A 57,671-nucleotide genomic window follows, 5' to 3' on the forward strand; every position below is an offset into this window, starting at 1 on the left:
CCAGAGAACGCCACACAGTTTGCCAACCGAGAGGCGTATCACCAGAATGCAGAAGCCTTGGGTGACGGTCCGATTCAACAGCGTTTATCTGATATCGCACAGCACAACCAACTGACTTTAATCGTGGGCAGTATGCCGATTCGTACTGAGCAAGGTGTGACTACTACAACGTTGGTTTTCTCACCACAAGGCGAGTGCATTGCTAACTACGATAAGCTGCATATGTTTGATGTGGATGTCGCCGATGGACATGGCAGTTATCGTGAGTCGGATACCTTTACTGCTGGCAATCGCATCGTGACGGCAGAGACCAATATTGGTACGGTAGGCTTAAGTATTTGCTACGACGTACGCTTTCCTGAATTGTTTAAAGCGCTACGCTTAGCAGGCGCTCAAGTGATCATTGTGCCGGCAGCTTTTACCGCTGTCACGGGTGAAGCGCATTGGGAAATACTGCTAAGAGCACGAGCGATAGAAACCCAATGCTGGGTTCTTGCCTGTGGGCAAACGGGGGCGCATCCTTGTGGTCGCCAAACTTGGGGGCACTCCATGGTGATTGACCCTTGGGGAAGCGTTCACCAACAATTGAATGACCAAGTAGGATTGCTGGTGGCGGAGATAGATTTGTCACACAACCAGCAAGTAAGGCAGAATATGCCGCTGACTCAACACAGTCGCTTTCAAAATGAATTGAAACGGAAATAAAAGAGCTAACTATGAGCATAAACCAAATAGAACAGGCACTCCTTGCCCCAAACGGTCTGACAGAGCAAGACATCGCTGACACACTAGCGAGCATTGCGACGCGCCAGATCGATTATGCGGACATTTACTTTCAGTCCAGCTGGCACGAGTCTCTCGTTCTAGAAGACAGCATCATTAAAGATGGCTCTTTCAATATTGACTGTGGTGTCGGTGTACGAGCAGTCACAGGCGAGAAAACCGGTTTCGCCTATTCAGACCAAATTCAACTAGAAGGTTTGAAGCAAAGTGCAATTGCAGCGCGTGGTATTGCGCAGCAAGGTCAAAACGGCAAAGTGCACGCGTTCAAGCGTTCTGATAACCAAGCTTACTACGATGCGGTAAACCCACTAGCAAGCTGGGAAAAACAACAAAAAACCGAACTGTTGTTGTCTCTAGATGCGTACATCCGTACCAAAGAGCCAATGATCAAAGAAGTATCTATCAGCATCAGTGGTGTGCATGAGCAAATGCTAGTGGCAGCAACCGATGGTACTTATGCTGGGGATATTCGTCCGCTTGTTCGCCTGTCAATCAGTGTTCTTGCTGAAAAAGGCGATCGCCGTGAACGCGGTAGCGCTGGTGGCGGTGGTCGTTTCGGTTACGACTTCTTCCTGTCTGAAACAGACGGTGTGAAGCAAGCCTTCCAATTCGCTGATGAAGCGATTCGTATGGCGCTAGTGAACTTAGAAGCAGAAGCAGCACCTGCAGGCATGATGCCTGTGGTACTTGGTTCTGGCTGGCCGGGCGTATTGCTGCACGAAGCGGTAGGCCACGGTTTAGAGGGAGACTTCAACCGTAAAGAGTCATCCGTATTTTCTGGCAAAATGGGTGAACAAGTGACGTCTCCGCTTTGTACTATCGTGGATGATGGCACTCTGAAAGATCTGCGTGGCTCATTGAATGTGGATGATGAGGGCGTGAACGGTCAATACAACACACTAATCGAAAATGGTGTCCTAAAAGGCTACATGCAAGATAAGTTGAACGCACGTCTGATGGGTGTAAACCCAACAGGTAACGGTCGCCGCGAATCATATGCGCATCTGCCAATGCCACGTATGACTAACACTTACATGTTACCGGGTGAGCACACGCCAGAAGAGATCATCTCTACGGTGAAGAAAGGTCTATACGCACCAAACTTTGGTGGCGGTCAGGTGGACATCACGTCAGGTAAATTCGTGTTCTCTGCATCGGAAGCGTACTTGATTGAAGATGGCAAAATCACTCGCCCAGTGAAAGGCGCAACGCTTATTGGCTCTGGCATTGAGGCGATGCAGCAAGTTTCTATGGTGGGCAACGACCTAAGCATCGACAGAGGTGTTGGCGTGTGTGGTAAAGCAGGTCAAAGCGTACCGGTTGGCGTTGGTCAGCCAACATTGAAGCTAGATTCCATTACCGTTGGTGGCACTGAGTAAGCATTAGCTACCAATTAGCTATGGCGTTAAAGATCGTCATTCCCTACCGCGACGAAGGAGCGATGATAGGGAATCTCGACTTTTAGCCTAGAGCATCAAACGTTAAGCTATTAAAGAATAAAAGAGCGCTCACTGAGCGCTCTTTTTGTTTTTAAGGGAAGGAAAATAGTTATTATAAGTTCTCTTCGGCAAACTCTGCCAAGCGACTGCGCACCACACCGTTGAGATGAATGTTGGCGCTGCCTTCAAAGTTCTTGAAGCGTTCAACCATATAAGTCAAACCAGACGTCACAGGTGTGAGGTAATGGGAGTCAATTTGTGCCAAGTTACCCGAACACACAATCTTCGTCCCTTCACCACAACGGGTGATGATGGTTTTGATTTGTGAAGCGGTTAAGTTCTGACACTCATCGAGCAGGACAAATGCATTCTGGATCGAGCGACCACGCATAAAGTTAATCGACTTAAACTGAATGTTGGCTTTATCACAGATGTACTTCATGGATCCTTCGGTGCAGTGGTCGTTCTTATGCAGAGCTTCCAAAGTATCGGTCACCGCTGCCAACCACGGCATCATTTTCTCTTCTTCCGAGCCTGGCAAGAAACCAATCGACTCACCAATGTCTGGCGTGTTGCGCGTTACGATGATCTTATCGAACATGCCTTTTTCAATGGTTTGTTCCAGTGCAGCTGCCATGGCAAGGAGCGTTTTACCACTACCTGCCGCACCAGTCAGAATCACCAAATCAATGTCTGGATCGAGTAGGGCATCCATTGCCATGCCTTGATAGATGTTTTTCGGTGTAATGTCCCAAGCACGTCGATGCATCATGCGCTCACGACTGAGATCGAGTAGCGTGACTTTATCTTCATTGATGGTTTCTACTCGTCCTACAAAATCACTCTCCTCATCAATCACGTATTGATTAATAAAGGTCGGCTCGAACGGCTCGCGACTGAGTTTGTGGAATGTTTTTCCGCCCAGCGCATAGCTATCAACTTCATCAACACCACTCCAAAAATCGCCTTCACGTTGTTGGAAGCCTTTGGTGAGGTATTGGATATCATCAATCAGTTGATCCGTACGATAGTCCTCAACGAAGCGTACACCTGCACCTTTGGCTCGCAAACGCATGTTGATGTCTTTGGTTACGAGCACAACTTCTCGTGGTGCACGTTTATTTTGCAGGTAAAGCACCGCATTGAGGATGCGGTTGTCACCGGCTTTGTCGGCGAAGGCTTTGACGGTTTCCTGCAATTCGAAGTCCGCCAAAATAGAGATGGTGCCTTGGGAAGAGGTGTCTTTAGCAACCGGAATACCTTCAGAGATTTCATCCGGTGTTGCGTCTTTAAACAGATCTTCCAAGGCGCGAATAGCAACGCGTGCATCCCTTGCTACATCGCGTTTACTGTCTTTGATTCGGTCGAGTTCTTCCAACACGGTCATTGGAATGACGACATCGTGTTCTTGGAAAGAGAAGATGGCGAAGGGTTCATGAAGAAGAATGTTAGTATCGAGTACAAACAGTTTCCGATCGGTATCGCCCATAGCGTCTCCTTGCCGCAGTGCGGCTTTGCTGGCTAAAAGTTAAGAAGGAAAGTTCTTCCTAACTCTAATTGCTTGCAATAGAGGTTGTCGGGCAATGTCGGTTAGTGCGCAACCGAGTAGCAAGACAACTTACTAGCAAACCCGTGTTGATCCTAATCGTGTACTTAATGCGCTCAAATCATGTTCAATGATTCTTAGCGCCCCTTAATAGAAGTATACGTAATATTTACTTCTTACAACTCAATAATTGTCATGAGTTTTTTACAATTTGATTGCATTCCTAATTCAGGAAAAAAAGTTTGCCCTTACAGCCGTTTCGACGTGACCTAAATCACAGCTTCAAGTAAGATTAGCGACCTTTTTCTGGGCATAGGCTATGAGAGAATTATTATGCTTAGCTGGCTTAAAAATGTTCAGCAATAGTGGCATGACAAGCTCGATTGGCATAGCAGAAGCCAGAATCAGATCTAAACTATTACCCATGCCTTCGGGTGTGAGTAGACCAACAAGAAATACGAATCAAGAACTAATAACGAGGTAGTCAATTCATGACATTTGCTTTGGGGCAGCGCTGGATTAGCGATACGGAAAGCGATTTAGGTTTAGGTACCGTAGTAGCAATGGATGCTCGTACTGTGACATTGATGTTTGCAGCATCAGAGGAAAACCGAGTTTACGCACGTAACGATGCACCAGTTACCCGAGTAACGTTCAACGTCGGTGATGTCATCGATTGCCAAGAAGGTTGGTCATTAAAAGTTGAAGAAGTACTGGAAGATGAAGGTCTATACACCTATTTCGGTACTCGTGAAGACACGCAAGAGACGGCGATCGTGTTGCGTGAAATCTTCCTAAGCAACCACATTCGTTTTAACAAGCCGCAAGACAAGTTGTACGCAGGTCAAATCGACCGCATGGACAACTTTGTACTTCGCTACCGTGCGCTACAAAACCAATTTGAACAACACAAGAGCCCAATGCGTGGTCTGTGTGGCATGCGCGCAGGTTTGATCCCTCATCAGCTTTACATCGCGCACGAAGTCGGTCGTCGTCACGCGCCTCGCGTTTTGCTCGCGGACGAAGTAGGTCTAGGTAAAACCATCGAAGCGGGCATGATCATCCATCAGCAAGTGCTGTCAGGTCGTGCTGAACGTATTCTGATCGTGGTACCTGAGACACTACAACACCAGTGGCTGGTAGAGATGATGCGTCGTTTCAACCTGCACTTTTCTATCTTCGATGAAGAGCGTTGTATTGAAGCCTTTGCAGAAGCTGAAAACCCATTCGATACACAGCAATACGTGCTGTGTTCACTAGACTTCCTACGTAAGAGCCGCAAGCGTTTTGAACAAGCGTTAGAAGGCGAGTGGGATCTGTTGGTTGTCGATGAAGCGCACCATCTAGAGTGGAGCCAAGACAAACCAAGTCGAGAATATCAAGTGGTAGAAGGTTTGGCAGAACGCACAGCGGGTGTGTTACTGCTAACCGCAACGCCAGAGCAGCTAGGCCGAGAGAGCCACTTCGCTCGTCTACGTCTGCTAGATCCAGACCGCTTCTACGATTACGACGCATTCGTTGAAGAAGAAGAGCAATACGCACCAGTAGCGGATGCTATTACGTCGCTGTTCTCTGGTGAGAAGCTGCCTGACGAAGCGAAAAACCAAATTACAGAACTGCTTTCTGAACAAGATGTCGAGCCGCTATTCCGCATTATCGAAAGCGACAGCGATGAAGAAGCGAAAGCGTCAGCGCGCCAAGAGCTGATCGATAACCTGATGGACCGTCACGGTACAGGCCGCGTTCTGTTCCGTAACACGCGTGCTGCAATCAAAGGCTTCCCGAAGCGTAACGTACATCTAATGCCAATGGACATTCCACAGCAGTACACCACTTCAATGCGTGTATCAGGCATGATCGGCGGCAAGATGACACCAGAAGCGCGCGCGGTGAAGAACCTTTACCCAGAAGAAATCTTCCAAGAGTTTGAAGGTGAAGAGTCAAGCTGGTGGCAATTCGACTCACGTGTTAACTGGCTACTTGAGAAAGTAAAAGAGAAACGCAGCGACAAAGTACTGGTTATCGCCTCTCGTGCAAGCACCGCGCTGCAACTTGAGCAAGCATTACGTGAGCGTGAAGGTATCCGTGCCACCGTATTCCACGAAGGTATGTCGATCCTTGAGCGTGACAAAGCCGCTGCGTACTTCGCGCAAGAAGAGGGCGGTGCACAGGTACTAATCTGTAGCGAGATCGGCTCAGAAGGTCGTAACTTCCAGTTTGCTAACCAGCTTGTGATGTTCGATTTGCCGTTTAACCCAGACTTACTAGAGCAGCGTATTGGTCGCCTAGACCGTATCGGTCAAAACCGTGATATTGACATCCATGTGCCTTACCTTAAAGGTACGTCGCAAGCGATCCTTGCTCGTTGGTTTGATGAAGGTCTGAACGCGTTCTCTGAAACCTGCCCGACAGGTCGCGCGGTTTACGACAAGTACTCTGATGCACTGATTGAAATGTTGGCGTCTGGCGATACTTCAAACCTTGATGAAGTGATTGAAGAATCTGCAAAGATGAACAAAGAGCTGAAATCACAACTTGAGCAAGGCCGTGACCGTCTACTAGAGATGCATTCAAACGGTGGCGAGAAAGCGCAGCAAATTGTTGAAAAGATTTCATCGACAGATGGTGACACAAACCTAGTAACGTTTGCACTGTCTCTGTTTGACACCATTGGCTTAAACCAAGACGACAAAGGCGAGAACGCACTTGTGGTAACGCCGTCTGAACATATGATGGTACCAAGCTACCCAGGTTTGCCATACGAAGGTGCCACCATCACGTTTGATCGTGATACGGCGCTCTCTCGTGAAGATATGAACTTTATCAGCTGGGAACACCCAATGATTCAAGGTGGTATCGACTTGCTGATGAGTGAAGGTGTCGGTACGTCTGCGGTTTCTCTATTGAAGAACAAAGCGCTACCAGTAGGAACTATCTTACTTGAGCTGGTTTACGCGGTGGATGCACAAGCGCCAAAACGCAGCGGTATTACTCGCTTCCTTCCAAAGACGCCAATTCGCATGATGATGGATGCTCGTGGCAACGATCTGTCTTCTCAGGTTGAGTTTGAAGGCTTTAACCGTCAGCTTAGCCCGGTAAACCGTCACCTTGGTAGCAAGCTTGTTACTTCAGTACAGAAAGATGTTCATCATCTGATTGAGGCGGGCGACGCGTTGGTTGAGCAGAAAGTGGAAGAGGTACGTCAGCAAGCGCATCAAGACATGCAACAAAGCTTGAATGCAGAACTTGAGCGTCTACAAGCACTGAAAGCGGTTAACCCGAACATCCGTGACGAAGAGATTGAATCGATTGAAGAACAAATCAAAGAGCTAACAGGTTACATCAACCAAGCTCAGGTTCAGCTAGATTCGCTACGTCTGATTGTGGTTAGCCACAACTAGTCAGCGTTCAAACACACAAAAAAAGGTCTTCAATTGAAGACCTTTTTCTTTATCTGAGGGTTGTTTACCTCAGTGGCTCAGTAAATAGCTAATTACATTAGCCACTTCCACCAAATAAACAGTGCTAAGAAGCCGAATAAGTAAACCAAGCCAGCAATCGATAACCACTTCAATTTACGACCCAGCGCTAATGGTTTAGGTAAGTCTGTTTTGCTTACCAGAATGTAGTTCAATAGCGCGAAAAACGGTGTCGTCATAAACGCCAGCACCATGGCAAAGTTCAGCATTGGTAGCAGTGCTGAAGCCCAGAACACCACAATGCCTAATGCTAATACCGATACCGTGAGCATGATCGCCGACGTCGCTTTTGGATCGGTCTCTGGTTGTGAACGCAGTAAGCGTTGAGAGTCTGAGATCACGCGAGAGTAACCGTCGATCACGGTGATTGTACTGCCGAAGATGCAGAAGAATGCAATCACCGCAATTAGGTAGCGTGACCACTCACCAATAGTCGCAGCGTACAAGCCGACAAGCTGGTGGGAGAAGCCCACGCCAGAGCTCTTAAGCTCAATGCCGGAACCATGCAGCATCAATGCACCTAGCGATACAAATACCAACGCCAATACTGCCGTACCAATGTAGCCTACGTTGAAATCAAACAGGGCTGATTTCGCTGTCACTTCTTGTTGGCTGGTTTGGCGTTTTAACCACGCAGAGGTTAAACATGAGATCTCGATTGGTGCTGGCATCCAACCCATGGTCACGACGATAAAGCCGATAGCAGCAATTGACCACGGAGAAGGGGATTCAAAGTTCGCAACAGGCTCTACCGGATTACCAAACGCAATCGCTACTGCTAGTAATGTCGCAATGGTCAGTATTGTCATGATGACTTTTGAGAGCGTATCCAGCGCTTTGTAATGACCAGCAAATAGGATCACCAAGCACGTGACCAATACAATGATGCTGAGTGACGCCATCGACAATGAAAATGGAATGAAGTAACCCAACAAGCTAGCACTGAACATCAAAAGTGCTGCTGTGTTGATCACCGCAGAAACCGAGCTGAGGAATAAGAACAGCCACAGGTAGGGGCGACCAAGCTTAGCGTAGCCTTCAACTAAGGTTTTGCCAGTGCCCATAGTGTATTGTACGCCGGCTCGGAAAAATGGGTATTTAAAAAGGTTCACCAGCAGGATAAGCACAGCGAGTTGCCAGCCATAAATGGCACCGGCCTTAGTTGAAGCTACAAGGTGAGAACCACCTACTGCTGCTGAAGCCATCAGAATGCCGGGACCCAACGAGCGTACAAATTGGGAGATTTTGGATTGGGGTTGATCTGGTACTGCCGATTCCATTTGTTATTGTCCTTGTTCATCAACGATGAACTATAAGTAACATGCCCAGCATGGTTGTCAATTTAATTTTACAAGTTGTTTTGTTTTTATTTTTGTTGGTGATTTGACTTGTTGTTTTTCTTTGTTTCAAAAAGTTATATCGACCCTTATTGGCGATAAAATTAAACGTGTTTTGTGCATGCATCTTGAGGGCTCTTGGGTATAATCAGCGCGTTTTTATTCTGTAGAGATCCTGCCCATGGCAATGCTTGAGTACAATCCACCAACCGAACCCTGGATTGATGTCGTTTTTGAAGATGAGCAAATATTGGCTGTGAATAAGCCATCGGGTTTGCTCTCTGTACCGGGGCGTCTCGCTGAGCACTATGACAGCATGTGGAGTCGACTCACTGAGCAGTATCCAGATATTCAAGTCGTGCATCGCTTAGATATGTGCACTTCCGGTTTGATGGTACTGGCGAAGAACAAACGTGCAGAAAGCGCGTTAAAGAAACAGTTTCAATACCGATTGACGCACAAGATCTACTACGCGCGCGTTTGGGGGCACATAGAGCAAGAAGAGGGTGAGATTGACCTGCCGTTGATTTGCGATTGGCCTAATCGTCCGTTGCAGAAAGTGTGTTTTGAAGATGGCAAACCATCTAAAACGCTTTTCCAAGTAGCGAAGCGAGAAGAACATCCTGATGGCTCCAAGACGACAATTGTACGCTTACTGCCTATCACAGGTCGCTCACACCAATTGCGTGTCCACATGCAAGCATTAGGCCACCCGATTGTGGGCGATGAGTTCTATGCAACTGAAGAAGCGAAAGCCTTCTCTGAACGACTTGAATTACATGCTGCTGAGCTGAGCTTCTACCATCCGAAAACCGATTGGGTGCGAAGCATTTTTGTCCCTTGTGATTTTTACCCGGAAGCGGAAGCGATGATCTTTGACTATTTCGACCCAGCGCGTAAATTACCAGATTACAAAACACTGCCACGTCCATAAATTCATCTTTAGGCAGTGAACAAGGAGTTGTTATGTCACTGCCTAAAGTGGTCTTCCTCGACCGCGCGACCATCCCCGTTCAAATTCAGGTGCCCCGCCCGAGCTTTGCCCATGATTGGGTGGAATACGAGCTGACTTCTCAAGAGCAAGTGATTGAGCGTCTCACTGATGCGGATATCGTGATCAGTAACAAAGTGGTGCTCGACCAAGCTGTTCTCTCTCTACTTCCTAATCTTAAGATGATTGCCGTGGCGGCCACGGGGTTCAACAACGTCGATATCAACTATTGCGCTGAGCACAATGTTGCGGTCGCGAACGTACGTGGTTATGCGACCCGCTCTGTGCCAGAACACGTTATCGCGATGCTGTTTGCTTTGCGCCGTAACTTGTTTGGTTATCACCAAGATATCGCAGCGGGCGAGTGGCAACGCAATAAACAGTTCTGTTTCTTTACGCATCCGATTGGAGACGTTGCAGGTAGCACTTTGGGTGTGGTTGGCAGCGGCGCATTAGGTCAAGCAACCGCACAATTGGCAAAAGCATTGGGCATGAATGTGTTGTTTGCCGAGCGTAAAGGCGTAACTGAGTGCCGAGAAGGTTATGTTTCTTTTGCTGATGTTCTTGAGCAAGCGGACGCCATCACATTGCATTGCCCTTTGAATGATGAGACGCAAAACTTGATTGGCGCGGCGGAGCTTAAGCAGATGAAGCCTACGTCAATTTTGATTAATACTGGACGTGGTGGCTTGGTGGATGAGCAAGCTTTGGTGGACGGCTTAAAGCAAGGTGAGATTGCTGGTGCTGGGGTTGATGTCTTTACCCAAGAGCCCGCCAATGAGAATAATCCGCTGATTGCCAATATGCACTTGCCGAACCTATTGCTGACGCCACACGTTGCCTGGGGTAGTGACTCATCGATTCAGCGTTTGGCTGAGATTCTGATTGAAAATATTAACGCCTTTGAACGCGGTGAAAGTCTCAATCGCTTGGCGTAATAGCAGAAAATCGGCATGAAAAAAGCAGACACAAAGGTCTGCTTTTTACGTTCTTAAGCGTTGAATTACATTTCTTCTTCAAACGCTTTAAGAATTTGGAAGATTTCACGGTAAGATTTTGCTGGTTTACCGGCTTTCTTCTCTTTCGCTGCTTGGCGAGCAAGTTGACGTAGACGTTGACGATCCGCTTCTGGGTACAGTTCCATTACGTCATCAATCGCTTTATCGCCTTCTTCCACAACGCGATCACGCAGCGCTTCTAGCTTGTGCAGAGCGGCAGTCGCTTGTGAGTGCTTGTTGCGGATTTTATCCAGTGCCGCTTGGATTGGTTCTGGATCTTCGTAACGCATTAGTTTACCAATACGTTGTAGCTGACGACGACGCGCTTCGTTTTTAAAGCGTTGTGCATCAGCAACCGCTTCTCGTAGGTCTTCGCTCAATGGAAACTTATCTAGAACAGCTGGCTTTAGGCCTACAAGCTCTTCACCTAGCTTTTGCAGCTCTTCCATGTCTCGCTTCATCTCGGATTTACTTACCCAGATGATCTCTTCTTCTGGTTCCCATGGCGCTTTTTGATTCTTACGTGCCATTTCAGTTGCCTGTGTTTTGATTAATATTATGACTATTTTAACAAGAATCGTGGGGAGAAAGCGAAATTCTTGTTATTCTATTGTGCATCGAATACATGATGTGAAAGACAATGGATATTAAACAGCAGGTTGCTGAGCAACGTACCGAGCTAGAACAAGCCGTTTCACGTGCACTAGAAATCGCTGCGGCGAAGTCTGATGCCGCTGAAGTCGCAATCACCAAGAGCACGGGTTTGAGTGTTTCCACTCGCATGGGTGACGTGGAAAACGTTGAATTCAATAGCGATGGCGCACTGGGTATCACCGTCTACCGTGGTCAACGCAAAGGCAGTGCTTCCACATCTGACTTGAGTGAAGCTGCTATCGAGCAAACGGTCTTAGCGGCGCTAGACATTGCTCAATACACATCAGAAGACCCATTCGCAGGTCCTGCTCCAAAAGAATACATGGTGAAAGAGGTACCAGACTTAGACCTTTTCCACCCAGATGCTCCCGATCCAGACTACGCAGCGCAAGTCGCGATTGCTGCTGAAAAAGAAGCATTGAACTACAGCGATGCGATTAAGCAAAGCGATGGGGCGAGCTACGATAGTCACTACGGCGTAAAAGTGTACGGTAACAGTCACGGCTTGCTAGCCAGCTATGCATCCAGCCGTCATAGCACCAGCTGTTGTGTGATTGGTGTGGGTCAAAACGGCGAGATGGAACGTGATTACAGCTACACCGTTGCGCGTCATCGTGATGATCTTTGGACACCAGAAACTGTTGGTCGCAACGCTGCAGAGAAAACCATCAGCCGCCTTGATGCGCAAAAGCTTAAGACAGGCAAATACCCGGTGATGTTTGCTGCGGATGTAGCAACCGGCTTGATTGGTCACCTAGTGATGGCAATCAGCGGTGGCAACCTATACCGCAAGTCTTCTTTCCTATTGGATCATCTTGGTAAGCAAGTATTGCCTGAGTGGTTCAACATTTCTGAGCGTCCACACGTACTACGTGGATTGGCTTCCAGCCCGTTCGATAGCGAAGGTGTATACACGCAAGATCGTGAAATCATCACCGATGGTGTTTTAGCTACTTACTTGCTAACCAGCTATGCCGCTCGCAAGATGAAGATGGACCCCACGGGGCACGCTGGTGGTATCCATAACTGGTACGTGAAGTCGACAGGTCAAAACTTCGAGCAAATGCTAAAAGAGCTTGGCACCGGTCTACTGGTAACAGAAACCATGGGTCAAGGCGTGAACGTTGTCACGGGCGATTACTCTCGCGGTGCTGCAGGTTTCTGGGTTGAAAACGGTGAAATCCAATACCCAGTGTCTGAAATTACTATTGCGGGTAATTTGAAAGACATGTTCAATCAGATTGTGGCTGTGGGTAGCGACGTAGAAACACGCTCACAAATCCAAACAGGTTCTATCTTGTTGGATACCATGAAGGTTGCTGGTGAGTAAGCTCACTAACCGCTAGATACGAAAAAGCCTGATGTGTTCATCAGGCTTTTTTATTGTTTGTTACCGACAGGTCATTACTGAGGCTAAATCATCAAGGTCGCGAGACCGAGGAAAACTGAAAGACCAATCACGTCGGTCACTGTCGTCAGCGCCATACCACCAGCCAGTGCTGGGTCGATGTTCATCTTCTTCAGTAGTATTGGGATAGTTACACCCGCAACACCTGCCACAAGCAGGTTGGTCAGCATGGCTGCCGAGATAATCCCGCCAAGCATCCAGTTACCTTTCCAGGCTACTACAATACCACCGATGATCAGCGCCCACATGATGCCGTTCAGCAAGCCGATAGCCGCTTCTTTCATCAACAGTTCGCGTTTGTTCGAGTCACCGATATGACCGAGTGCTAAGCCACGGATCACAAGCGCAACGGTTTGGTTGCCTGCTACACCACCCATTGAAGGTACGATCGTCATCAGGACGGCAATCGCAGCCATTTGGTCTAGAGTCGCTTCAAACATGTTGGAGACAGAAGCAGCGGCTAGTGCAGCAAGTACGTTGGCACCAAGCCAAATACTACGTTTGCGAGCAGACTTTACTACAGGCGCGAAGGTATCTTCGTCGTCATCCATACCCGCCATACTCATCATTGAGTGCTCAGCATCTTCGCGGATAACGTCGACCACGTCATCGATGGTGATACGACCAACGAGGTGCTGGTTTTCATCCACAACCGGAGCAGATACCCAGTTACGACGCTCAAACAGGCTTGCTACGTCAGAGTCACTAGTATCAACAGTAATCGCATCATCCGCATCTTCCATCACTTCACTGACTTTGACATCAGGTTGCGTGGTGATCAGCGTCGTGATCGGTAGTTCACCAATCAGTTTGCTCTCATCATCAATGACGTACAGCGCGTCAGTTGCTTCAGGCAGCTCGCCTTTCATACGCAGATAACGCAGGACAACATCCACATCAACGTCACCACGAATGGTGATTACGTCGGTGTTCATCAGTCCACCCGCGGTATCCTCAGGGTAGGATAGGGCGGTTTCCACGCGCAGACGATCGGCAGAGTCCATCTGGGACAGAACTTCACGTGAGACGTCGTCAGGCAAGCTACGCAGTACGTAAGCCACGTCATCGGTGTCCATGCCTTCCGTCGCTTCTGCAAGCGCTTCAGGAGCCATTTTAGACACAAGACTGTCTTTAACGTCTTCGTTTAGCTCGTCAAGAATCTCACCGTAATCTTCTGGATCGGTGAGCTGCCAAAGAACCTCACGACTCTTACGCGGCGAGGCTTCTAAAAGGTGTGCGATATCCTCAGGTTCCATGTCCTGCAGTTGGCGACGAACATGGACAAAGCGACCGTTTTCCAGTGCTTCTGTGACTTCTTGGAGGGCTTGGTGAGCTTGGTCGAATTCTATTTGCTCTGCCATTCATTCCTCCCAATTCCTGATATTTACAATGCTTTGAATAATAACTTAATTCTAGGCACCTTTTAATAACAACTTATGAAAGTCGACAAAATTATTTATCGGAATTTAAGCAGGAGGTGAAAGTTATACCCAAGTGACTTCAAGATGCAGGATTCAGAGCGTTGTCATTGATTCGAGAGCAAGGAAAACAACGCAGTGTAATAGCCAGCTCTTTCCAAGTTGTTTGACGCAGCAATCGGGTCAATGACACGCTCCCAAAGGGCGAGCTGCCTTGGCTTGTATACTTTGTTGTCGATTCTTGATTTAGACCCACTAAACCTTTAAATCGCCGCCGCGTCTACAAACCAAGTCAGTCTCGCTGAACCTAGCATCTCGAGGTTACTTGGGTATATGTGGGATATCTGGCTAGAGATAATAAAAAAGCGAGTGAATCACTCGCCTTCGTCAAATTTATCTTCAATCAAATGGCAAACTGCATCAAGGGCTTGCTCGGATTGGTCACCAATGGCGTGGATAGTCACGTATTGTCCTTGGGCGGATTCCAGCATCAATAAGCCCATGACGCTGTCTGCAGTTGCAGTTTTGTCTTCTTCGTTATCGATGGTGATCACCGCATCGAAGCTCTGTGCCAGTTCGACCAATTTAACCGCTGCACGGGCGTGTAACCCTAAGCGGTTTTGGATCAATACTTTACGACTTAGTTCCACCGTTATTCCTTAACATTCTTTTCCAGTGAAGTGTGGCGAATTTGTACTTGGTGTCCTTTATCCGCAAAGTACTCACCGATTTTTTGAGTGAGATAAACCGAGCGATGTTTGCCACCAGTACAACCAATCGCAACGGTCAGGTAGCTGCGGTTGTTTTTCTCTAATAGAGGCAGCCAAGTCTCAATGAAGCTTTCAATCTGGTATTTTAGGTCAAGTACCGACTGATGCTGCTCTAGGAACGCACCGATCGGAGCATCCAAACCAGTAAGAGGGCGCAACGCAGGCTCCCAATGTGGGTTTGGTAAGAAGCGCACATCAAACACGTAATCTGCATCTGATGGTAAACCGTATTTGAAACCAAATGACTCAAACACCATCACCAAGTCTTTGCGTTCTCGGCCTTCCACACGCATACGTACGGTTTCACTGAGATCATGCAGAGATTGACCGCTACTGTTCAGAACTAAGTCTGCGTGTGCTTTCAGAGGCATTAAGATCTCTTGTTCAAGCTCAATCGCCTGATCAAGTGATAATGACTGACTGCCAAGTGATAGCGGATGAATCCGACGCGTTTCGCTGTAGCGGGTGAGAAGCGTTTCTTTATTCGCATCTAAGAACAGTACCGTAACGTCCAGCTCAGCCTTTAGCTTTTCTAGCGTGGTGTTTAGTTCTTTGAGTTTCTTAGGGATATTTCGAATATCGATGCTTACTGCAACGTTTTGTTTGCTCTCAGAGACTGATTGAACAAACGCGTCGAGTAAGTTGACTGGTAGGTTGTCTACACAGTAATAACCTAAATCCTCAAGTACGCGTAAGGCAACACTCTTCCCGGCACCAGAGTGCCCGCTAACAACGATTAATCGCATGGTGATTGCCTCGATTACTGATGAATCATAATGTCGTAGAGTTCTTCGTCACTCTGAGCTTTACGCAGCATTTTGAGTACTTGCTTATCACTCAAGCGCTCTGCCATAGAGGAAAGTGTTTTGAGGTGCTCTTTGCACTGTTCTTCGGGAACAAGAAGAGCAAAAAGAAGGTCGACAGGTCGGTTGTCGATAGCGTCAAACTCAATTGCTTCGTCGCATTGTAGTAAAACGGCGATAGCTTTGTCGCTGGATTGCATTCTTGCGTGAGGAATAGCAATACCATTACCGATACCAGTACTCCCCATTTTTTCTCTGCTGAGCATACACTCAAACAGTTGTGTAGAATCTTGGCCCGTGTTTTCAGCGACAATCTGACTGATCATCTCTAGGGCACGTTTCTTACTTGTACAATGGACTGCACTTTTGGTGCAGTCCAGTGACAGTATCTCGCTCAATTGCATGATTAATGACTGTTTAGTTTTTCTTTGTGCTTGTTAAGTTGACGAACTAATTTATCCACCAGCGAATCAATTGCTGCATACATATTTTCGTCATTCGATGACGCGTGGATTTCGCCCTGATTTATGTGGAGCGTAGCTTCCGCTATTTGGTTGAGTTTTTCAACTTTTAGTACGACTTGTACTTGATTGATGTGGTCGAAGAACCTTTCGAGCTTCTGAAACTTAGATTGAACATAGTCTTGCATTGAATCGGTAAGATCAACGTGATGGCCTTGAATATTGATTTGCATAGACTTTCCTTTTCAGTTGGTGCCTTAAAGTAGGCGTTTACGCTGACTTGAAGGGGCGATACCCAAGGATTCACGATACTTCGCGATCGTTCGTCTTGCGACTTGAATCCCTTGGTCAGCCAGAAGAGCAGCAATTTTGCTGTCACTCAATGGTTTAGCGGTATTTTCCGCTGCGACCAGTTTTTTTATGAGAGCGCGAATTGCTGTGGACGAACATTCTCCACCATTGTCTGTACTAACATGACTAGAGAAGAAGTACTTCAATTCAAAAATGCCACGTGGGGTATGCATAAACTTCTGTGTAGTCACACGAGAGATCGTTGACTCATGCATGTCCACATCCAATGCTACATCGTTAAGTACCATTGGTTTCATGGCTTCTTCACCATACTCGAAGAAATCTTGTTGATGTTCAACAATACATCTTGCAACTTTGAGAAGCGTCTCGTTTCTGCTTTCTAGGCTCTTGATTAGCCATTTTGCCTCTTGCAAATTGCTGCGAATGTACTGGCTATCCGCACTGTTGCCTTTGCCTAGTTGCGCATATTGTTGATTTACTTTTAGTTTCGGAATGCTGTCAGGGTTTATGGAGACGGTCCATTTACCATGATCTTTAAATACGGACACATCCGGAATGACGTATTCAGTGTCATCGGGTGTGATACGACTACCTGGGCGCGGATCAAGTTGTTGAATCAACTTCAATACTTCACGCAAGTCCGCCTCTTTAAGCTTAGTTTCTTTGATTACCAGCTTGTAGTCGCGATTACCAAGGTGGTCGATATGATCGCTTAACACCATTTTTGCTTCAGCGAGCCACGGCGTGTCTTCAGGGAAGGTCGCCAGTTGCAGTAGCAAGCATTCTTGCAGGTTGCGAGAGGCTACACCAAGTGGGTCAAATTGTTGGATACGCTTACGTACCGCTTCTACTTCATCTAATTCCACTTCTTCGTTATCGAAGCTTTCGTGGATTTCTTCAGGAGAAAGGGTTAGGTAGCCGTAGTCGTCGATGGCATCGATTATCGCGAGGGCGATGGTGCGGTCGGTTTCACTGAAAGGTGTTAAGTCTAACTGCCACATGAGGTAATCGTGCAGCGACTCCGTGGTCTCACCTTGGTAGACTGGCATGTCGTCATCCAGCGCTAGGCCAGTGCTGCCCGTGTTTGCGCTGTATACGTCATCCCAAGTAGTATCAATTTCTAGCTCAGAGCTGATTTCCGATTTTTCAATCACGTCTGAGCTGTCTGGAAGGTCGGGCTCTGAGGCATCGTTGGCTTCGTTCGCACTGTTATCAGCAGATTCAGACGCTGATTTGTCTTCACCATTTGCTTGAGGCTCTTCGTGGCCTTCTTCAACTTCCAGTAACGGGTTGGAGTCCAACGCTTCTTGGATTTCTTGTTGAAGATCGAGCGTCGACAATTGCAACAAACGAATCGCTTGTTGCAGCTGCGGCGTCATGGCTAACTGTTGACCTAGCTTGAGTTGTAATGAAGGTTTCATTCAGTGTTACTTACCTTGTAATGCTCAGAATCTTACCGTTCCTAATGTAATCATAGACGGAATTGTTCGCCGAGATAAACTTGTTTCACTTGTTCGTTGTTGAGAACTTCGTCCGGAGTCCCAGAAGCGATGAGGTGACCTTGGCTTACGATATAGGCTTTTTCACACACGTCCAAGGTTTCACGTACGTTGTGGTCAGTGATTAATACACCAAGACCGCGATCGCGCAAGTGTTCGATGATTTTCTTGATGTCGTTAACCGAAATAGGGTCTACACCTGCAAACGGCTCATCCAACAAAATGAACTGAGGGTTTGCTGCCAATGCACGAGCAATTTCTACACGGCGGCGTTCACCACCTGATAGTGCCATACCTGCACTGTTTCGTATGTGCTGTATGTGGAATTCTTCCAATAAATCTTCCAGTTTATCTTGGCGCTCTTCTCGTGTTAACTCTTGGCGAGTCTCAAGAACGGCCATGATATTGTCTTCAACAGATAGCTTACGGAAGATTGATGCTTCTTGCGGTAAGTAGCCGATCCCCATACGAGAACGGCTATGCATAGGTAGAATACTAATATCTTGGTCGTCGATAGTGATGATACCTTCATCACGAGGCACCAAGCCTACAATCATGTAAAATGATGTGGTTTTACCTGCACCGTTTGGCCCGAGCAGACCAACAATTTGGCCAGATTCGACTTCTAGACTCACATCAGTCACAACCTTGCGCTTTTTGTAACTTTTCGCAAGGTTCTTTGCGCTCAGTACTGCCATATCAGTTCTCGATTTGGTTCGGTTGTAGGATAGTGGTTACACGCTCGTTCTTGGAGCTATCTGCTACCAGTTTTTGTTGGCCAATTTGATAACGAATTGAAGAACCTTTAATGGTATTACCGTCTTGCGCAAGCTGTGCTTGTCCTTTCATGGTTAGCTCATCAGTTGAGATGTGATAATCCAATTGAGTCGCTTGACCGCTTAGCGTTTTTCCGTCGTCCATTAATTGTGAAAAGGTCGCCGGCTTACCAAATGCTTGGATCTGTTTGATCGCTTCAGTTTTCGAATCGCGCGTTACCACTATTCGATCTGCTTCTATGTTGATACTGCCTTGCTTCAGAGACACATCACCTTTGAAGATTACCTGATTACTTTTCATATCCACTTGCTGAGTGTCTGAATTGATGTAAACCGGCTGTTGAGTATCCGACTTTAGAGCAAGCGCCTGAGGCGCTGCCAAAACCAATGCTAATAGGCTAAGGTGTAATGGTTTCATATCGACCTTGAACTTGTTCTGAAAGAGTCGCAGTGTGCAGTTTTAAATTGCCTTGCATTGCGCCTCCTGTAGTTTCAAATTGTGGACCAACCAACAATACTTGTTGCTCGGCTTTAAAATCTCGGTTATTAAGGTTAATGACCATCTTATCTGTTGCCATGGTGTCAAAGCTGGCCTCTGGCAATAGGTTCTGCATAAGTACTTTGTCATACAGAGTCAGAACTTGATCTTCATCGAGGACCGCTCGCTTGGCCGTCACTTTCCATTCAATGACACTACCCTCTCGATAAACCATTAACTCTGGTTTCTCGAAAATGGTATCACCACTTTTCGCATAGTGGTCAAGACTACTCGATCGAATAACGTAGCTACGAACGCCATCTTCCGCATAAGTGGTATTTTCTAACCCCGAGCCACTAAACATCGGGAGCTCCAGGTTTGGAGCAACTTGTATCTGGTCACTTTGTTCTGCTGATAGTAAATAGTAACCACACCAGGCCACTACAAACAACAACAGCAAATAAAGGAGGCGAGTAAAACTCATATAATAAAGGCCTATAATTTAGCTCAGTACTTCCCTGACTATTGCCTTATTTAATGGGGTGCAGTGCGCAGTACAGTGAGTACTGATCACATTACACCTGCTTTTAACAAATCATGCATATTCAGTGCACCAACAATTTTGTTGTCTTCGCATAAAACTAAAGCGTTGATGTTCTTATCTTGCATTAAATTTAAACCTTCCACAGCAAGCATATCTGGATGCGCTGTGGTTGGATTTCTAGTCATTACGTCACCAATTGCAGTCGTGTGAATATCAATACGTTTATCTAGCGTGCGACGTAAATCACCATCGGTGAATATTCCAAGCATAGCATCGTGTTCATCGACGATAGCCGTCATACCCAAGCCTTTTTCTGAAATCTCGAGTAAGGCATCACGAATCAGTGCATCCGGTGAAACTTTTGGTAGTGAGTTTCCAAAGTGCATAATATCAGACAGCTTCAACAACAGTTTTCTTCCCAGCGCACCGCCTGGATGAGATAAAGCGAAGTCTTCTGCGGAAAATCCACGAGCCTGAAGTAAAGCTACCGCCAGTGCATCACCCATAACCAAAGTTGCAGTGGTGCTACTGGTTGGCGCGAGACCAAGAGGGCAAGCTTCTTTTGGTACGGTGATTTGCAGATGCAGATCAGACAGCTTCGCCATGTTCGACTCTGGCTTGCCAGTCATGCTGATGATTTTGATGTTAAGACGTTTCAACACAGGGAATAGAGACAGAATCTCATGAGATTCACCCGAGTTTGAAATCGCGATAACGATGTCACCCGCACTGATCATACCAAGGTCACCATGCGCAGCCTCACCTGGATGAACAAAAAATGCAGAGGTTCCAGTACTTGCTAGTGTTGCAGCAATCTTATTGCCAATATGACCTGATTTGCCCATCCCCATCACGACAACTTTACCGCTATTAGAAAGAATCAACTTACAAGCTTGTTCAAACTGTTCATTAAAGTATTGGTCTAGCTGTTGTAGAGCGGTTACTTCAATATCAAGAACTTGTTTAGCAGCTGCGCGAAAATCAAATTGAGTGGGCATATCAGAGCTCCAATTCGTGTTTACTTATTTTGTTATTAAGCGGCCATGTTTGCGAATAGGTATACTTGGTAAGCCAAGAAACATACAAACAGAATGGAACCTTCTAGTCGGTTGATGCTTCGAGATTTACCAAGACACATCGCTACGAGTAGCAGAGACACGCCTAGCATTACCCAGAAATCACGACCCATTGCATATTCGCTCAGCATCGATGGGTTGATAATGCCTGGTAGGCCCATTACCGCAAGAATATTGAATACGTTTGAGCCGATGATGTTACCTACAGCCATGTCGTCTTCGCCTTTAAGAACACCTGCAAGAGAAGCGGCTAGCTCTGGAAGGCTAGTACCAATGGCAATGATAGTTAGACCAATCACAAGGTCGCTCATACCAAAGTATTTAGCGATGATAACAGCATTATCTACCAGCATGCTCGCTGCTAAAGGAAGCAGTATCAAGCCAATCACGACCCACATAATTGCTTTAGGGTTAGTTACGCCTTCTGGAACTTCTGATTCTTGTTCATCAACAAACGCGTCACCGGCTTTCTGCTCTTTACGGCTGATTTGCAGCATGGCAAATAAGAAACCAGCGAACAGAATGAACAACAAGATGCCTTCATAGAAACCTAAGTGGCTATCCCATAGCAAAATACCGGCAAGCACAGTAACTGCTATCATCAAAGGCAATTCACGGCGAATCACGGCAGAGCTTATAGAAAGTGGTTTGATAATCGCGGTAATACCTAGGATCAAAGCAATGTTAGCGATGTTGGAACCCAGTACGTTACCAACCGCGGTATCGGTTTTGCCATCCCATGCCGCGGTTGCTGAAACCATCATTTCTGGTGCAGATGAGCCCATCGCTAGAATGGTCATGCCGATCACTAGTGGTGAAATACCGACGTTGCGGGCCAGAGCAGCGGAGCCAAAAACTAACTTATCTGCACTCCAAACAAGTAAAACAAGACCGACGATAAGCAACGCAACGGCTTCGAGCATGATGATTCCTAAGTAATAAATAAGCAAAATGAGTAACCGCTAATTTTGACCTTTTGCGACCAAAAATGGAAGATAAACAATGCATAAATTAAAAGTTAGTAACGAATTTGTGTTTAATTGTTGCCCAATCGCGAATGAAGATAATGCAACCGAGTGTAGGTCAACTCTAAACCGCTCTACACCTTAAAAAGTGTGCTCTTTTGAGAATTCTTTGAAATTTTATGGTTTTCTTTAATTGAACAGTGCTTTTAATTCACTTTTAATCCACCGCCGATCTGCTTATGATGACAAGCTTGAGTCGTACTCAAATGATTTTTATTGCCAAGTCAGTTGGCTGAAATGAGTAGCTATTGGAGCAATGGGTATACTTTACTGATTGTCTTTACCTATGAGTAAGAGAAAAAATGCTATGCCAAACGATGATTTAGTTACCGTGAACAATCTTACCTTCTCGCGAGGAGAGCGTAGGATTTTCGATGGCATTGAGTTACATATCCCGAAAGGGAAAATTACCGCAATTATGGGGCCATCTGGAATTGGTAAAACGACTCTATTGCGCTTGATTGGTGGCCAATTATATCCAGAGCAGGGCGAGATTTGGTTTGACGGTGACAATATCCCTAGATTATCTCGAAAGCACTTATACCATGCTCGTAAAAAGATGAGTATGTTGTTCCAATCAGGCGCTCTGTTTACTGATTTGAATGTGTTCGATAATGTCGCGTTTCCTTTGCGTGAACATACAGATCTCCCCGAAGAATTAATCCGAACCATGGTGCTGCTAAAGCTTGAAGCTGTAGGGTTACGAGGGGCTGCGGAGTTAAAGCCAAGCGAGCTCTCTGGTGGTATGGCTCGCCGTGCTGCATTAGCCCGCGCGATAGCGCTCGACCCTGACCTTATCATGTACGACGAACCTTTTGTTGGTCAGGACCCAATAACCATGGGTGTGCTTGTTGAGCTGATCAGTAATTTGAATCGAGCGCTAGGTGTGACCTCCATCATCGTTTCTCATGATGTGCCCGAAGTGATGAGCATTGCCGATTGGGTTTACTTGATGGCCGATGGCAAAGTGATTGCGTTTGGCACGCCACAAGAGTTGAGAGACAATCCTGACCCTCGCGTGCAGCAGTTCTTACAAGGCGAAGCGGATGGGCCAGTACCATTCCGCTTCCCAGCTCAAAGTATCGAAAAGGATTTATTTGATGGTCGATAGCTTTATTCAATTTGTCGCTTCTTTAGGAAGACGCACATTAGCCATCTGCGAAGCATTTGGTCGTGCAACCTTGATGCTTGTTGGTGCATTATTGACTCGACCTCAGCCAATTAAAAATTTGCCTTTGCTGGTCAAGCAGCTTTATTCCGTAGGCGTTCAATCGTTAGCTATCATCGTGGTATCTGGTTTGTTCATCGGCATGGTGCTTAGCTTGCAAGGCTACGTGGTGTTGGTGGATTACGGTGCAGAGGGCAGCCTTGGTCAAATGGTGGCCTTGTCATTGCTACGTGAACTTGGGCCCGTAGTAACTGCGCTGTTGTTTGCAGGTCGTGCTGGTTCAGCATTAACGGCAGAAATCGGTCTGATGAAAGCTACTGAGCAGTTGTCTAGCTTGGAAATGATGGCGGTTGACCCGCTGAAACGAGTGATAGCGCCACGCTTTTGGGCGGGGGCGATCTCAATGCCTCTACTTGCTATGATCTTTATGGCTGTGGGGATTTGGGGCGCTCAGCTTGTTGGCGTAGATTGGAAAGGCGTAGACCACGGTAGTTTCTGGGCTGCAATGCAGTCTTCGGTCGAATTAGGTCAAGACATCGGTAACAGCATGATCAAGTGTATCGTGTTTGCTATTACCGTTACTTGGATTGCTTTGTTTAATGGCTATGACGCTATTCCGACGTCTGAAGGGATCAGCCGAGCAACGACGCGCACTGTAGTGCATTCTTCTTTAGCAGTACTGGGCTTAGACTTTGTACTGACCGCATTGATGTTTGGGAATTAATCATGCAACAAACACGTAAAACAGAATTATGGGTTGGCAGCTTTGTATTAGCGGGAATTTGCGCGATTCTTGTGATGATTTTTCAGGTTGCTGACGTAAAAAGCATTGGCTCTGGCAATACTTACACCTTGAAAGCCGAGTTCGATAATATTGGTAGTTTAAAAGTTCGCTCACCTGTGAAGGTTGGTGGTGTGGTTATCGGTCGAGTGAGTGATATTACGCTAAATGCGGATAATCTACTGCCAGTAGTGAGCTTGTCGATTAACAGTCAATACAACCAGTTCCCAGAAACCTCGAGTGTGCAAATATTGACATCGGGATTGATTGGTGAACAGTACATAGGCTTAGTGCCTGGTTTTGTTTTTGACGATGAAGAAATGCTTGTAGATGGCGATACCATCGAAGACACCAAGTCAGCATTGGTCTTGGAAGACCTAATCGGGCAGGTTCTATATAGCATTGGTGGCTCAGGCGATACGAGTAAGGAATAACCCATGTTTTCTAGATTATTACTTTCTTTTTTAGCAACGTTCGCAGCATTTGGTGTTGTTGCTGATGAAGTCGATAAAACACAGCCATACCAAATGATGAAGCAAGTTGCGGAAGTGACGTTTGACCGCCTCAAGGCTGAACAGCCGAAGATCAAACAAGACCCTAATTTGTTAAAAACCATCGTTGAAGAAGAGCTGATGCCTTACGTTAACGATCGCTACGCTGCATTGAAATTGCTTGGACCTAACTTAAAAGGGGCAAAGCGTGAAGATGTAGGGGAGTTTATCAAAGCATTTCGGGCTTACTTAGTGACATCTTATGCGCAAGTATTAACGCAATATTCTGATCAACAAATCGCTTTTGGCCCAGAACCAAAATTGGATTCATCTAAACGTATTACGAGCATTAAGGTAGATATTATTGATGCTCCGCGTCCTAACATTAGGCTTGAATTCAAACTGCGCAAAGACAAGAAAACAGGCGAGTGGTTGGCATTTGATATGGTTGCTGAAGGTATTAGCTTACTGTCGAGCAAACAATCTGAATGGAATACGAAAATCCGTCAAGATGGTATTCTTGCGGTAGCGAAAGATCTAGAAAAGCTGGCGGAACAACCGATTCGCTTTGAGGCGGAAAAGTAATGGAACAGTGGCATTTACAGGCTGGTATTCTTAAACTTACAGGAGTGCTGGATCGTGAAACCGTTCCGGCTCTTTGGGTTGAGGCACAGAAGTGGCAACCATCACAAACCGAATTAGAGTGCTCTTTATTGGATATTGAGCGTGTTGACTCTGCAGGAATGGTGATGTTAATCCACTTATTAGAGCATGCAAAAAAGCAAAACTGTCATATAATGCTGAGTTTCGTGCCAGCGCAACTGCGCACTTTGTTTCAACTTAGTAATGTTGAATCCTTAGTGGCAAAACACATACAGAATTATCAGGGGTAAATTGTGGATAGCGCAAAAGTACAACAGCTATTAGAAGAAGCACTAAACCTTCAAGAAGTGCATGTAAAAGGTGAAGGTAGCCATTATGAGGTGGTTGCTGTTGATGCTTGTTTCGATGGAATGAGCCGCGTTAAGAAGCAGCAGTTAATTTACGGTCCTCTGATGGATTACATCCAGCGTAACGACATTCACGCACTATCGATTAAAGCGTTCACTCCAGATGAGTGGGCTCGTGATAAAAAGCTAATGTCGCTATAAGGTTTAGAATGGAAAAGTTTCGAGTTATTGGGTCAGATCAGCCGTTGGTTGGTGAAGTGACCATTTCAGGTGCAAAAAACGCAGCACTGCCGATTTTATTTGCGTCAATTTTGGCTGAAGAGCCAGTAGAAGTAGCAAACGTACCACACCTTCGTGATATCGACACAACCATGGAACTGCTAAAGCGTTTGGGCGCTAAAGTCAGCCGCAATGGTTCTGTTCATGTCGATCCAAGCAGTATTAATGAGTACTGTGCGCCTTACGACTTGGTGAAAACCATGCGAGCATCAATTTGGGCACTTGGCCCATTGGTGGCTCGTTTTGGTAAAGGTCAAGTTTCTCTACCTGGCGGTTGTGCGATTGGTGCTCGTCCTGTTGATCTACATATCACAGGTCTAGAGCAGCTTGGTGCAACCATCACACTAGAAGATGGTTACGTTAAAGCGGAAGTAGATGGTCGCCTAAAAGGTGCACACATCGTGATGGACAAAGTAAGTGTTGGTGCAACCATCACTATCATGTGTGCAGCAGCACTTGCTGAGGGCACAACAACGCTAGACAACGCAGCGCGTGAACCTGAAATCGTTGATACGGCAGACTTCCTAAACACGCTAGGCGCGAAAATCTCTGGTGCAGGTACTGATACCATCACTATCGAGGGCGTTGAGCGTCTAGGTGGCGGTAAGCACAACGTTGTGGCTGACCGTATCGAAACCGGTACTTTCCTAGTAGCGGCAGCGGTTTCTGGCGGCAAAGTGGTATGTCGTAATACCAATGCACACCTTCTAGAAGCGGTACTGGCTAAGCTAGAAGAAGCAGGCGCATTGGTAGAAACTGGCGATGACTGGATTTCTGTTGATATGACTGACCGTGAGCTGAAAGCAGTAAGCATCCGCACGGCTCCGCACCCAGGTTTCCCTACTGACATGCAGGCGCAATTCACGCTATTGAACTTGATGGCGAAAGGCGGCGGCGTAATCACAGAAACGATCTTTGAAAACCGTTTCATGCACGTACCTGAACTGATGCGTATGGGCGCGAAAGCGGAAATTGAAGGCAACACGGTTATCTGTGGCGATGTAGATTCACTAAGTGGTGCACAAGTAATGGCAACTGACCTACGAGCTTCGGCAAGTTTGGTCATTGCGGGTTGTATTGCGAAAGGTGAAACCATCGTTGATCGTATTTACCACATTGACCGCGGTTACGACAAAATCGAAAATAAACTGGCTGCACTTGGCGCAAATATTGAGCGAGTGAGCGAGGCAAGTTAAACTGCGGTGCAGGTGACTTGGATATGAAGAGAGCCGAAACGTTGGTTTCGGCTTTTTTGTATCGCGCTTTCTTGCATAGTTCATGACTATGTCAAAAGAGACAATAATAGCTGTAGCTGGCGTAAAGCTGGTTCTTGGAGAACAACAATGATTGCACTGTTACGTGTATTTGCTGTCGCAATTTTCGCAATTGTGATGTTTATTGGTGGTTGTGGTTACTGCCTACTAAGCCCTAGAAACCCTAAGCATGTTTTCACTTTCGGCCGTCTATTCGGCAAGATGTCGCGTGTATTTGGTATCAAGCTTGAGCTACGAATTCCAGAAGATGCATATTCGCGTGGTCAGCATGTTTACATTGCAAACCACCAAAACAACTGGGACCTTTTCACCGTGTCTTCAGCGGTTACACCAAAAGTGGTTACCGTAGGTAAAAAGAGTTTGGCGTGGATGCCTCTATTTGGTCAGCTTTACTGGCTAACTGGCAATATTCTGATCGACCGTGCGAATCGTTCTAAAGCGAAAGGTACCATTGACCAAGTTGTGGATAGCATCAAGAACAGTGATGTTTCAATATGGATGTTCCCAGAAGGTACTCGCTCTCGTGGCCGTGGTTTGCTGCCATTTAAGACTGGTGCGTTTCATGCGGCTATTGGTGCAGAGGTGCCAATCATTCCAATCGTATGCAGTTCGACTGATCATATTAAGTTAAATCGTTGGAACAACGGACATGTAATCATTGAGATGCTGCCGCCAGTAAGCTCTGAGGGCTACGGTAAAGAGAATGTCCGTGAGCTGGCGAACAGCTGTCGTGAGCAAATGAAAGAGAAGCTAGAAGCGTTGGATGAAGAAGTGAAACAGCGCAACGCAGCTTAAGCCTTACTGCGATACAGCAGCAAAAAGACAATAGAAAACGGGTAGCCTGAGCTACCCGTTTTTTATGCTTGTTAGCAAGTGCAATTATTTGCGAACTGCGATTGCTTCAATCTCGATGCCAACATCTTTAGGTAGACGAGCTACTTCTACACAAGAACGTGCAGGGTAGTTTGCTACTTCGTGTTCATCGAAGAATTTACCGTAAACTTCATTTACTGTACCGAAGTCGTTTAGGTCTTTCACGAATACTGTCATTTTAACGATGTCTGTTACTTTAAGGCCTGACGCTTCAACTACAGCTTTTACGTTTTCTAGAGATTGACGAGCTTGCTCTGCGATGTCGGCAGACACTTCACCTGTCGCTGGGTTTACCGGGATTTGGCCAGAAGTAAGAACCATGTTGCCTAGATCTACGCCTTGAACGTAAGGACCGATTGCTGCTGGTGCAGACTCAGTGTGAAGTACTTTCGTCATTTGAATTGTTCCATCTGTTTAGGGGAATAAAGAGTTTACTCAAGCATTTTGAGTGTTCTTAAGAATAAGCAGTGTGCCTTTAAACATGAAGCACGTAAAGAGCAAAATACCCCGCATGAGCGGGGTATTGGTCAATTTATCGTTAGCAAGAATCGAAGCGAGAAATTAACGCTCAGTGACGATCTCACGTGCGAATACTTTCTCACAGTATTTACACTTTAGACGGATTTCTTCCTTCTTCTCGAACACTTGGAAGCTGCTCGCAACAGGCTCGTTGTGTGTAATACAGTTGCTGTTCGGACACTCAAACACGTTGTTAATTCGCTCAGGCAGTTCTAGTGCAAGCTTCTTAACTACTTCGTAGTTTTCGATTTGGTTTACGGTTGCATGTGGTGCGTAAAGTGCAAGCTTGCTTGCCTGCTCTTCATTGATAAACACGTTTTCAATCTTCAGTAGGTCTTTGTGACCCAGAGCCGAAGAAGGCAAGTTCAGACCGATAGTTACGCGCTGAGAAGAATTATGCATGTCGAACAGTTTCAGCACTTTGATACCAATTTGTGCAGGAATATGGTCGATTACCGTGCCGTTTTTGATTGCCTCTACCTGCAATTGAGTTTCTTTAGTCATGTATTTTCTCCCTCGATTACAGTGTTTCGTTAAGAACCAATGCCAACAACGCTTGACGAGCGTATACACCGTTCTGTGCTTGTTGGAAGTAGTAGGCGTGTGGAGTTGCATCCACATCCGTGGTGATTTCATCCACGCGAGGTAGTGGGTGGAGTACTTTTAGGTTGTCACGCGCACCCTCTAATAGTGCTGCTGTTAGGATATAAGCGGACTTGATATGTGCGTATTCAGACTCGTCAAAACGCTCTTTTTGTACGCGCGTCATGTAAAGGATATCTAGCTCAGGGACGACACTTTCCATATCAGTGTGCAGGCTGTATTGAATGCCTGCTTCGTCAAGCTCCTCACAGATGTAATCTGGCATTGCCAGTGCGTCTGGTGCGACGAAGAAGAAACGAATGTTGTTGAACTTTGCCAGTGCTTGCGTCAAAGAGTGCACCGTGCGACCGTACTTTAGGTCACCAACAAACGCGACGTTAAGGTTATCCAGACGGCCTTGCGTTTCGGCGATTGTGTATAGATCGAGTAGGGTTTGCGTAGGGTGTTGGTTTGCGCCGTCACCTGCGTTGATGACTGGTACACCGTTAGAGAACTCAGATGCAAGGCGAGCCGCGCCTTCCTGAGGGTGGCGCATCACGAATGCATCAACGTAAGAGGAGATAACTTGTACTGAGTCAGACAGTGTCTCGCCTTTTTTTGCCAGGGAGGTGTTTCCATCATTGTCAAAACCAATCACATCGCCACCGATACGTTGAATCGCAGTCTCGAATGACAAGCGAGTACGTGTGGATGGTTCAAAGAAACAGCTAGCTACGACCTTGTTTTTAATCAGTTCTGGACGAGGTTCTTTTTTTAGTTGACCTGCAGTTTCAACAATCAGTTCCAGTTCTTCACGTGAAAGCTCTGGAATAGAGATGATGTGCTTCTGGTAAAGCGAGTTCGCCATGATCTTCTTCCCTATAACAGTAGTGACTATCCCCAAAATTCACCACGATTGAATTTTGGACATAAAAAAACCTCCCCAAATGGGGAGGTTTTAAAATTCAATAGAATTAACAAAAATAACCGCACGTAAGCGTAGTCGCTTAGCTAGAGCAAATCGCGTTTTTACGTCAGCAATCAGCTTGGTCATTTCGTAATCCTCAGACAAATTGCCGAGCATTATACGCTTAACTTTCGTTAGCGCAAGCGATTACATCATGGTTTTTGTTACCACTTCTAATGCTTTGGTTTAGCTACCTAGTGTCGCTACCATCACGGCTTTAATGGTATGCATTCGGTTCTCAGCTTCATCAAACACGATTGAGTATTCTGATTCAAACACTTCTTCTGTTACCTCTAAACCATTCATGCCGTATTTCTCTGCCACTTCTTTGCCCACCGTTGTTTCGTCGTTGTGGAAAGCAGGCAGGCAGTGCATGAATTTCACGTGAGGATTGCCTGTTTGCTTAATCACGTCCATATTAATTTGGTATGGCGTCATAAGTGCAACACGCTCGTCCCAAGCATTGGCGGACTCGCCCATGGAAACCCAAACATCGGTGTAGAGGAAGTCGCAGCCTTTTACGCCTTCTTCGACACTTTCAGTTAAAGTGATTTTCGCACCGGTTTGTTGAGCAATCGCTTGGCAAGTCGCGACTAATTCTTCTTCTGGCCAGAACGCTTTTGGTGCCACGAGACGAATATCCATGCCGACTTTGGCGGCTCCGACCATGAGAGAGTTGCCCATGTTGTTACGTGCATCACCCAGATAGGCAAAGGTCATCTCATGCAGTTGTTTACCACGTCCGTGTTCTTGCATGGTGAGGAAATCCGCCAGTATTTGTGTAGGATGAAACTCATCAGTCAAGCCATTCCATACTGGAACACCTGCGTAAGCCCCTAGCTCTTCCACAATAGACTGACCAAATCCGCGGTATTCGATGCCATCATACATGCGACCAAGAACTCGAGCCGTGTCTTTCATTGATTCCTTATGACCGATCTGCGAGCCAGAAGGGCCGATGTAAGAGACTTGAGCGCCTTGATCAAAAGCAGCGACTTCAAACGCACATCGGGTACGAGTAGAAGATTTCTCAAAGATTAGTGCAATGTTTTTGCCTTGAAGTTTCTTCTGCTCTGTCCCTGCATATTTAGCTTTTTTTAGCTCAGCAGACAGTTCGAGCAAAAAGAGAATTTCTTTTGTGGAGAAATCCAATAGCTTCAAAAAGTTGCGATGATGTAGATTGAAAGCCATAGCTCGTCCTTTAGGTCGTTTGGTTGATAAGTAATAAAACCATTAAAGCATGAAAATGCTATATATGTGAATAATTATTTTCAAGTAAAGCAAAAAAAAGGTTGATGCATTCACATCAACCTTAGTCCTTATTGGTTTTATTTGGTGAGAGAGATTTCTCAAATATCGTCACGTTCGATTGGGCAACTCATACAACGTGCACCACCACGACCGCGACCAAGCTCGTTACCCGGAATGGTCAGGACTTCTATGCCAGCTTTGTCATACTTTTCGTTAGTGTAGACGTTACGTTCGTAACCAATCACAACACCAGGTTTCACTGTTAGTACGTTGTTGGCATCGTTCCATTGCTCACGCTCAGCTTCGTAGCTGTCACCACCAGTGGTAATGATCTTCAGTTGGTCTAACCCCAGTGCCGATTCAATTGCGTGCAGATAGTTGTGTGATGCTTCGACATGCATTTCCCCATTGCCTTTTGGTGTTAGGCGCCATGTGTCTAAGTCTTTACGCATGATTTCTGGGTATACCGAGAAAGTATCGACATCCATATGCGTCATTACCGTATCAAGGTGCATGCATGAACGGTGTTTCGGTAGGTCGATGGCAATGACTTCTTTCGCCTGACCGGATTTGAATAGGCTCGCCGCTAGGTTTTCTACACCCTGTGGAGTTGTACGCTCAGACATGCCAATCAGAACCGCACCCTTACCGATAACCAGAACATCACCGCCTTCAACGTTGGCATTGTCGTAGTGTTGGTCTTCATCGCCAAAGTAGTTTATGAAGTTTTGCCCAGCAAAGGTTGGGTGCCAACGGTAAATCGCGCGCAGGTGGTTGGTTTCGCGCTGACGTGCAGGCATCATCATTGGGTTGAGTGATACACCACCGTAAACCCAGCATGAAGTATCGCGAGTGAATAGGTGGTTAGGTAAAGGTTCGATAACGAAGTCTAGAGAACGCTTCATTTTCGGTAGCATCGATGAAGATTTGATTGGCAGTTCCGAGTAAGCCAATCCGCCAAGAAGAATGCTGGCCAGGTGTTCATCGTCCACCTCTGCGAAGTACTGGCGCAGGTCGCGAGCGAAAGTCGGACCGTAACGGAAGTCAGAAATCTGAGTGTTTAACAACCATTGTTTTGCTTCTGGAACCGCAAGGGTTTCGACTAGTAGATCATGAAGCAGTAACACCTCAACACCTTGCTCACTTAGAGTTCGAGCGAATGCATCGTGTTCTTCACCTGCAGCTTCGACTGCCAATACGTCATCAAATAGTAATTCATGGCAGTTTGATGGTGTTAAGTGGGTGAGGGCTCGCTCTGGGCGATTTAATAGAACTCGTCTAAGTTGACCTACTTCTGATCCAACGTACAGCTTGCTCATTTTGTATCCTTACAAATATTCCAGCCATTAGTTATGACAAGCTTGGTGCTAAGATGCAAGTCTTAGAACTTTGCTTATATATTGCAAAAATATCATTTTTTGGCGTTATATTTTGTAAATACTTCCTTGGTGTATTTTAATTCTATATTTTGTTGTTTGTTCATGAGTTTTAAAAAGTGCGTTTTTATTCTTTTTCGTTTGAGAAAGAAGTCATACATCAAAAGTGCATAAAACGTGCATAACCATTCTGAAATATGCAGTTTTTGGCTTTCTTTTATTCGTTAGGTCAGAATTAACGAGCCGTTGCTGTATTCACTCCAAGATCATAAACACGCAAACAAGCCTAAAATTACTCGTCTCAGGCTCAATTAGGATCTTCTGAATATTAAAGATTAGCCGTTTTTGTTAATTTTTTGTTTCTGTGAGCGAGGTTTAGATTTGTGAGTCAAAATTATCATCAAGAATCACCGCAGTTTGGTGTTTGTTTGTGGCTTTTCATCGCAATCCGTGCCATATTTCACCGCATTAACGTACTCAGTTTAGAGTATAGTGTTTCCATCAAGTAACTAATCTGGAGCCAAAACATGTCTCACGAAGATGAATATCTATCAGTAGAAGAATTAATTGAGATTCAAAAGGAAGAGACTCGCGATATCATTGCAGCATTGCTAGAAGATGGCAGCGATCCAGATTCACTATACGAAATCGAGCACCACCTATTTGCTGAAGACTTCGATACGCTAGAAAAAGCGGTTGTTGAAGCGTTCAAGATGGGCTTTGAAGTTCTTGAAGCTGAAGAAACAGAAGATGAAGATGGCAACAAACTACTTTGCTGTGATGCAACAATGGAATCTGCACTAAACGCAGAAGCAATTGATGCACAGGTTGAGAAACTGGTTCATCTGGCAGAAAAATACGACATCATTTATGACGGTTGGGGTACTTACTACGAAGGCGAAGATGCGCTTTACCCTGAAGAAGATGATGAAGACGAAGAGTAATCCTCTTATTCAATCTAAGAAGCCAGCGTTTATCGCTGGCTTTTTTGTGCCCTGAAAATGATAACCGCAGGTAACGATAAATAATTCTCATTGAGTTTGTGTGCTTATTGCCTGTAACCCTAAGTTACTTGTGTATATAATGCGTGAAAATTGATCTAGCTCAAGGTAACTATGCAACTCTCACTCGCCGGTTTATGGCAAGTCTCTCCACTGACGGACCTTTCTATCCCACAGGATGACATTACTTTCCCTGCTCCTTTGAGTCAGGTATTGCCTGCTGAGCTGACAGAAGAAGCAATTCGTCAGCAAGAGTGGCACCTGATGCATGACATCGAAGTGGATGAATCCATGATGGCATTCCCAGCGGTAGAAATGGTGTTGGGTGGTGTGGATTACCATGCTGAAGTGCGTTTAAATGGAGTTGCATTGTTCGACTGTGATGGCTCACAAAGCGTGTACAAGAAAGACATTCGTCCGTTCATGCAGATGGGGCGTAACCGTTTTGAGATTCTATTCCTTGAGGAAGAAGAAGATCTTCTACTCGATGAAGATAAGCCAGAGTTGTGCTCACTTGCGGATCATGAATACCAAAAGAGTGATGAGCGCTTGGGGGTATGGCAAGAGCCGTATCTGCAGTTCATTCGCAATGTGCGTTTAGACCGTGTAGCAACCGAGCAGATTTGGCACCACGGTGGTGGTTGTGAGTTTAAGGTGGATTTGTACTACCAAACTTTTGCGCCGGGTTTAGTATCAGCATCGGTTAAGTTTAATGGCATGACTTACCATATTCCTATTGATGTCCGAGCGGATCATGCGAGTGCTTTATTCCAGATCGAAGCGCCAAAGTATGCCGATCTTAATGATCCCGATCCAAAAGATCTCTACGAACTCGTGGTGGAGTTGGATGGGCAACGCCAAGCATTTACAGTGGCACTTAGCCAAGAGCTCTGTGTTACCCATCTTGTACTTTAAGTTTGGGGATAAAACGCTATAACGTCTTAAGCATCACGACTTCACATGCATCATGCCCTGTTTGTCCTAGCGGGGCATCGAGATGCTCAAAGCCTAGCTTTTCATACAAGCCTACCGCTTCTCTTAGACATTCGGTCGTTTCCAAATAGCACTGCTGATATCCAAACTGTTTCGCCAGTTGTAAGCTTAATGCGACGATGCGCTTGGCTAAACCCTGTCCTCGCGTTTGAGGTAAGAAGTACATCTTTTGCAGCTCACACACATTTGGCTCACCAGCTAAAGGTGCAAAGCCGCCGCCACCCACAATCTCGCCTTGGTATTCGACCACCCAATAAGCTGCACCTTGTTGGTCGTAAACCGAGTACATGTCATCCAGTGTTGGATCGGCCACACCATAACCTTTGTCTGCGGTTAAACCGTATTCTGCAGAGACTTTACGAATTACTTCTGCAACTTGCGAGTTATCTGCTTTGGTAAGAGGTCGAAGAACGTATTCCTCAGCCTGACACACTTTCGTTAGCCCTTTTAGGTAAGTCTCTAAACCAAGTTTGAGTTGCTCTTGCTCGCTGTCATCGAGTTGGGTAAGCAGTTGTTCAAAGAATCTGTTTTGCTGTTGGTCTAGTTGCGATAACGCCTGTTGACCTTGCTTTGTAAGCGCTACGAGTTGGCTACGTTTGTCTTTTGGGTTTTCGATGCTCTCAACCAAACCTAGTTTAATCAAACCGGTAACGGTGCGGCTTGCATTGGATTTGTCGACATTGAGTTGCTGTGCCAGTTGATTGATGGTCAACGGCTGCAATTGGATTTCACCTAACGCGTGCGCTTGCACTGGAGTGAGCGCGACATCGCCGCATTGTTTATCGAGCAGACCAAGCAATCGGACGGCTTGGCGGGAATAGTGTCGGAGTTGACGAGCGTTCATTATCACTTACCCCTAAAAATAAAGTTGCGCACCGCAATTAAATTAATTGCGGTGCGCAACTTTGTCAATGGTAAATGTCATTTTGCTTGTTAGGAGGCGTATTGAGCTTCCATGTTTAAGCGTGTTGGTGTAGGCAAAATTGTGGGGCTTGACTATCTGATTTACGCATCCACACTTTCTCGTGGAAGTAGTAAGCCACAGTGTTCAAGCTAGGCTCTAGCATCGCCATGATACCGCCGACAAACGCATCACCTGTTAGCAAGTAAACCACGCTAAACGCAACACTGAAGTGGATAGTGGCAAAGCTTGCGGTTTTTAATTTGGTCATCCACTGACGAGCTTTAAGCGCTGGGACTTTTGCCCATGCCTTTTCATGAAAGTAGAAAGCGACGGTGTTCACTGAAGGCTCAATCATGGCAATTAAACTACCAATTAGAATGTCGCCAGTAAGCACGTAAGCGACACTAAACGCGATAGTAAAATGGAGTGCTGCAAAGGTTAGTGTCTTTTTCATGATAATTACTCAATCGTTGTGTTGTTTCGATAGGTCTATTATTGAGAATTATTATCATTAAATCTAATGGGCAGTTAAGATTAGTTTGATAGGTAAAAACTATTAAATAGGAGGGAGACTAGGGGAGAAGAGTGAATATCTTTGAAAGCTTTCCGAGTGATAAAATGCAAAAAGGGTTGATGCTTTCACACCAACCCTTTGATTCTTTTATTCTAGCCTTTAGCGATTAAAGTGCAGCGATCGTTGTCTTCTGCTCTTCTAGCTTAGCTAGTGTCTCTTTGTAGCCTTCAAGCTTCTCACGCTCTTTAGCAACAACCGCTTCAGGCGCTTTCGCTACGAAGCCTTCGTTACCTAGTTTGCCTTCGATACGCTTGATTTCGCCGTGAGTCTTCTTGATTTCGCCATCTAGACGAGCAAGCTCTGCATCTTTGTCGATCAGACCTGCCATTGGGATCATCAGCTCAGACTTAGCAACCAATGCTGTCGCACACGCTGGCGTTTCTTCGTCAGCAGCAAGTACGCGTACAGATTCTAGTTTCGCTAGAGACATCAGTACTTGTTTGTTTGCTTCTAGACGAGCTGCGTCTTCTGCGTTTGAAGCTTTCAGCATAACGTCAAGCGGCTTACCTGGGTTGATGTCGTATTCAGCACGTAGGTTACGGATACTTGTAATGAACGCTTTCACCCATTCAATATCGTCTAGCGCTTCTTGGTTGAAGTTTGCTTCGTCGAATTGAGGCAGTGCTTGAAGCATGATTGTCTCACCTTCTACACCTTCAACTAGTGGCTTGATACTTTGCCAGATAGTTTCAGTGATGTAAGGAATCACTGGGTGAGCTAGACGTAGAGTCTTCTCAAGAACCGTGATTAGTGTACGGCGAGTACCACGCTGTTGCGCTTCTGTACCTTTCCATAGAACTGGTTTAGTTAGCTCTAGGTACCAGTCACAGAATTGGTTCCAGATGAATTCGTAAAGCGTGTTAGACGCCATATCTAGACGGAAGTTGTCGATATGGTTGTTGAACGCTTTCGCCGCTAGTTCAAACTGAGACTCGATCCACTTGTCCGCTAGTGAGTATTCAATCTCACCACCGTTGAAGCCACAATCTTGCTCTTCTGTGTTCATCATTACGTAACGGCTTGCGTTCCATAGTTTGTTACAGAAGTTACGGTAACCTTCAAGACGCTTCATATCCCAGTTGATATCGCGACCTGTTGATGCCATTGCTGCAAGAGTGAAACGTAGTGCGTCTGTACCGTATGCTTCGATACCGTTTTCAAACGTCTTGCGAGTGTTCTTCTCGATCTTCTTCGCTAGCTGAGGCTGCATCATGTTGCCACAACGCTTCTCTACTAGAGACTCTAGGTCGATACCATCGATCATGTCGATTGGGTCAAGTACGTTACCTTTCGACTTAGACATCTTGTCGCCGTTTTCGTCACGGATTAGACCAGTAACGTAAACCGTCTTAAATGGTACTTGTGGTTTGCCGTTTTCGTCTTTCACGAAGTGCATGGTCATCATGATCATGCGTGCAACCCAGAAGAAGATGATGTCGAAACCAGTCACTAGTACGTCTGAAGGGTGGAATACTTTCAGATCGTCAGTTTGCTCTGGCCAACCTTGAGTACCGAACGTCCATAGTGCAGAAGAGAACCATGTATCCAGTACGTCTTCGTCTTGGTGAAGTTCAATAACTGACTCTAGGTTGTTGTTCTTACGAACTTCTTCTTCGTCACGACCTACGTAAACATTACCTTGGTTGTCGTACCAAGCTGGGATGCGGTGACCCCACCATAGCTGACGAGAGATACACCAGTCTTGAACGTCACGCATCCAAGAGAAGTACATGTTTTCGTATTGCTTAGGAACGAATTGGATGTCGCCGTTTTCTACTGCTTCAACCGCTGTTTTCGCTAGAGGTGCAGTACGTACGTACCATTGGTCAGTTAGCATTGGTTCGATAACCACGCCACCACGGTCGCCGTAAGGAACTTGTAGATCGTGATCTTTCACTTCTTCAAGTAGACCTAGCTCGTCGAATTCAGCAACGATAGCTTTACGAGCAGCAAAACGCTCCATACCGTGGTACTTAGCTGGTAGCTCAGTGCTGTATGCGTCGCTTGCTTCGCCGTTAGTGTTGAATACTTCAGAAGCGTCACGGATGTTCGCGTCGAAAGTCAGAATGTTGATCATTGGTAGCTGGTGGCGCTTACCAACTTCGTAGTCGTTGAAGTCGTGCGCAGGTGTGATTTTCACACAGCCAGTACCTTTTTCCATATCTGCGTGCTCATCGCCCACGATTGGGATGCGACGATCAACAATAGGAAGGATGATTTCTTTACCGATAAGATCTTTGTAACGTGGATCTTCTGGGTTAACCGCAACACCAGTATCGCCTAGCATGGTCTCTGGACGAGTGGTTGCAACAACGATGTAGTCTTTGCCATCCGCTGTTTTAACGCCATCCGCTAGTGGGTAGCGGAAGTGCCACATGTTGCCTTTGGTGTCTTTGTTCTCTACTTCTAGATCTGAAATCGCTGTGTGTAATTTTGGATCCCAGTTAACTAGACGCTTACCGCGGTAGATTAGGTCGTCTTCGTATAGACGTACGAACACTTCTTGAACCGCGTTAGATAGACCATCGTCCATCGTAAAGCGCTCACGATCCCAGTCTACAGATGCGCCAAGACGACGAAGCTGCTTAGTGATAGTACCGCCAGATTCGCCTTTCCATTCCCAGATTTTGTCGATGAAAGCTTCACGACCGTAATCGTGTTTTGTTTTGCCTTCTTCTGCAGCGATCTTACGCTCAACAACCATCTGAGTTGCGATACCTGCGTGGTCAGTACCTACTTGCCAAAGAGTGTTCTTGCCCTTCATGCGCTCACAACGGATAAGAGTATCCATGATCGTGTCTTGGAACGCGTGGCCCATATGTAGGCTACCAGTGACGTTCGGTGGCGGGATCATGATGCTGTAAGCTTCTTTAGTAGTGTCACCGTGTGGCTTGAAGTAGCCTTTTTCTTCCCAAGTCTGATACAGAGCTTGTTCGATTGAAGTTGGGTTGTATGTCTTTTCCATAGCGCTCTTTTAATGGATACGTTGATGGTTGAATCTAAGTCAATCTTTATAAGTGAACTCTCTGAGTGGAGAGCTTAACTATAAGGATTGACCGTTAAGGATATTGAATTTCGATCGTTTGCAGTTGATAACCTGCCTGACGGTAAATTTTATACCTTTCTCTTGCGAGCTGTTTAGCTTTTTCTTCGCAAGGCACGAAGTCTACCACTTGAGCAAACTTGTTCGCAAAGGTTGTCTCATTTTCCGCCAAATTAATTACTAACTGACGATTCCAATTCGGCTTTACGCCGTTATGGCCGATCTCAATATTGGTGGCGTATTTCGGTCCTTCGCCTACGAGATTATGTGCCATGAACTTATCTGCATCAATTTGCCAAAAGGTTTCGGCGAGTTGTTCAGCGTGCGGTTTATCTTCGCAATTCAAGTACACTTTTGCGCCTTGGCGAGCAAAGTGCTGAGCCAAAAACACGATGTATTCTTCAAAGCCAGCCACGGTTGCTTGCGGGCTATCTTCTTTAATGATGTAGAAAGTTGCAGTTTGCATCATTCTCTCACTTGCCGTTGGTCTCATCCTAAGACCATCATAAGTCCCATTTTCAATTAAGAAAATCGAGGTAATAAAAAAGGGCCTTGCGGCCCTTTTAGATTTTGTTCAGAAATTACTCTTCTGTCTCTTGGCCGCTGCGGTTCAAAAGGAATTGGACAAGCATTGAGACAGGACGGCCCGTTGAGCCTTTCGCTGCGCCTGATTTCCACGCAGTACCTGCGATATCGACGTGTGCCCAGTTGTACTTTTTAGCAAACTTAGACAGGAAGCAACCCGCAGTGATAGTGCCAGCAGGACGACCACCGATATTTGCCATGTCAGCAAATGGGCTCTTCAACTGCTCGTGGTATTCGTCTGCCATTGGTAGACGCCAAGCACGGTCACTCGCTTGCTCAGAAGCGTTTACTAGCTCATGAGAAAGTGGGTTGTGGTTAGAGATTACGCCGCTGATATGGTGGCCTAGTGCGATAACACAAGCACCAGTTAGCGTTGCAACGTCTACTACGCAGTCTGGTTCGAAACGCTCTACGTAAGTCAGTGCGTCACAAAGAACAAGACGACCTTCCGCATCCGTGTTCAGTACTTCTACGGTTTGACCAGACATGGTTGTTAGGATGTCACCAGGACGGTAAGCGTTGCTGCCAGGCATGTTTTCACAGCCTGCTAGGACACCAATAACGTTGATTGGTAAGTTTAGCTTCGCTAGCGCTTTCATTGTACCGAATACAGATGCCGCACCACACATGTCGTACTTCATCTCATCCATACCTTCACCAGGTTTGAGAGAGATACCGCCTGAATCGAACGTCAGACCTTTACCAACTAGTACGATAGGTTTTGCTTCTGACTCTGGGTTACCTTTGTATTCGATGATAGACATCATTGATTCGTTTTTCGAACCACGACCTACTGCTAGGTAAGATGTCATGCCCAGTTTTTCCATCTCTTGTTCACCAATGATCTTGGTGGTTACTGTTTCGTAGTCGTCAGCAAGGCGACGAGCTTGAGATGCAAGGTAAGCTGGGTTTGCTACGTTTGGTGGCATGTTGCCAAGATCTTTTGATGCTTTTACACCAGAAGAAATGGCTAGACCGTGAGTGATCGCTTTCTCGCCTAGGTTCAGTTCACGACGTGTCGGTACGTTGAACACTAACTTACGTAGTGGACGACGAGTTTCCGGCTTAACGCTCTTGAACTGGTTAAATGTGTAAAGACCATCTTTAGTCGCTTCAACAGCTTGACGTACTTTCCAGTACGTATCGCGACCTTTAACGTGCAGTTCGGTCAGGAAACACACTGCTTCCATAGAACCTGTTTCGTTAAGTGTGCTGATCGTCTTTTGAATGATTTCCTTGTACTGGCGCTCGCCTAGCTCACGTTCTTTACCACAACCTACTAGTAGAACGCGCTCTGACAAAACACCTGGTACTTGATGCAGCAGCAGCATCTGACCAGGTTTACCCTCTAGATCACCACGGCGAAGTAGTGAACTGATGTAACCGTCACTGATTTTATCAAGTTGCTCGGCTACTGGAGAAAGGCGACGTGGTTCAAACACACCAACAACGATACATGCACTACGTTGTTTCTCTGGACTGCCACTTTTAACACTGAACTCCATGCGTACTCCTACATCCTGAAGACAAATTGCTCTAAATGTTAGATAATGATCGCTTACTTGTTGAATTTAAGCTCAGGTCTTACCAATAGAGCTGATTTAAGCGCTAACATCTAGTTTATAATTTTTAAAAAAATAAATGGTTCAACGGGAAACTATAGTGATTCGACCAAAAAAACAAGTTTTGTATAGGTAATTTGAGCGTGATTATTGTTAGATATTTGATCCGCGAAACACTCAAGAGCCAATTTGCGATTTTCTTCGTGCTTTTTTTGGTGTTTGTGAGCCAGAAGTTTATCAGTGTCTTAGCTGATGCTTCTGATGGAGATATTCCTGCTGGATTGATTTTCTCAGTGGTTGGATTGAACATGCCTGCAATGGGGCTTTTGATGCTGCCATTGAGTTTGTACATTGGCATATTGATCACCTTTGGCCGTTTATATGCGGAAAGTGAAATCGTGGTAATGAATGCGACGGGTATCGGAAATAAGTTCCTGGTACAAGCGGCATTGTATTTGGCGATCATCACATCGGGTGTGGCAGCGTTCAATGCGCTATGGCTATCACCTTGGTCTCAAGACCGAGTAGAACAGCTGTATGAGCAAGTCGCCGCAGAAAACAGTGTCGATCTACTAAAGAAAGGTCAGTTCCAGGGAACACCTGACGGTTCTTCAGTTGTGTTCATTGATGACATCAAAAACAGCAAACTCAGTAATGTGTTTGTGGCACAGATGCGCCCGCGAGACTCCATCCTGCCAAGTGTGATGTTTTCTTCCTCTGGTGAGGTGAAAGAACTGTCTGATGGCCGCCAGATCATCACCATGCATGAAGGTACTCGCTATGAAGGTGTGCCAACTCGTGTAGAGTACATGGTCACTAAATTTGATCAGTATGAAGGTTTGATTGGCCAACGCGAAGTGAAGCAGAAAGGTCGAGACTGGGAAGCCTATCCAACAGTGGACTTGATTGGTCACCCGGACCCAGAGGCACAAGCCGAATTGCAATGGCGTATTTCGCTATTTGTATGTATTCCACTTTTGACCATGTTAGTCATCCCTTTATCTGCGGTTAACCCGCGTCAAGGACGCTTCGCCAAAATGGGACCGGCTATTTTGATTTACTTGGCGTACTTTCTTGCTATCAGCGCTACCAAGTCGGCACTCGAAGATGGTGCGATTCCGGCCGCTATTGGTATGTGGCCAATCAATGGAATGTTACTCGTGGTCGCTATTTTGGCAAACATGATGGACAGTGTTCCTGCCCGAAGAATGAAAGACAAATTCCGCAAGAAGAGGCTCGCGTAAGCTGTGTTTAAACTTTTAGACCTTTACATCGGTAGAACGATTATCTCTACTACTGCCTTGGTTCTAGCGACCTTCGTCGGCTTGTCGGGCATCATCAAATACGTAGAGCAGTTACGCAAAGTTGGCCGCGGTGCCTATGACTTAATGCATGCGCTTTACTTTGTATTGCTGAGTATCCCTCGTGATATCGAAATGTTCTTTCCAATGGCAGCGTTATTAGGTGCTTTGATTGGTTTAGGCATGCTGGCATCAAGCTCTGAACTTGTCGTTATGCAAGCGGCAGGTTTCTCTAAGTTGGATATCGGTTTGTCTGTGCTTAAAACCGCTGTGCCACTGATGCTTATCGTCATGACATTAGGTCAATGGGGCGCTCCTGAAGCCCAAAAAATGGCGCGTGATTTACGTGCGTTTGCTTTGTCTGGCGGTAGTATTGTCTCTGTCCGCGCGGGGGTGTGGGCTCGTGATGCCAATGATTTCATCTTTATTGGCAAAGTTGAAGATGACAAGCTGTACGCTTTGAATATGTGGCGTTTTGATGACGATAAGAACCTTGAAAAAGTGATCTTTTCTGAAGAAGTCGATTATCAAAATAACAATAATTGGCTGATGCGCAATGTTCAAATAACGGACATGGAAAACAAAGATGTCATTACCAAGCGCACTATTGAGCAGATGGAATGGCATACCTCATTGGCACCAGACAAACTGGCAGTCGTAACGGTAAAGCCCGAAGAGCTCTCTCTAAGTGGTTTGTATGATTACGTAACGTATTTGAAAGCCTCAGAGCAGGACGCCTCGCGTTATGAGTTGGCGTTTTGGCGTAAGTTATCTCAGCCGCTGTCTATTGCAGTTATGATGCTGATGGCGTTGTCGTTTGTCTTTGGACCGTTACGTAGTGTTACCATGGGCGCAAGGGTTCTCTCAGGCGTGGTAGCGGGTTTTACTTTCTATATATCCAGTGAGTTCTTTGGACCACTTACCTTGGTATATGGCATACCGCCTGTATTCGGCGCACTAGCGCCAAGCTTGGTGTTCCTAGCCATTGCAGTATCTTTGCTAAGAAGAAAACTGTAGGTTTTCAAAAGCGATAAATATGAAAAAGGAAGGCACCGTGCCTTCCTTTTTTTATTCTACTTTTGCCACTAAGCTATTTTGCTTTAGGCAAGACCACGACTTCAGTTTTTGCCCAAATATCGTGGAAACCACGTTTTTGAGGGTCAATTGGCACCGTTAGGTTAGCCAGACCAAAACCAGATGTCGCTATACGAATAAGAGCCTGTGTCACTGTAATTGGTGCACCATCTTTGCTATTACGTACTTGTATCTTCCAAGCTCGCATACCTAAGGTTTGCCCCGCACGAGTCCAGAAGAACACAAAAAAGTAGATCCATACCACAGCAAGATACAGCGTGAACAATGGGCTTAATACCGGATGCTTTCCTAGCATATCTGCTGCATCCACATATTCTCCATAGCTCAGCAACCCTGCCGCGTTTAGCGCAAAGACAATCGCCATTACTACACCTGCCGCCATCATCTCAATCGCAAGGATAATCAGCGTGTCGTAAAACAACGCTGCGAGTCGACGGAAAAACCCCGCTGGTGGAAGAGTTGTAGAAGTAGTCATAATTCCATTACTTACCTTTAAAATCGTGCGTCAGAATATAGATTCCGTCCGCCGGTGAAAAGAGAGCTAACGCACAGAGTCTCTAATTGTAAACAAATCACGTGTTCAAAGTGACTTTATCGTGACTCACAAAGTAACCCAGTTCAAAGTTCGTATCATGCAAACTGTGAAACCGTCAAACATGCGTTACCTTGCTTAGTAAAGAAGATTACGAATGACATAGTTAGAGGTACAAGATGATCGTAATTACTGGCGCAAGCAGTGGCTTGGGAGCTCAACTGGCCAAATTGTATGATGCTCAAGGTAAAGAAACCCTGCTAACAGGGCGTAGTGAAGAGAAGTTAGATACGCTGGCTCAACATCTCTCAAACAAAGCTCAGACGAAAAGCTGTGATCTTATCGACGCATGTCAAGTTGAGCGTTTGTTTGATGAGTTGCCTCAAACGCCCTCGACTCTGATTCATTGTGCTGGAAGTGGTTATTTTGGTTTGTTAGCAGAGCAAGACCCGCAAGAGATTAAAAAGCTAATTGAAAATAATCTCACTTCGGCGATTCATGTCCTGAGAGAGTTAGTAAAGCGCTATCAAGATCAACCAATCAGCGTCGTGATGGTGATGTCTACAGCTGCACAGTTACCAAAGGCACAAGAATCGACTTATTGTGCAGTAAAGTGGGCAGTAAAAGGTTTGATTGAGTCCGTTCGTATGGAGCTAAAAGGCAAACCGATGAAGATTATCGCCGTTTATCCTGGCGGTATGGCAACGGAGTTTTGGGAGACTAGTGGTAAATCACTAGATACTAGCGGTTTTATGAGTGCAGGTGATGCTGCGAAGATGATTCATGATGCACTCTCTAGCGTTGGCAATGGTTACGTTTCGGATATTACCGTTAACCGCTTATAAGGTCTGAGCAGTTTGTAGGGTTAGCTAAGCTAAGATCTTCTTTGTCACACTTTGTGGCGAAATTATCAGCAAACGATAGTTATTAAAGGTTTTTCTGCTTGCGTAGGTCAAAAGCTTCCGTATAATGCCAACCATCAAAGGGCGATAGCCTAGAGATGCCGGTGTGGTGAAATTGGTATACACGACGGATTCAAAATCCGTTGCCTTCGGGCGTGGCGGTTCAAGTCCGCCCACCGGTACCATATTCTAAGATAGAGCCTCGACGAAAGTCGGGGCTTTGTTGTATCTAGGGTTTGTGAATTCAAATCCAACGTGGCGGCAGGAGTGCCTGCCCAGTCAAGTCACCCGCTGATATCATACGTAGAAAGGTCGCTCCTGTAGCGGCCTTTCGTCGTTTTAGGCGTTTGGAAATGGTGGAAGAAAGGATAGCGTTGCCTTCGCGGTGACAGCAGGCGCCTTGTCCGGTTGAATGCCCCCTAATTGTTCGTCCATCAGAACCATATTGCAAAGGTGACTTTTGTGTTAGTACTGGTATTTGTTGATTCGAATCATATTACTTTATAAATCATACAATTATCATTAATAAATAAAAAGTATAGTTAACTAATAAATGTGGTTGTTTTATGAATGGTAAGTATTTAGCAGTGTTTGCGTCTGGCGTTGTTGTATTGGCTGGTTGTGGAGGAGGAGATGGTGGATCAGCACCAACGACTGTTGGTGGGGATGAGTTTGCTAGCCTTGTTAAGGAAACAAACTTTGTGCAAGGTTTCCCTAGTTTATACAGTGATTATCTAGATGGCCAAAAATTGGTTCAGAATGGAACGGTGAGGTTTGATACGACTAACCAGATACCGCTTTACTATGTTTCTTTAGAAGGAACACAGCCACCAACTGCCGTCGTTGAAGCCGTAAACCAAATCGAAAGCCGCTTGGGGAATATTTTTACTGATTTTCACCTTCTGACAGATGATCTCAGTGGCTACAGAGATCTCTCTTTTCCCACTGAGAACCGCGGGAATTATACGTATAGCGAAGCAAGCTTTAAAAACGCTCATGGGATTATTGGGGGCTTAGTTTTTTCCCAAGGAACCGCATACTATAGTACTGAGTGGGCGAACGATCCGCAGGAAATGTGTGGGAATGCATCGATAGGGCCATATACCGGTAATTTGAGTTTGGTGGTTAATCCTGCAACACATACTTATAGTGCTAGTTCTTTATTGTGGGTGAATATGGGAAATGGGCAGTGCAGCTGGGATTACCAAATGGCCAAGCATGAGATGGCGCACGCAATGGGGATGTTCTCCCACCTTGATGGTTACTTTGGGCTTTGGAGTGAAACCGCAATGGACATTCTAGCAACGCTATACAGCAACTCTGCTGGTACGCCTTTTAATGAATTACAGAAAGCGAACTAAATTTACCCATAGTAAAATCTGCTAGGACTATCATAGTCAGTAATGTAGAGCCAAAGGTCATAGAGTTAATTCTGTCATCTTTGGCTTTTTTTTCACATAACTAAATCATTCTTTAGCTTAAAGTTTATTGGCAGTTTAAATAAAAATCTAATGATGATTAATTCCTTTTTATACTCTGATATAAATTACTATTTAATAGATAATCTTCGCCAAAATTCTTATTGAACTCAGTTTTCTTACTCGATAAAGATGAAGTTGAATTTCGTTAAATAATGAAATGATACTCTTTTTATATTGAAAATGGGATCTTGTTCATACTCAATGCAACCGGTTGCGCTTTTTTGTGTTGGTTATTTTTGCTACAGTTTTTGTAGGTTGAAATTTACACAACGGGAGTAAGGCCATGAAAAAAATTCTTTTATGCTGCAGCGCAGGGATGTCGACCAGTATGCTTGTAAAGAAAATGGAGCAAGCTGCTGAAAAGCAAGGGCTTGAGTGCAAGATTGATGCGTTATCGGTAAATGCATTTGATGAAGCGATCAAAGAGTACGATGTGTGTTTGCTTGGTCCTCAAGTGCGATTCCAACTAGAAGAATTGCGTAAAACTGCACAAGAGCACGGCAAAAATATTGATGCTATTTCTCCACAAGCTTATGGAATGATGAAAGGGGAAGAAGTATTACAACAAGCATTAGAACTGATTAACTAATTCAATAACTTTAAATAGAAATAAGAATATCCACTAAATATAAATATTTGGTGCGGGATTCTTTTGTCTAAAAATAAGGATGGACTCTATGAAGCTTTATGATGCGATTATAGGAATAGTCGAAAAGCATATAGCCCCTATTGCGGCAAAAGTGGGAAATCAACCCCATGTTAGAGCAATGAGAGACGGATTTATTGTGGCAATGCCGTTTATTATTGTTGGTAGTTTTATCTTAATTTTTGCTTTCCCACCATTTGCTGAAGACACCACATTTACACTCGGGCGAGTTTGGTTAGACTTCGCCACCACACATTTCGACACCATTATGATGCCCTTTAATATGTCGATGGGGATCATGACTATATTTGTCTCGCTTGGGGTCGCCTATAGCTTGGCCAAAGCGTACAAAATGGATGGGATCACCAGCGCGGTATTATCACTGATGAGCTTCCTTTTGGTTGCTGCTCCAGCTAAAGATGGCGCACTAGCTATGAAGCACATGGGCGGTACCGGAATCTTTACCGCGGTAATGTGTGCTTTCTTTGCGGTTGAGCTTTACCGCTTTATGAAAAAGCACAACATTACGATCCGCATGCCAGAGCAAGTACCACCTGCAATCGCTCGTTCTTTCGAGGTCCTTTTGCCAGTACTCGCTATATTCCTAACCTTGTATCCGCTAAGTATTTTTGTTCAAACTCAATATGACATGCTGATCCCTGATGCGGTTATGGCGATGTTCAAACCACTGATCAGTGCATCGAATACCTTACCTGCAATCATTGGTGCATTGCTGGTGTGTCAGCTACTTTGGTTTGCTGGTATTCACGGTGCGGCGATTGTAGTTGGTCTTCTATCGCCAATCTTCCTTACCAACATCAGCGCTAACATTGATGCGTTTGTTGCGGGCCAACCAATTCCAAACGTATTCACCCAACCATTCTGGGATTTCTATATCTTTATTGGTGGTTCGGGCGCAACACTTGCGCTAGTGATGCTGATGTCATTTAGCCGTTCCGCGCACCTTAAGAGTATCGGCCGAATGAGTGCTGTGCCGGGTTTCTTCCAAATCAATGAACCTGTGATTTTTGGTAGCCCAGTAGTAATGAACCCAATCCTGTTTATTCCCTTTGTATTTGCGCCAATCGTTAACGCAACTATTGCTTACTTTGCAGTACAGCTTGGCTTTGTGGGCATGGGGGTTGCGACTACACCTTGGACAACGCCTGCACTGATTGGTGCTTCATGGGGCAGTGGTTGGACGTTCTCACCAGTGCTGTTGGTGATTGGCCTACTGATTCTTGACCTCTTTATTTATCTGCCGTTCTTCAAAATGTTTGAGAAGCAGGTGATGGAACAAGAGTTACCTACGAGCAAAGAAAGTAAGGATGCTGAACAGCCATCTGGCGAAGGCGTGACTGCTTAATAGTAATTGGGCTGTCACATGGCAGCCCATGTTTCTGGAGAGAAAAGATGGAACAAGAATTAGTCGTAATGGAAATTATCTGTAATGCAGGTGAAGCCAGAAGTTTGAGCTATGAGGCATTGCGTTTATCGAGAGAGAAGGATTTTTCAGCCGCAGAGGAAAAGCTTTCTCAAGCAAGAGAGTGCATCAACAAAGCCCACCTGATTCAAACCCAACTAATTGAAGAAGATCAGGGTGAAGGTAAAGTGCCAATGACCTTGGTGATGGTACACGCTCAAGATCATTTGATGACGACCATCTTAGCGCAAGAAATGGCAGTGGAAATTGTCGCGTTGAATAAGCAGTTAGCAGAAAAATAAGGACGTCGCTATGCCAAGAAATGCAATTAAACTCGCCATTATTGGTGGTGGTAGTAGTTATACTCCAGAGCTTGTTGAGGGCGTAATAAAACGCTTGGAGTTCTTGCCTGTAAAGCAAATGCACTTTGTGGATATTGAGTCTGGCGCAGAGAAATTGGAGATCATTAAAGGCTTAGCACAACGAATGGTCGACAAGGCAGGGGCGGATATTGAAATCAAAGCGAGCTTTGATCGCCGAGGTGCGATTAAAGACGCTGATTTTGTTATGACTCAGTTCCGCGTTGGTGGCTTGGCTGCGCGAGCGAATGATGAGCGCATTCCGATTAAATATGACGTTATAGGTCAGGAAACAACAGGGCCGGGTGGCTTTGCCAAAGCGCTGCGTACTATTCCGGTTATTCTTGATATTTGTAAAGACATTGAAGAGCTAGCGCCTAATGCGTGGATGCTCAACTTTACTAACCCTGCAGGTTTGGTGTCAGAAGCGGTCAGTAAATACACCAACGTAAAGAGCATTGGTTTGTGTAACGTTCCGGTGTCTATGGAAATGATGATTGCTGAAATGATGGATTGCGAGCCGAAAGAGCTTCAACTTGAGTTTGCAGGTTTAAATCATCTTGTTTGGGTATTGAAAGCGTGGCTTAAAGGCAAAGACATTACTCAAACCGTACTGGAGAAAGTTGGGGATGGCGCTAACTTCAGTATGAAGAATATCTGGGAAGAACCGTGGGATCCGGCATTTCTTAAAGCGCTTGGAGCCATTCCTTGCCCGTATCATCGTTACTTCTATCAAACCGATGCGATGTTAGCAGAAGAAAAGCAGAGTGCAGGTGAGCAAGGTACGCGAGCAGAGCAAGTTATGGCGACAGAGAGTGCGCTATTTAAGCTGTATCAAGACCCGAATTTAGACCACAAACCAAAAGAGTTGGAAGAGCGAGGCGGTGCCTATTACTCAGATGCGTCATTAAACCTCGTCGACTCAATTTATAACAACCGTAACAGTATCCACGTAGTGAACGTGTTAAACAATGGGGCTATCAATGGCTTACCTGATGATGCAGTGATCGAGTGTAGTGCAGTGATCGGCAGTTGGGGAGCGAAGCCGCTTGCGGTTGGTGAGCTATCAAGCAATGTCAAAGGCCTACTTCATCAAGTTAAAGCTTATGAGCAACTCGCTATCGAAGCTGCAGTTGAAGGAAGCTACGACAAAGCATTAATGGCGTTAACCAATAACCCACTTGTTCCAGATATTGGTCGAGCCAAATCCATATTGGATGAGATCTTAGCAGTGAATGCTCCTTATCTGCCTCAATTCAAATTAACAACGTTGTAGGGCGAGGAGACACGCCAATGAAAGTAATTTTTAATGCCGATGATTTTGGTTTAACACCCGGTGTGAATAAAGGCATTGTCAAAGCCCACCAACAAGGTGTGGTTCGTTCAACCACTATGATGGTGGGAATGGATGCTGAAGAACATGCTGTGGAATTGGCAAAGCAAAATCCGAACTTAAAGATTGGTGTGCACCTTCGTTTTACCACAGGCTCTCCGTTAACAGGGAATCCAAACCTGACCAATGGCCAGGCGCGATTTGTTAGTTATGATGAATTGTGGAAGAAACAGGACTTCGAAGAAGAGGTGGTCTACCAAGAGGCAATCGCTCAAGTCGAGGCATTTCTAAAATTGGGATTGCCTCTGAGTCATTTAGATAGCCATCATCATGCGCATACGCACCCACAACTGCTTCCGGTGATTCGAAAGGTTGCTCAGAAATACAAAGTACCTTTGCGTGGTAGCGGTTTGTGCTACATAGAGAACAGAGTGAATTATTACTTTACTGATGAATTCTATGATCAAGGGGTTAGTTTAGAAGGCATCATGAAGCATTTGTTGAGTTTGAAAGCCCAATATGATGTGGTTGAAGTTATGTGCCATCCAGCTGAAGCTGATCAGCCTCTTCTGCTGAAAAGCAGTTACGCCTTGCAGCGTGAGTTGGAACTTCAAGTGCTGACTTCTTCGATTTTTCAACAAGAGCTCACGAAGCATGGTATGACTGTCACGGATTACTCGGCTCTTATTTCTCCAAGCAAAGTCGCCAGTGTATGATTAAGGCTGTCAGCATCGCCCCCTAAGCACCTTACGATTTGCTGGCAGCCACTTTTCGTATTGTCACCATTATTAAAACAAGCTGTTGGGATATATAAGCATTATGGCAAGGATTAAAGACGTCGCCGAACTAGCAGGAGTAAACCGCTCAACCGTTTCTCGCATTATTAATGGGGAGGGGAAGTTTCGTGAGGAAACAAGGAAGAAAGTTGAAGCTGCTATGGCGGAGCTAAACTATCGTCCTAGTGCAATCGCTCGCTCACTTGCCACCTCTTCTAGCAATATGGTCGGTCTTCTTGTGACCTACTACACCGGGGGATTCTTTGGTGAGATGATGGAACAAGTTCAGACTGAACTGGACACTCACAAGAAGTTCCTCATTACAGCGCAAGGACATCATTCAGCCGAAGGTGAGCGAGAGGCTATTCAACGATTTAGTGACCTTCGCTGCGATGGGTATGTGCTCCATAGCCGTTATCTTTCTGATGATGACTTACGTGAACTGGCTAAATTACCGACCCCCTTTGTGCTTTTAGATCGTCAAGTTGATGGTTTGGAAGATAGGTGTGTTACGTTCGATCATTTGAATGCAAGTCAAGTAGCGACTGAGCATCTGATAAAGCAAGGGCACAGGAAGATTGGTTGCATATCTGGTCCTTCAAGTCGTCACAATAGTCTATTGCGTAGATTCGGTTACATAAACGCAATGAAAACAGCGGGTATAAGCGTGGATGACAGCTGGTGGGTCGAGGGTAATTATGGCCGTCAAAGCGGCTTTGATGCAATGGAACAACTTATCCATCGTCATCCTGATATTACCGCAGTGTTTTCTTGCAGTGAGGAAATGACCTTTGGCGCAATGCAATACTTAAATAAAGAAGGGATAAAAGTACCAGATCAAATTTCATTGGTTAGTTTTGATAGCGTAGATCTTTGTGCAGGTTTGTATCCACCAGTATCAGCAGTTCACTTTCCTATCAGTGAAATGGCCCGCTCGGCAGTGCAGGCTCTTATGACTCAAATCACCCAACAAGCGAAAACGCGTTGCTGCCACTTTTCCGGTGAACTTAAATTAAGACAAGCAGATAGAGCATTCTTATAGATATTTTCTTACACAAAGCGCTCCAATCAGTGGCAGCTATGGATGATTTAATTTACAAAATCCACTACTATTAAAAATCCTAGTTAGGTTAATTCGTTGTTTTAAAAGTGGCTAGTATCAAAATTACAGTGGATCGTATTCAACCTGGGCTTCATATTCGCCTTCCTTTAAAGTGGAATGAGCATCCATTTCTTCTTAATAGCTTTAAGATCAAAGACCAAGAACAAGTCGAAATGATTCGTCATTTGGGCGTAAAGTTTGTATATCTCAATCTCTCACAAAGTGATGCAGAGCCCCTTCCTGTAAACAGTGAAATAAAACAAGAAGTGGTCAATGAGAGCTCTATTGATGAGGAAACAAAAAAGCTATGGCAAGAAAAGCAAAAGCGAATTGAAAAGCTGAGTGCTTACCGTCGTAGAGTTATCCAATGTGAAAAAGAGTTTGAGCGCTCGCTGGCAAGAATGCGATCAGTGATGACGAAAATACGTAACCGACCAATAGACGCTGTCGATGAAGCTGTGTTGTTGGTGGATGATATCGTCGAGAAACTGATGTGCGACGATAACGTAACTTTGCATCTTATGAATGGCAAAAATGAGTTTGAGGATATTTACTTTCATTCTCTTAACGTAGCAGTTATCTCAATGATGATCGGTAAAGCAAAAGGTTTTAATGCTCAACAGCTGAAGGAGTTATCTTTTGCTGCACTGTTTCATGACATGGGGAAAATCAAAATCCCCACTGCTATTTTGAGAAAACAAACACCGTTGACAGAACCAGAGTGTAACTATTTAAAGCTGCATACTAAATATGGAGTTGACTTAGCTAAGAACATTGCAGCATTCCCAGAAAGCGCAAAGCGTGTAATCGCGCAGCACCATGAGGTAGCAGATGGTTCAGGTTACCCTGAAGGGCTAAAGGGTAGCGAAATAGATCCTTATACCCAAGTAGTATCTGTCGCAAATGCGTTTGACAATTTGTGTCATAACCCGATTGCGTCAGAGCAAAAGATTCCTTACACCGCACTCTCTCATCTATATAAGAATTGCAAGCACCTTTATGATAACGATAACTTGAATATCTTAATCAAGTTCATGGGTGTTTTCCCTCCAGGAACAGTTGTGCAGCTATCTAACAACATGGTCGGGTTAGTTATCTCGGTTAATAGTTCGAACTTACTTTGCCCAAATGTCCTCATTTATGATCCCGAAGTGCCAAGAACGCAAGCACCCATAATTGACTTGGCGGCTAAAGACTTAAAAATTGTTAATGCAATTCATCCATCGAAGTTGCCTGATAAAATCAAAGAGTACCTTAACCCAAGATCTCGTATTTCATATTTCTTCGATAGTGATGATTAACCAATTATCCACAGAAAATTGTGGATAAGATGTGCAAAATATGAGTCATTCCTTGGGGTAATGTTAGCTCTGGGTGAAAAGCATCCAGTTGGCATGTTTTTTAGAAAAAAATGCACTTTTACTATTGCCAAAAATGTCCGCTTCTCTATAATGCGCATCCATCGACACGGCAGACGCGATAAGGCTTCAGCAGAGTCGAAGAGGTAAATAGCTTCTGAGAAAATAAATTGAAAAAGTGTTTGACACTCTCAATTATCTCTTTAGAATTCACCTCCACTTTGAGAGAAAAACTTCTCGATAAGCAAGCTCTTTAAAAATATAGACCTATCAATCTGTGTGGGCACTCGTTGATGATAATCCAATTAGATATTTCTTTCTTAACGGAAAGCGGTATCAAATTAGGTTTCAATGATACGAAGTGACCATTGAATCGAAAGATTCAGCACAGTCAATTCAAACATTACTTATGTAATGTTCAGTATTCATTGAGCCGAACAAAATCTTAAATTGAAGAGTTTGATCATGGCTCAGATTGAACGCTGGCGGCAGGCCTAACACATGCAAGTCGAGCGGAAACGAGTTATCTGAACCTTCGGGGGACGATAACGGCGTCGAGCGGCGGACGGGTGAGTAATGCCTAGGAAATTGCCCTGATGTGGGGGATAACCATTGGAAACGATGGCTAATACCGCATAATGCCTACGGGCCAAAGAGGGGGACCTTCGGGCCTCTCGCGTCAGGATATGCCTAGGTGGGATTAGCTAGTTGGTGAGGTAATGGCTCACCAAGGCGACGATCCCTAGCTGGTCTGAGAGGATGATCAGCCACACTGGAACTGAGACACGGTCCAGACTCCTACGGGAGGCAGCAGTGGGGAATATTGCACAATGGGCGCAAGCCTGATGCAGCCATGCCGCGTGTGTGAAGAAGGCCTTCGGGTTGTAAAGCACTTTCAGTCGTGAGGAAGGTAGTGTAGTTAATAGCTGCATTATTTGACGTTAGCGACAGAAGAAGCACCGGCTAACTCCGTGCCAGCAGCCGCGGTAATACGGAGGGTGCGAGCGTTAATCGGAATTACTGGGCGTAAAGCGCATGCAGGTGGTTTGTTAAGTCAGATGTGAAAGCCCGGGGCTCAACCTCGGAATTGCATTTGAAACTGGCAGACTAGAGTACTGTAGAGGGGGGTAGAATTTCAGGTGTAGCGGTGAAATGCGTAGAGATCTGAAGGAATACCGGTGGCGAAGGCGGCCCCCTGGACAGATACTGACACTCAGATGCGAAAGCGTGGGGAGCAAACAGGATTAGATACCCTGGTAGTCCACGCCGTAAACGATGTCTACTTGGAGGTTGTGGCCTTGAGCCGTGGCTTTCGGAGCTAACGCGTTAAGTAGACCGCCTGGGGAGTACGGTCGCAAGATTAAAACTCAAATGAATTGACGGGGGCCCGCACAAGCGGTGGAGCATGTGGTTTAATTCGATGCAACGCGAAGAACCTTACCTACTCTTGACATCCAGAGAACTTTCCAGAGATGGATTGGTGCCTTCGGGAACTCTGAGACAGGTGCTGCATGGCTGTCGTCAGCTCGTGTTGTGAAATGTTGGGTTAAGTCCCGCAACGAGCGCAACCCTTATCCTTGTTTGCCAGCGAGTAATGTCGGGAACTCCAGGGAGACTGCCGGTGATAAACCGGAGGAAGGTGGGGACGACGTCAAGTCATCATGGCCCTTACGAGTAGGGCTACACACGTGCTACAATGGCGCATACAGAGGGCAGCCAACTTGCGAGAGTGAGCGAATCCCAAAAAGTGCGTCGTAGTCCGGATCGGAGTCTGCAACTCGACTCCGTGAAGTCGGAATCGCTAGTAATCGTGGATCAGAATGCCACGGTGAATACGTTCCCGGGCCTTGTACACACCGCCCGTCACACCATGGGAGTGGGCTGCAAAAGAAGTAGGTAGTTTAACCTTCGGGAGGACGCTTACCACTTTGTGGTTCATGACTGGGGTGAAGTCGTAACAAGGTAGCGCTAGGGGAACCTGGCGCTGGATCACCTCCTTATACGATGATTATTCACGATGAGTGTCCACACAGATTGATACGGTTTATAAAGTAAAAGAGACGATACTGGGTCTGTAGCTCAGGTGGTTAGAGCGTTCGCCTGATAAGCGAGAGGTCGGTGGTTCGAGTCCACTCAGACCCACCAATTTCCTTTGAAGTTGGTATGCAGTATCGACACCTTGATGGGGCTATAGCTCAGCTGGGAGAGCGCCTGCCTTGCACGCAGGAGGTCTGCGGTTCGATCCCGCATAGCTCCACCATCTTTAAGCGCACTTTCTTTGCTATAGAAAGTAGAGTGCTTTTAAAAATGGTTTCATTAAGAAATCTAGCTCTTTAACAATTTGGAAAGCTGACAAATCAACAATTTATTGTTGATTGTAAAGTTCTCAATGTTTGTCTTTATGACAAACACCAATACAACACATTCAAGTGTTCTTGGAATTTGAGTCCGGCAAAATCGAGTCTGCATCATGTATAAAAATTGCAGACAACTTTGGTGACTTGTTCATCAACTCGAAACTCCTTCGGGTTGTATGGTTAAGTGACTAAGCGTACACGGTGGATGCCTTGGCAGTCAGAGGCGATGAAGGACGTATTAACTTGCGATAAGCCCAGATTAGGTAGTAAAAACCATTTGAGTCTGGGATTTCCGAATGGGGAAACCCACTTACATAAGTAAGTATCCTGTTGTGAATACATAGCAGCAGGAGGCGAACCGGGGGAACTGAAACATCTAAGTACCCCGAGGAAAAGAAATCAACCGAGATTCCGAAAGTAGCGGCGAGCGAAATTGGACTAGCCCTTAAGCTTTATATGCGTTAGACGAACGGTCTGGAAAGTCCGGCGATACAGGGTGATAGCCCCGTAGTTGACAACGCACATTCAGTGAAATCGAGTAGGGCGGGACACGTGATATCCTGTCTGAATATGGGGGGACCATCCTCCAAGGCTAAATACTACTGACTGACCGATAGTGAACCAGTACCGTGAGGGAAAGGCGAAAAGAACCCCTGTGAGGGGAGTGAAATAGAACCTGAAACCGTGTACGTACAAGCAGTAGGAGCACCTTCGTGGTGTGACTGCGTACCTTTTGTATAATGGGTCAGCGACTTATATTCAGTGGCAAGGTTAACCATCTAGGGGAGCCGTAGGGAAACCGAGTCTTAACTGGGCGTTCAGTCTCTGGATATAGACCCGAAACCAGGTGATCTAGCCATGGGCAGGTTGAAGGTTGAGTAACATCAACTGGAGGACCGAACCGACTAATGTTGAAAAATTAGCGGATGACTTGTGGCTAGGGGTGAAAGGCCAATCAAACCTGGAGATAGCTGGTTCTCCCCGAAAGCTATTTAGGTAGCGCCTCGGACGAATACTACTGGGGGTAGAGCACTGTTAAGGCTAGGGGGTCATCCCGACTTACCAACCCTTTGCAAACTCCGAATACCAGTAAGTACTATCCGGGAGACACACGGCGGGTGCTAACGTCCGTCGTGGAGAGGGAAACAACCCAGACCGCCAGCTAAGGTCCCAAATTATAGCTAAGTGGGAAACGATGTGGGAAGGCTTAGACAGCTAGGATGTTGGCTTAGAAGCAGCCATCATTTAAAGAAAGCGTAATAGCTCACTAGTCGAGTCGGCCTGCGCGGAAGATGTAACGGGGCTAAGCTATAAACCGAAGCTGCGGCAATGAAGTTTACTTCATTGGGTAGGGGAGCGTTCTGTAAGCCGTTGAAGGTGAGTTGTAAAGCTTGCTGGAGGTATCAGAAGTGCGAATGCTGACATGAGTAACGATAAAGGGGGTGAAAAACCTCCTCGCCGGAAGACCAAGGGTTCCTGTCCAACGTTAATCGGGGCAGGGTAAGTCGACCCCTAAGGCGAGGCCGAAAGGCGTAGTCGATGGGAAACGGGTTAATATTCCCGTACTTCTTACAATTGCGATGGGGGGACGGAGAAGGCTAGGTGGGCCTGGCGACGGTTGTCCAGGTTCAAGTGTGTAGGCTGAAGAGTTAGGTAAATCCGGCTCTTCTTAAGGCTGAGACACGACGTCGAGCTACTACGGTAGTGAAGTCATTGATGCCATGCTTCCAGGAAAAGCCTCTAAGCTTCAGATTGTAAGGAATCGTACCCCAAACCGACACAGGTGGTCGGGTAGAGAATACCAAGGCGCTTGAGAGAACTCGGGTGAAGGAACTAGGCAAAATGGTACCGTAACTTCGGGAGAAGGTACGCTCTCGACGGTGAAGTCCCTCGCGGATGGAGCTATTGAGAGTCGCAGATACCAGGTGGCTGCAACTGTTTATTAAAAACACAGCACTGTGCAAAATCGTAAGATGACGTATACGGTGTGACGCCTGCCCGGTGCCGGAAGGTTAATTGATGGGGTTAGACTTCGG

At 45.8% G+C, this 57,671-nt stretch carries 53 protein-coding genes, 3 tRNA genes and 2 rRNA genes (2 of these 58 only partly in view); 32 read left to right on the forward strand and 26 right to left on the reverse strand.

The window, feature by feature from the left end; translation table 11 throughout:
• Positions 1–705: the 3' portion of a carbon-nitrogen hydrolase family protein gene (locus tag BSZ04_RS10075; RefSeq protein ID WP_088880336.1), read on the forward strand. Its footprint begins 117 nt before the window's first position; the window shows 705 of its 822 coding nt (coding positions 118–822); its start codon lies off the left edge, out of view; it ends in the stop codon at positions 703–705.
• Between the two features lie 11 nt (positions 706–716).
• Entirely contained in the window at positions 717–2,162 is a 1,446-nt protein-coding gene (gene tldD / locus BSZ04_RS10080; RefSeq protein ID WP_010450465.1) for a metalloprotease TldD, read from the forward strand.
• A gap of 172 nt (positions 2,163–2,334) precedes the next feature.
• On the opposite strand, the gene BSZ04_RS10085 is transcribed toward tldD, so the two are convergent.
• Positions 2,335–3,711 carry a PhoH family protein gene (locus BSZ04_RS10085; RefSeq protein WP_045391589.1) on the reverse strand — a complete coding sequence of 459 codons (1,377 nt, stop codon included), beginning with the start codon at positions 3,709–3,711 and terminating at the stop codon, positions 2,335–2,337.
• 548 nt (positions 3,712–4,259) lie between these two features.
• Between BSZ04_RS10085 and rapA the strand changes: the two genes are divergently transcribed.
• Positions 4,260–7,169: an RNA polymerase-associated protein RapA gene (rapA, locus tag BSZ04_RS10090; protein ID WP_010450456.1), complete on the forward strand. Its 2,910-nt coding sequence runs from the start codon at positions 4,260–4,262 to the stop codon at positions 7,167–7,169.
• 92 nt (positions 7,170–7,261) lie between these two features.
• On the opposite strand, the gene BSZ04_RS10095 is transcribed toward rapA, so the two are convergent.
• The gene (locus tag BSZ04_RS10095; protein ID WP_088880337.1) at positions 7,262–8,527 is read right to left on the reverse strand and encodes an Nramp family divalent metal transporter; all 1,266 of its coding nucleotides are present in this window, start codon (positions 8,525–8,527) and stop codon (positions 7,262–7,264) included.
• A gap of 238 nt (positions 8,528–8,765) precedes the next feature.
• Here BSZ04_RS10095 and rluA point away from each other — a divergent pair, with 238 nt between their 5' ends.
• Both rluA and BSZ04_RS10105 read left to right on the forward strand, forming a co-directional pair.
• Positions 8,766–9,518 carry a bifunctional tRNA pseudouridine(32) synthase/23S rRNA pseudouridine(746) synthase RluA gene (gene rluA, locus BSZ04_RS10100; RefSeq protein WP_088880338.1) on the forward strand — a complete coding sequence of 251 codons (753 nt, stop codon included), beginning with the start codon at positions 8,766–8,768 and terminating at the stop codon, positions 9,516–9,518.
• A gap of 32 nt (positions 9,519–9,550) precedes the next feature.
• Complete coding sequence (locus tag BSZ04_RS10105; protein ID WP_088880339.1) at positions 9,551–10,513, forward strand: D-2-hydroxyacid dehydrogenase; 963 nt, start codon at positions 9,551–9,553, stop codon at positions 10,511–10,513.
• Positions 10,514–10,578: 65 nt separating this feature from the next.
• Here BSZ04_RS10105 and yjgA read toward each other — a convergent pair whose 3' ends face one another.
• Positions 10,579–11,103 (reverse strand): ribosome biogenesis factor YjgA, encoded by a 525-nt coding sequence (gene yjgA, locus BSZ04_RS10110; RefSeq protein WP_010450448.1) that lies wholly within the window; start codon positions 11,101–11,103, stop codon positions 10,579–10,581.
• Positions 11,104–11,213: 110 nt separating this feature from the next.
• Between yjgA and pmbA the strand changes: the two genes are divergently transcribed.
• On the forward strand, positions 11,214–12,557 hold the full coding sequence (gene pmbA / locus BSZ04_RS10115) for a metalloprotease PmbA (protein WP_010450446.1): 1,344 nt from the start codon (positions 11,214–11,216) through the stop codon (positions 12,555–12,557).
• 83 nt (positions 12,558–12,640) lie between these two features.
• On the opposite strand, the gene mgtE is transcribed toward pmbA, so the two are convergent.
• The 11 genes from mgtE to BSZ04_RS10170 form a co-directional block, all read right to left on the reverse strand.
• Positions 12,641–13,996: a magnesium transporter gene (gene mgtE, locus BSZ04_RS10120; RefSeq protein WP_010450444.1), complete on the reverse strand. Its 1,356-nt coding sequence runs from the start codon at positions 13,994–13,996 to the stop codon at positions 12,641–12,643.
• Positions 13,997–14,427: 431 nt separating this feature from the next.
• The gene (locus BSZ04_RS10125; RefSeq protein ID WP_045391601.1) at positions 14,428–14,703 is read right to left on the reverse strand and encodes an HPr family phosphocarrier protein; all 276 of its coding nucleotides are present in this window, start codon (positions 14,701–14,703) and stop codon (positions 14,428–14,430) included.
• 2 nt (positions 14,704–14,705) lie between these two features.
• A complete protein-coding gene (rapZ, locus tag BSZ04_RS10130; protein WP_088880340.1) occupies positions 14,706–15,569 on the reverse strand; it encodes an RNase adapter RapZ in 864 nt (287 codons plus the stop codon).
• Between the two features lie 14 nt (positions 15,570–15,583).
• Positions 15,584–16,030 carry a PTS IIA-like nitrogen regulatory protein PtsN gene (gene ptsN, locus BSZ04_RS10135; protein WP_010450439.1) on the reverse strand — a complete coding sequence of 149 codons (447 nt, stop codon included), beginning with the start codon at positions 16,028–16,030 and terminating at the stop codon, positions 15,584–15,586.
• A gap of 2 nt (positions 16,031–16,032) precedes the next feature.
• Positions 16,033–16,320 carry a ribosome hibernation promoting factor gene (gene hpf, locus BSZ04_RS10140; protein ID WP_010450437.1) on the reverse strand — a complete coding sequence of 96 codons (288 nt, stop codon included), beginning with the start codon at positions 16,318–16,320 and terminating at the stop codon, positions 16,033–16,035.
• A gap of 24 nt (positions 16,321–16,344) precedes the next feature.
• Positions 16,345–17,820, reverse strand: coding sequence for an RNA polymerase factor sigma-54 (locus BSZ04_RS10145; RefSeq protein WP_038884578.1), 1,476 nt, complete (start codon positions 17,818–17,820; stop codon positions 16,345–16,347).
• Positions 17,821–17,870: 50 nt separating this feature from the next.
• On the reverse strand, positions 17,871–18,596 hold the full coding sequence (gene lptB / locus BSZ04_RS10150) for an LPS export ABC transporter ATP-binding protein (RefSeq protein WP_088880341.1): 726 nt from the start codon (positions 18,594–18,596) through the stop codon (positions 17,871–17,873).
• A 1-nt stretch (position 18,597) separates the two neighbouring features.
• Positions 18,598–19,092 carry a lipopolysaccharide transport periplasmic protein LptA gene (gene lptA, locus BSZ04_RS10155; RefSeq protein ID WP_088880342.1) on the reverse strand — a complete coding sequence of 165 codons (495 nt, stop codon included), beginning with the start codon at positions 19,090–19,092 and terminating at the stop codon, positions 18,598–18,600.
• A complete protein-coding gene (gene lptC, locus BSZ04_RS10160) occupies positions 19,073–19,636 on the reverse strand; it encodes an LPS export ABC transporter periplasmic protein LptC (protein ID WP_088880343.1) in 564 nt (187 codons plus the stop codon). Before lptC ends, lptA begins: the two co-directional genes overlap by 20 nt.
• Before the next feature lie 86 nt (positions 19,637–19,722).
• Positions 19,723–20,694 carry an arabinose-5-phosphate isomerase KdsD gene (gene kdsD, locus BSZ04_RS10165; protein ID WP_088880344.1) on the reverse strand — a complete coding sequence of 324 codons (972 nt, stop codon included), beginning with the start codon at positions 20,692–20,694 and terminating at the stop codon, positions 19,723–19,725.
• Between the two features lie 35 nt (positions 20,695–20,729).
• On the reverse strand, positions 20,730–21,695 hold the full coding sequence (locus BSZ04_RS10170; RefSeq protein WP_010450425.1) for a calcium/sodium antiporter: 966 nt from the start codon (positions 21,693–21,695) through the stop codon (positions 20,730–20,732).
• A 409-nt stretch (positions 21,696–22,104) separates the two neighbouring features.
• Here BSZ04_RS10170 and mlaF point away from each other — a divergent pair, with 409 nt between their 5' ends.
• From mlaF to BSZ04_RS10210, 8 genes are all read left to right on the forward strand, one after another.
• On the forward strand, positions 22,105–22,908 hold the full coding sequence (gene mlaF, locus BSZ04_RS10175) for a phospholipid ABC transporter ATP-binding protein MlaF (RefSeq protein ID WP_088880345.1): 804 nt from the start codon (positions 22,105–22,107) through the stop codon (positions 22,906–22,908).
• Positions 22,898–23,689, forward strand: coding sequence for a lipid asymmetry maintenance ABC transporter permease subunit MlaE (gene mlaE / locus BSZ04_RS10180; protein WP_010450422.1), 792 nt, complete (start codon positions 22,898–22,900; stop codon positions 23,687–23,689). The genes mlaF and mlaE overlap by 11 nt, the downstream gene beginning before the upstream one ends.
• A 2-nt stretch (positions 23,690–23,691) precedes the next feature.
• On the forward strand, positions 23,692–24,180 hold the full coding sequence (gene mlaD, locus BSZ04_RS10185; protein ID WP_010450419.1) for an outer membrane lipid asymmetry maintenance protein MlaD: 489 nt from the start codon (positions 23,692–23,694) through the stop codon (positions 24,178–24,180).
• 3 nt (positions 24,181–24,183) lie between these two features.
• Positions 24,184–24,822: a phospholipid-binding protein MlaC gene (gene mlaC, locus BSZ04_RS10190; protein ID WP_010450418.1), complete on the forward strand. Its 639-nt coding sequence runs from the start codon at positions 24,184–24,186 to the stop codon at positions 24,820–24,822.
• Positions 24,822–25,130 (forward strand): STAS domain-containing protein, encoded by a 309-nt coding sequence (locus BSZ04_RS10195; RefSeq protein WP_088880346.1) that lies wholly within the window; start codon positions 24,822–24,824, stop codon positions 25,128–25,130. The genes mlaC and BSZ04_RS10195 overlap by 1 nt, the downstream gene beginning before the upstream one ends.
• 3 nt (positions 25,131–25,133) lie before the next feature.
• Positions 25,134–25,388 (forward strand): BolA family iron metabolism protein IbaG, encoded by a 255-nt coding sequence (gene ibaG / locus BSZ04_RS10200; RefSeq protein ID WP_010450413.1) that lies wholly within the window; start codon positions 25,134–25,136, stop codon positions 25,386–25,388.
• 8 nt (positions 25,389–25,396) lie between these two features.
• The gene (gene murA / locus BSZ04_RS10205; protein WP_088880347.1) at positions 25,397–26,662 is read left to right on the forward strand and encodes a UDP-N-acetylglucosamine 1-carboxyvinyltransferase; all 1,266 of its coding nucleotides are present in this window, start codon (positions 25,397–25,399) and stop codon (positions 26,660–26,662) included.
• 147 nt (positions 26,663–26,809) lie between these two features.
• Entirely contained in the window at positions 26,810–27,535 is a 726-nt protein-coding gene (locus BSZ04_RS10210; RefSeq protein ID WP_088880348.1) for a 1-acylglycerol-3-phosphate O-acyltransferase, read from the forward strand.
• An 84-nt stretch (positions 27,536–27,619) separates the two neighbouring features.
• Here BSZ04_RS10210 and BSZ04_RS10215 read toward each other — a convergent pair whose 3' ends face one another.
• The 6 genes from BSZ04_RS10215 to arcA form a co-directional block, all read right to left on the reverse strand.
• On the reverse strand, positions 27,620–28,009 hold the full coding sequence (locus BSZ04_RS10215) for a RidA family protein (RefSeq protein ID WP_005432832.1): 390 nt from the start codon (positions 28,007–28,009) through the stop codon (positions 27,620–27,622).
• Between the two features lie 165 nt (positions 28,010–28,174).
• Positions 28,175–28,636, reverse strand: a complete 462-nt coding sequence (pyrI, locus tag BSZ04_RS10220) for an aspartate carbamoyltransferase regulatory subunit (protein WP_010450405.1) — start codon at positions 28,634–28,636, stop codon at positions 28,175–28,177.
• A gap of 16 nt (positions 28,637–28,652) precedes the next feature.
• Complete coding sequence (pyrB, locus tag BSZ04_RS10225) at positions 28,653–29,582, reverse strand: aspartate carbamoyltransferase (protein WP_010450403.1); 930 nt, start codon at positions 29,580–29,582, stop codon at positions 28,653–28,655.
• Between the two features lie 90 nt (positions 29,583–29,672).
• Positions 29,673–29,768, reverse strand: coding sequence for a hypothetical protein (locus tag BSZ04_RS10230; RefSeq protein WP_010450401.1), 96 nt, complete (start codon positions 29,766–29,768; stop codon positions 29,673–29,675).
• 99 nt (positions 29,769–29,867) lie between these two features.
• Entirely contained in the window at positions 29,868–30,872 is a 1,005-nt protein-coding gene (argF, locus tag BSZ04_RS10235; protein WP_010450399.1) for an ornithine carbamoyltransferase, read from the reverse strand.
• Positions 30,873–31,030: 158 nt separating this feature from the next.
• Positions 31,031–32,251, reverse strand: coding sequence for an arginine deiminase (gene arcA, locus BSZ04_RS10240; RefSeq protein WP_088880349.1), 1,221 nt, complete (start codon positions 32,249–32,251; stop codon positions 31,031–31,033).
• Between the two features lie 584 nt (positions 32,252–32,835).
• On the opposite strand from arcA, the gene rraB reads away from it, so the two are divergent.
• Entirely contained in the window at positions 32,836–33,252 is a 417-nt protein-coding gene (gene rraB, locus BSZ04_RS10245; protein WP_005432867.1) for a ribonuclease E inhibitor RraB, read from the forward strand.
• 171 nt (positions 33,253–33,423) lie between these two features.
• The gene (locus tag BSZ04_RS10250; protein WP_017187889.1) at positions 33,424–34,224 is read left to right on the forward strand and encodes a glycosyl hydrolase 2 galactose-binding domain-containing protein; all 801 of its coding nucleotides are present in this window, start codon (positions 33,424–33,426) and stop codon (positions 34,222–34,224) included.
• Positions 34,225–34,240: 16 nt separating this feature from the next.
• Here BSZ04_RS10250 and BSZ04_RS10255 read toward each other — a convergent pair whose 3' ends face one another.
• The 5 genes from BSZ04_RS10255 to pepA all read right to left on the reverse strand — a co-directional run bounded on the left by BSZ04_RS10255 (position 34,241) and on the right by pepA (position 40,913).
• Positions 34,241–35,146, reverse strand: coding sequence for a bifunctional helix-turn-helix transcriptional regulator/GNAT family N-acetyltransferase (locus tag BSZ04_RS10255; protein ID WP_088880350.1), 906 nt, complete (start codon positions 35,144–35,146; stop codon positions 34,241–34,243).
• A 115-nt stretch (positions 35,147–35,261) separates the two neighbouring features.
• Complete coding sequence (locus tag BSZ04_RS10260; protein ID WP_005441986.1) at positions 35,262–35,660, reverse strand: DUF2061 domain-containing protein; 399 nt, start codon at positions 35,658–35,660, stop codon at positions 35,262–35,264.
• A 226-nt stretch (positions 35,661–35,886) separates the two neighbouring features.
• A complete protein-coding gene (locus BSZ04_RS10265; RefSeq protein WP_088880351.1) occupies positions 35,887–38,745 on the reverse strand; it encodes a valine--tRNA ligase in 2,859 nt (952 codons plus the stop codon).
• A gap of 94 nt (positions 38,746–38,839) precedes the next feature.
• Positions 38,840–39,289, reverse strand: a complete 450-nt coding sequence (locus BSZ04_RS10270; protein ID WP_010450386.1) for a DNA polymerase III subunit chi — start codon at positions 39,287–39,289, stop codon at positions 38,840–38,842.
• Positions 39,290–39,404: 115 nt separating this feature from the next.
• Positions 39,405–40,913: a leucyl aminopeptidase gene (gene pepA, locus BSZ04_RS10275; protein ID WP_010450385.1), complete on the reverse strand. Its 1,509-nt coding sequence runs from the start codon at positions 40,911–40,913 to the stop codon at positions 39,405–39,407.
• 200 nt (positions 40,914–41,113) lie between these two features.
• Here pepA and lptF point away from each other — a divergent pair, with 200 nt between their 5' ends.
• Both lptF and lptG read left to right on the forward strand, forming a co-directional pair.
• Positions 41,114–42,214: an LPS export ABC transporter permease LptF gene (lptF, locus tag BSZ04_RS10280; protein WP_088880352.1), complete on the forward strand. Its 1,101-nt coding sequence runs from the start codon at positions 41,114–41,116 to the stop codon at positions 42,212–42,214.
• A 3-nt stretch (positions 42,215–42,217) separates the two neighbouring features.
• Positions 42,218–43,288 (forward strand): LPS export ABC transporter permease LptG, encoded by a 1,071-nt coding sequence (gene lptG, locus BSZ04_RS10285; protein WP_088880353.1) that lies wholly within the window; start codon positions 42,218–42,220, stop codon positions 43,286–43,288.
• A gap of 73 nt (positions 43,289–43,361) precedes the next feature.
• Here lptG and BSZ04_RS10290 read toward each other — a convergent pair whose 3' ends face one another.
• Complete coding sequence (locus BSZ04_RS10290; RefSeq protein ID WP_010450380.1) at positions 43,362–43,841, reverse strand: RDD family protein; 480 nt, start codon at positions 43,839–43,841, stop codon at positions 43,362–43,364.
• Between the two features lie 236 nt (positions 43,842–44,077).
• Here BSZ04_RS10290 and BSZ04_RS10295 point away from each other — a divergent pair, with 236 nt between their 5' ends.
• From BSZ04_RS10295 to BSZ04_RS10360, 14 genes are all read left to right on the forward strand, one after another.
• Positions 44,078–44,743 (forward strand): SDR family NAD(P)-dependent oxidoreductase, encoded by a 666-nt coding sequence (locus BSZ04_RS10295; RefSeq protein ID WP_088880354.1) that lies wholly within the window; start codon positions 44,078–44,080, stop codon positions 44,741–44,743.
• 157 nt (positions 44,744–44,900) lie between these two features.
• Positions 44,901–44,985, forward strand: a tRNA-Leu gene (locus BSZ04_RS10300).
• Between the two features lie 381 nt (positions 44,986–45,366).
• Complete coding sequence (locus tag BSZ04_RS10305) at positions 45,367–46,161, forward strand: hypothetical protein (RefSeq protein ID WP_038884564.1); 795 nt, start codon at positions 45,367–45,369, stop codon at positions 46,159–46,161.
• Between the two features lie 403 nt (positions 46,162–46,564).
• Positions 46,565–46,870: a PTS sugar transporter subunit IIB gene (locus tag BSZ04_RS10310; RefSeq protein WP_005448803.1), complete on the forward strand. Its 306-nt coding sequence runs from the start codon at positions 46,565–46,567 to the stop codon at positions 46,868–46,870.
• Positions 46,871–46,958: 88 nt separating this feature from the next.
• Positions 46,959–48,293: a PTS sugar transporter subunit IIC gene (locus tag BSZ04_RS10315; protein ID WP_010450374.1), complete on the forward strand. Its 1,335-nt coding sequence runs from the start codon at positions 46,959–46,961 to the stop codon at positions 48,291–48,293.
• Positions 48,294–48,340: 47 nt separating this feature from the next.
• Positions 48,341–48,652, forward strand: coding sequence for a PTS lactose/cellobiose transporter subunit IIA (locus BSZ04_RS10320; protein WP_005432874.1), 312 nt, complete (start codon positions 48,341–48,343; stop codon positions 48,650–48,652).
• Positions 48,653–48,662: 10 nt separating this feature from the next.
• On the forward strand, positions 48,663–49,985 hold the full coding sequence (locus tag BSZ04_RS10325) for a 6-phospho-beta-glucosidase (protein ID WP_088880355.1): 1,323 nt from the start codon (positions 48,663–48,665) through the stop codon (positions 49,983–49,985).
• Between the two features lie 17 nt (positions 49,986–50,002).
• A complete protein-coding gene (gene chbG / locus BSZ04_RS10330) occupies positions 50,003–50,758 on the forward strand; it encodes a chitin disaccharide deacetylase (protein ID WP_045391639.1) in 756 nt (251 codons plus the stop codon).
• A gap of 103 nt (positions 50,759–50,861) precedes the next feature.
• Positions 50,862–51,860 (forward strand): LacI family DNA-binding transcriptional regulator, encoded by a 999-nt coding sequence (locus tag BSZ04_RS10335; RefSeq protein WP_088880356.1) that lies wholly within the window; start codon positions 50,862–50,864, stop codon positions 51,858–51,860.
• Positions 51,861–51,967: 107 nt separating this feature from the next.
• Positions 51,968–53,221: a cyclic di-GMP phosphodiesterase gene (locus BSZ04_RS10340; RefSeq protein ID WP_010450368.1), complete on the forward strand. Its 1,254-nt coding sequence runs from the start codon at positions 51,968–51,970 to the stop codon at positions 53,219–53,221.
• 504 nt (positions 53,222–53,725) lie between these two features.
• Positions 53,726–55,278: ribosomal RNA gene (locus BSZ04_RS10345) — 16S ribosomal RNA — on the forward strand.
• Positions 55,279–55,346: 68 nt separating this feature from the next.
• Positions 55,347–55,423, forward strand: a tRNA-Ile gene (locus BSZ04_RS10350).
• Between the two features lie 39 nt (positions 55,424–55,462).
• Positions 55,463–55,538: transfer RNA gene (locus tag BSZ04_RS10355), tRNA-Ala, on the forward strand.
• 275 nt (positions 55,539–55,813) lie between these two features.
• Positions 55,814–57,671: ribosomal RNA gene (locus BSZ04_RS10360) — 23S ribosomal RNA — on the forward strand (it continues 1,032 nt past the right edge of the window).
• Together the 16S and 23S rRNA genes with 2 tRNA genes alongside form the textbook arrangement of a ribosomal RNA operon.

It is taken from the genome of Vibrio rotiferianus (assembly GCF_002214395.1).
Taxonomy (GTDB): domain Bacteria; phylum Pseudomonadota; class Gammaproteobacteria; order Enterobacterales; family Vibrionaceae; genus Vibrio; species Vibrio rotiferianus.

Bases quoted from the DNA above. Each gene is read 5' to 3' on its own strand.
- tldD (WP_010450465.1), top strand. From the start codon at position 717: ATGAGCATAAACCAAATAGAACAGGCACTCCTTGCCCCAAACGGTCTG.
- BSZ04_RS10085 (WP_045391589.1), bottom strand. From the start codon at position 3,711: ATGGGCGATACCGATCGGAAACTGTTTGTACTCGATACTAACATTCTT.
- rapA (WP_010450456.1), top strand. From the start codon at position 4,260: ATGACATTTGCTTTGGGGCAGCGCTGGATTAGCGATACGGAAAGCGAT.
- BSZ04_RS10095 (WP_088880337.1), bottom strand. From the start codon at position 8,527: ATGGAATCGGCAGTACCAGATCAACCCCAATCCAAAATCTCCCAATTT.
- rluA (WP_088880338.1), top strand. From the start codon at position 8,766: ATGGCAATGCTTGAGTACAATCCACCAACCGAACCCTGGATTGATGTC.
- BSZ04_RS10105 (WP_088880339.1), top strand. From the start codon at position 9,551: ATGTCACTGCCTAAAGTGGTCTTCCTCGACCGCGCGACCATCCCCGTT.
- yjgA (WP_010450448.1), bottom strand. From the start codon at position 11,103: ATGGCACGTAAGAATCAAAAAGCGCCATGGGAACCAGAAGAAGAGATC.
- pmbA (WP_010450446.1), top strand. From the start codon at position 11,214: ATGGATATTAAACAGCAGGTTGCTGAGCAACGTACCGAGCTAGAACAA.
- mgtE (WP_010450444.1), bottom strand. From the start codon at position 13,996: ATGGCAGAGCAAATAGAATTCGACCAAGCTCACCAAGCCCTCCAAGAA.
- rapZ (WP_088880340.1), bottom strand. From the start codon at position 15,569: ATGCGATTAATCGTTGTTAGCGGGCACTCTGGTGCCGGGAAGAGTGTT.
- ptsN (WP_010450439.1), bottom strand. From the start codon at position 16,030: ATGCAATTGAGCGAGATACTGTCACTGGACTGCACCAAAAGTGCAGTC.
- hpf (WP_010450437.1), bottom strand. From the start codon at position 16,320: ATGCAAATCAATATTCAAGGCCATCACGTTGATCTTACCGATTCAATG.
- BSZ04_RS10145 (WP_038884578.1), bottom strand. From the start codon at position 17,820: ATGAAACCTTCATTACAACTCAAGCTAGGTCAACAGTTAGCCATGACG.
- lptB (WP_088880341.1), bottom strand. From the start codon at position 18,596: ATGGCAGTACTGAGCGCAAAGAACCTTGCGAAAAGTTACAAAAAGCGC.
- lptA (WP_088880342.1), bottom strand. From the start codon at position 19,092: ATGAAACCATTACACCTTAGCCTATTAGCATTGGTTTTGGCAGCGCCT.
- lptC (WP_088880343.1), bottom strand. From the start codon at position 19,636: ATGAGTTTTACTCGCCTCCTTTATTTGCTGTTGTTGTTTGTAGTGGCC.
- kdsD (WP_088880344.1), bottom strand. From the start codon at position 20,694: ATGCCCACTCAATTTGATTTTCGCGCAGCTGCTAAACAAGTTCTTGAT.
- BSZ04_RS10170 (WP_010450425.1), bottom strand. From the start codon at position 21,695: ATGCTCGAAGCCGTTGCGTTGCTTATCGTCGGTCTTGTTTTACTTGTT.
- mlaF (WP_088880345.1), top strand. From the start codon at position 22,105: ATGCCAAACGATGATTTAGTTACCGTGAACAATCTTACCTTCTCGCGA.
- mlaE (WP_010450422.1), top strand. From the start codon at position 22,898: ATGGTCGATAGCTTTATTCAATTTGTCGCTTCTTTAGGAAGACGCACA.
- mlaD (WP_010450419.1), top strand. From the start codon at position 23,692: ATGCAACAAACACGTAAAACAGAATTATGGGTTGGCAGCTTTGTATTA.
- mlaC (WP_010450418.1), top strand. From the start codon at position 24,184: ATGTTTTCTAGATTATTACTTTCTTTTTTAGCAACGTTCGCAGCATTT.
- BSZ04_RS10195 (WP_088880346.1), top strand. From the start codon at position 24,822: ATGGAACAGTGGCATTTACAGGCTGGTATTCTTAAACTTACAGGAGTG.
- murA (WP_088880347.1), top strand. From the start codon at position 25,397: ATGGAAAAGTTTCGAGTTATTGGGTCAGATCAGCCGTTGGTTGGTGAA.
- BSZ04_RS10210 (WP_088880348.1), top strand. From the start codon at position 26,810: ATGATTGCACTGTTACGTGTATTTGCTGTCGCAATTTTCGCAATTGTG.
- BSZ04_RS10215 (WP_005432832.1), bottom strand. From the start codon at position 28,009: ATGACGAAAGTACTTCACACTGAGTCTGCACCAGCAGCAATCGGTCCT.
- pyrI (WP_010450405.1), bottom strand. From the start codon at position 28,636: ATGACTAAAGAAACTCAATTGCAGGTAGAGGCAATCAAAAACGGCACG.
- pyrB (WP_010450403.1), bottom strand. From the start codon at position 29,582: ATGGCGAACTCGCTTTACCAGAAGCACATCATCTCTATTCCAGAGCTT.
- BSZ04_RS10230 (WP_010450401.1), bottom strand. From the start codon at position 29,768: ATGACCAAGCTGATTGCTGACGTAAAAACGCGATTTGCTCTAGCTAAG.
- argF (WP_010450399.1), bottom strand. From the start codon at position 30,872: ATGGCTTTCAATCTACATCATCGCAACTTTTTGAAGCTATTGGATTTC.
- arcA (WP_088880349.1), bottom strand. From the start codon at position 32,251: ATGAGCAAGCTGTACGTTGGATCAGAAGTAGGTCAACTTAGACGAGTT.
- rraB (WP_005432867.1), top strand. From the start codon at position 32,836: ATGTCTCACGAAGATGAATATCTATCAGTAGAAGAATTAATTGAGATT.
- BSZ04_RS10250 (WP_017187889.1), top strand. From the start codon at position 33,424: ATGCAACTCTCACTCGCCGGTTTATGGCAAGTCTCTCCACTGACGGAC.
- BSZ04_RS10255 (WP_088880350.1), bottom strand. From the start codon at position 35,146: ATGAACGCTCGTCAACTCCGACACTATTCCCGCCAAGCCGTCCGATTG.
- BSZ04_RS10260 (WP_005441986.1), bottom strand. From the start codon at position 35,660: ATGAAAAAGACACTAACCTTTGCAGCACTCCATTTTACTATCGCGTTT.
- BSZ04_RS10265 (WP_088880351.1), bottom strand. From the start codon at position 38,745: ATGGAAAAGACATACAACCCAACTTCAATCGAACAAGCTCTGTATCAG.
- BSZ04_RS10270 (WP_010450386.1), bottom strand. From the start codon at position 39,289: ATGCAAACTGCAACTTTCTACATCATTAAAGAAGATAGCCCGCAAGCA.
- pepA (WP_010450385.1), bottom strand. From the start codon at position 40,913: ATGGAGTTCAGTGTTAAAAGTGGCAGTCCAGAGAAACAACGTAGTGCA.
- BSZ04_RS10290 (WP_010450380.1), bottom strand. From the start codon at position 43,841: ATGACTACTTCTACAACTCTTCCACCAGCGGGGTTTTTCCGTCGACTC.
- BSZ04_RS10295 (WP_088880354.1), top strand. From the start codon at position 44,078: ATGATCGTAATTACTGGCGCAAGCAGTGGCTTGGGAGCTCAACTGGCC.
- BSZ04_RS10305 (WP_038884564.1), top strand. From the start codon at position 45,367: ATGAATGGTAAGTATTTAGCAGTGTTTGCGTCTGGCGTTGTTGTATTG.
- BSZ04_RS10310 (WP_005448803.1), top strand. From the start codon at position 46,565: ATGAAAAAAATTCTTTTATGCTGCAGCGCAGGGATGTCGACCAGTATG.
- BSZ04_RS10315 (WP_010450374.1), top strand. From the start codon at position 46,959: ATGAAGCTTTATGATGCGATTATAGGAATAGTCGAAAAGCATATAGCC.
- BSZ04_RS10320 (WP_005432874.1), top strand. From the start codon at position 48,341: ATGGAACAAGAATTAGTCGTAATGGAAATTATCTGTAATGCAGGTGAA.
- BSZ04_RS10325 (WP_088880355.1), top strand. From the start codon at position 48,663: ATGCCAAGAAATGCAATTAAACTCGCCATTATTGGTGGTGGTAGTAGT.
- chbG (WP_045391639.1), top strand. From the start codon at position 50,003: ATGAAAGTAATTTTTAATGCCGATGATTTTGGTTTAACACCCGGTGTG.
- BSZ04_RS10335 (WP_088880356.1), top strand. From the start codon at position 50,862: ATGGCAAGGATTAAAGACGTCGCCGAACTAGCAGGAGTAAACCGCTCA.